The sequence below is a fragment of the Aeromonas sp. R7-5 genome (assembly GCF_040908015.1).
Taxonomy (GTDB): Bacteria; Pseudomonadota; Gammaproteobacteria; order Enterobacterales; family Aeromonadaceae; genus Aeromonas; species Aeromonas caviae.
The window spans coordinates 1-57,049 of record NZ_JBFOCZ010000004.1 but is presented as its reverse complement, the minus strand read 5'-3'; the positions used below and the strand labels follow the sequence as shown (position 1 = coordinate 57,049).

The following is a 57,049-nucleotide window of genomic DNA, read 5'->3' as shown; positions in this document are numbered from 1 at the left end:
TGCCGGTGCAATATGGCGAGTCCGTGGTGATGCGGCTGCTGGATCAATCCTCCGGCATCTTGTCGCTCGCCGAGACCGGGATGCCGCCCGCCATCCTGACCCGCTTTCGTCGTCAGCTCAAACGCCCTCACGGCATGATCCTGGTGACGGGCCCGACCGGCAGCGGCAAGACCACGACGCTCTACGGTGCCCTCTCCGAGCTCAACCAGGCCAGCCACAAGATCATCACGGTGGAAGACCCGGTGGAGTACCGCCTGCCCCGCATCAGCCAGGTGCAGGTCAATCCCAAGATAGGGCTCACGTTCTCCCAGGTGCTGCGCTCCACCCTGCGCCAGGATCCGGACATCCTGCTGGTGGGGGAGATGCGGGACAACGAGACGGTGGAGATCGGCCTGCGCGGCGCCATCACGGGTCACCTGGTGCTGACCACCTTGCACACCAACGACGCCGTGACCAGCGCCCTGCGTCTCATCGACATGGGGGCGCCCGGCTATCTGGTGGCGAGCGCCCTGCGGGCCGTGGTGGCCCAGCGCCTGGTGCGGCGGGTGTGTGAACACTGCGCCTGCGAGACGGCGCCGGACGAGGGGCAGGCCACCTGGCTCTCCGTGCTCTCCGGTGAAGCGCCGGGGCAGCATCGCTATCGCAAGGGGCGGGGTTGCCAGAGCTGCAACTTCACCGGCTATGCGGGCCGGATCGGGGTCTACGAGTTGCTGGAGCTGGATCAATCCATGATGGATGCCCTGCGCCGCAACGATGCCGAGGGGTTTGCCCGGGCGGCGCGGGCGCACGAGCACTACCGCCCCCTGGCCCTGACGGCGCTCGACTATGCCCGCGAGGGGATCACCTCGGTGGACGAGGTGCTCCGGCTGGCCGAGGACCTGGGGTAACGCATGAGGCATCTGGATCGTACTGAATCACTCTGCCGGGGTCGCCCATGAACCGTTTTGCCTACAAGGGGCGTGACAGCCAGGGCCAGGCCGTCAGCGGTGTGGTGGAAGCGGTGAGCGAACTGGCCGCCGCCGAGCAGCTGATGCGCCGCGGGGTGATGCCCACCGAGCTGAAGGCCGGCAAGGCCAGGTCTGCCAGCATCGACTGGTCGCTGCTGCTGGAAGGGAGCGTCAAGCTGGAGGAGCTGGTGGTCTTCAGCCGCCAGATGTATGCCCTGACCCGGGCAGGCATCCCTATCCTGCGCGCCATCGCGGGGCTGGAGGAGAGCGCCCACAGCAAGCCCCTCAAGCGGGCGCTTCACGCCCTTGGGGAGGATCTGGCCAACGGCCGGCCGCTGTCGAGCGCGATGCAGTCGCACCCGAAGGTGTTCAGCAGCCTCTTCGTGGCCATCATCCACGTGGGGGAGAACACGGGGCAGCTGGAGGAGGCCTTCCTGCAGCTCGCCAACTATTTCGATCTGGAGCTGGAGACCCGCAAGCGGATCAAGACCGCCATGCGCTACCCCACCTTCGTGCTGATTGCCATCGCCGTCGCCATGGTGATCCTCAACATCATGGTGATCCCCGTCTTTGCCGGGATGTTTGCCAAGTTCGGGGTGGAGCTGCCGCTGGCGACCCGGATCCTGCTGGCCACCTCCCACTTCTTCGTTCACTACTGGTGGCTGCTGCTCGCCATCCTGGTGGGCGCCGTCGTCGGCTGGCGACGCTGGGTCGCCACCACCAAAGGCAGGCTGACCTGGCACAGATGGCAGCTGCGGCTGCCCATCGTCGGCTCCATCATAGAGCGCTCCCTGCTTGCCCGTTTTGCCCGCAGCTTCTCCATGATGCTCAAGGCCGGCGTGCCGCTCAACACGGCGCTGACCCTGGTGGCCGATGCGGTGGACAACGCCTGGATGGCGGGGCAGATCCGTGACATGCGGGGCGGCATCGAGCGGGGGGAGAGCCTGCTGCGCACCGCCGGGGCCAGCGGCCTTTTCACCCCTCTGGTGATGCAGATGATCGCGGTGGGGGAGGAGACCGGCCAGGTGGACGAGCTGCTGCACGAAGCGGCCGAGTATTACGAGCGTGAGGTGGATTATGACCTCAAGAGCCTCACCGCCCGCATCGAACCCATCCTCATCGGCATAGTGGCTGTCATGGTGCTGGTGCTGGCGCTGGGTATCTTCACTCCCATGTGGGACATGATGAGAGCTGTTCGCGGTCAGTAGGCAGTATCTTCACGGTCATCCGGATGCCGCCCGTGCCGGGCACAGAGAACAGGGTATGAAAGAGCATGAGCAGAGAGTCCGAGCGGGATGAGCACTGGCTGGGGGGATATCGGCGGGTCGTCGTCTTTATCCTGCTGGCGGTCATCGTCACGACCCTGGTCATGAGCTATCGCAATCACAGGGAAGAGGCGCTGGCCATCAGCGCCAGCCTGCTCGGTGAGCAGTTCGCACAGCGGGCCCAGCGCCTGCACGGACGCTGGCTCGACGAGCGGCGTCCGTCGGTGCTCCATGCCGAGGGCACTGCCTGGCAGTTCGATGAGCGGGGCTGGCCTCTGGCGGTGTTGCCGCGCCAGTCGCCATCGGCCGATTGCCGTCAGCTCTGGCTCGCCCTGCTGGGGCACGATGAGGGGCTCTCATCCTGGCAAGCCCTTGCCAGCGAAGGGGGCGGCGGGTGTGAATTTGGCCAGGAAGGGCACTGGCTGCACTACAGCTTCACCGATGGCCGGGTGGTGGCCCGCCCCTGATTGGGTGCTTCAAGTGTTTCATTGACATGATTTTTTTCTATCCGCATGAAATAATGCGGACCATTACGGAGGCAGCATGGCAGCAAAGAGAGTGAGACCCGTTCGGGCGCTTGGCCGGATGGCCGGTTTTTCCCTGATTGAGCTGGTGATCGTCATCGTGATCCTGGGGATCCTGGCCGTCACCGCCTTGCCCCGTTTTCTCGATGTGACCGACGAGGCGAAGAAGGCGAGCGTGGAAGGGGTGTCCGGCGGTTTCGCCACCGGAGTGTCCCTGGTGCGTGCCCAGTGGGAGGCCGAAGGGCGTGCCAGGCAGGATGGGCTCAACACAGTGCTCTATGACGGCTCGCGTTTCTATCTGACCACGCCGACCGACAGCCAGGTCAGCAATGGCGAGCTCTCTCCCGGGTATCCCATGGACACGGCAGCAAGTGGCACGCCCGATGTGGATCCGGCCAGCCTGACGGCGGCCCGCTGCCTCAATATTTGGGAGGGGTTGTTGCAGAATCCTCCCAAGGCTACTGCCCGCTTTGACGAGGTGCGCGGTAGCGGCAATGACCTGAAGTTCTATGCCACGGTGAGCAACAATGGACTGGATTCGGTCTGCCGTTACTATCTGGTCAACAGCCTGAGCAAGGGAAGTGATGGACGTTATCAGGACCCGCAAGGGAGCACGGATGCGTTCATGAGTTTCAGTTATCGCCCGGCCTCCGGCCAGGTGACCACCCATATCAATTGATAAACCGAGGAAAGACGTAATGAAAAAGCAATCGGGCTTTACCCTGATCGAACTGGTCATCGTGATCATCATTCTGGGCATTCTGGCGGTCACCGCCGCACCCAAGTTCCTGAATCTACAGGATGATGCGCGTCTGGCTGCCGCCAATGGCGTGAAGGCCTCCCTGCAAAGCTCTTCACAGCTGGTCTACAGCAAGGCTGCTATTCAGGGTATTGAAAGCTCCTCAGGTGCTGTCTCTGTTGCGGGTACTACCGTGGATACCTCGTTTGGCTATCCGGTGAATGCTGATGCAGGCAAAACAGTGGCACTGGACGGTTGGAGTGGCGCCATGTCAGGCACCATTGCGACCTTCAAGCCAAGCAACGAACCCAATAGCAAATGTGCGGTTACTTACAACAACGCCATCACTGCGGCGGGTGGTGTTCCCTCCATCGCTGTCAGCACCGATTGCGGCAAGTAATTGTCAGACAAGGCGAGGCTTCGGCCTCGCTTTTTCGTTATTCCCGATGAGGGCATGAATGTCGACAGCCAAGGGTTTCACCCTGATTGAACTGGTGATCGTGATCCTGTTGCTCGGGATTCTGGCCGCCTTTGCCGTGCCTAAATGGCTGGGCAAAGGCGGCTTTGAAACCCATACCCTGCGCGATGAGCTGGTGGCCCGGCTGCGGCTGGTGCAGACCATGAACATGCAGGAAGGGGACGCGCGCTGCACCCAGCTGGTGCTGGAGGCGGGGCGTTTTGGCCATCTGACTGGGGCGAGCTGTGCGCCTGCCCCCATTTCGGGCTGGAGTGGGAATGAGCAGAGTCGCGGGCGCCTGGTGCAGGCGTCCGGCAACCTGCAATTCTCCCCCCAGGGGACATTCCATTTCGACAAGCGCAGCGGCAGGCCCCTGTGGCCTGGCTGCATCAACGGCTGCGAACTGGTGGTCAGCAGCGGCCAGGAGAGTGCCCGGCTGCGCATCGAGCCGGAAGGCTATATCCATGCGATCCCCTAAGGCGCGCCGCGGCTTCACCCTGGTCGAGTTCGTGGTCGGCATCGTGCTGCTGGCCGTCGCCCTGACCGGCATCCTGGGGCTGCTTGTCAATCAGGCTCCCCAGGCAGTGGACCCGGTGCAGCAGGTACGCGCCACCCAGCTCGCCCAGCGCATCCTCGGCGAGATGCTGGAGAAGTCTTTCGACGAGCATTCCGATCACAACGGCGGCCGTTTTCGCTGTGGCGAGACGGCCGGTGTGCCCGTATTCACCTATCCCCCCTGCACGGCGAGCGCCGACTATGGCCCCGATGGTGGCGAGACCCGCCCCTACACGTTCAACGACGTGGACGATTTCGACACGGCAGGCCGCTGGGTGGACGCCAGCTACTTTACCCAGGCCTCGGCCGCGAGCAGCGAAGAGGAGTATCGGCGCTACCAGGTGAAGATCGCGGTGGTGCCGGACACCCTCTTTGGCAGCGCGGGGGAGGGGGCCGAGTCCATCGGCAAGCGCATCACCCTGACCGTGCGCCTGCCGGACGGGAGTGAGATGGTCTTCGGCCTCTATCGGGGGAACTACTGATGGGCAAGCCACATTCCCGTGATGCCGCGTGGGAATATCCATGTGCCAGACTCGCCCGTGACCGCGCCCGACTCGGGCGTGAGGGGGGCTTCACCCTGGTAGAGCTGGTGATGGTGATCCTGCTGCTCGGGGTGATGGCGACCTTCTCCAGCCAGTTTATCGGCATCGGCACCCAGATTTACGGAGATGCCAGCCGCCGCGAGCAGCTGATGAGTGATGCCCGCTTCGCCCTGGAGCGGCTCAACCGCGAGGTGCGCGACGCGGTCCCCGGCTCGGTGCGGGTCGAGGACGAAGGGGGCGGCGCCCAGGAGCAGGGGGCTTGTCTGCGGTTCTGGCCCATCGCCACCGCCAGTCGCTATCTGGGCTCTGTGGTCAGCACCGGGCTCAGCATAGTCACGCCATCCGTGCTCCCCAAGAAAAATGAGGATCTTGCCATCGTGTATCCCCTCGCGAGCATGGGCCTCCTGAATCAGGGTTGCCTGCAGGGAAGCTGTACCGCCCGCGTCACCGATGTGGGCAGCGACGTATCGGGCGCACTGCCCTTGACTCTCAGTAACGGTTTCGTCAAGGACTCGCCGGGGCAGCGCATCTATTTTGCGAACCAGCAGGTGCTCTATTGCGTGAGAGGGGGCAGCCTCTGGCGCATGGCCAGGCCCCTGGACGACACCCTGAGCAGCAGCGAGACCACCCAGTTGATGGCGGAGCATATTCGTCCCGCCGCCTATTACTTCTATCGGGAACCCGCCGCCTTCAACCAGAGCGAGGTGGGGCTGCGGCTGGAGTTCGAGCAGCGCGACGAGCGCGTCGTCTTCCACCACAAGCTGGAGACCCTCAATGCGCCCTGACACTCCCTCCATGGTGAGGTCTCAGCGGGGCAGCGCCATCCTGATCGCCCTCTTCGTCATCGTCATCATGGCCCTGCTGGCGGCGGCCATGGGGCGTTTCCTGGTGGACAGCAGTGAGAAGCACACGGTGGAGGTGCGCGGTGTGCGTGCCCTGATGGCGGCCCAGAGCGGGCTGGAAATTGCCCTCTATCGACTCTATCCCAATGGCCAGTGGCAAGGGCAGCAATGCGCCGCCAGCACCAGTCTCAGTTTCACCGATGCGGGACTGACGGGCTGTCAGGCCATCGTCACCTGCAACAAGGTGTCGGTGAGTGCGGCCGGCGGGACCCAAACCGGATACCGATTCAGCAGTGAAGGGCGCTGTGGCCAACCCGATGCCGGCAGCGGCCCGAACCCCGATTTTGCCGTCAGCCGCACCCTGGTGGCGGAAGCTTTTGATGGAGTGACGCCATGAGCCCCCTGCCAAGGAGCCAGACCCCATGAAGTCCAGCCAGCCTCTTCGCGGCGCCCTGTTGTGGATCTTGCTGGGATCCACCTCGGTGCAGGCCGCCAGCCAGTGTACCGAAGCCTTCCTTTTCCCGGTGCAGAGCCACGCCTCCCCCGGCGTGCTGAGCATGAACAATGAAAGCAAGATCATCAGCACCACTGTGGGGGCCAGTTACCCCTTCCTGACCAAAAACATCCAGCCCAACGCCAACTGCAACAACGGTGGTTTCTGGAACAACGGCACCTGGGTCTCCAATTGCAACGTCAGCGGCGCCCTTGCCAGTGTGCTCAAGGATGTGACCTTCATCAGCGATCCCGACGCGTTTCCGGCCAACCCGGGGGGCTTCCCCTCCTACAGCGGGAAAAATGATCTCGCTTGCGACGGGGCCATCTCTCCTGCTGCCGGTGACTACAAGAACGCCTCGTGGGGGGGCAACAGCTGCGTGGCGACCCTGAAATCGGGCCAGACCTATCGCTTCGATACCTTGTCTATCAGCGAAGGGGCGATGCTCAACCTCAACGGTGCGACCGTCTATGCCCAGAAGATGACCATCAAGAATGGTTACAACAGTGGCGTCACCGGGTCGGGAGATCTTCATGTGAACGATCTGACGGTGACGGGTCAGGGCAAGCTCAATGACGCCAGGGTCACCGTCTACAGCACCCTTGAGGTCTCGGGCAATGGCAATACCGGGACTGCCGTCTTCCAGCCGCACTACCTGGACAAGGTCACCATGGAGGTCTCTGCCAGTGGCCAGAGCGTGCTCATGGGGGCAGGAGACTGGTTTATCAAAAGCCTGGGGATGAAGAGCAACAGTGCCATGACCTTCCAGGGGCAGAGCTCCCTCGCCGTCTATGGGCTCAAGATGGAAAACGAGAGCCGGATCTCCGCCGCAGGGAGTCGCAGCGATCTGACGCTTCTGCTTCACCAGACCCTGGAGGTGAGCGGCAACGGCACCCTCAACGGGTATCTGCAGGCCAGCTACCTCAAGACGTTCAAACACCAGAGCACCTCCAACATCAATTTCTACTTCCGTGGCGGCAATCACTGGATAGACAAGATGGAGCTCGGCCAGAACGACAGGCTGATCTTTGACAGCGGCAGTGCCGCGAGGTTGTACATCAAAAGCGATCTGGCCCTGAGCGACCAGATGGAGGTCAATGCGGGGGGCAAGGCCAACGACCTGATGATGTATCACTTCGGCAAGGTCACCATGAGCGGCAATACCAAACTCAACGCCATTCTCTATGTGAACGCCGGGGATCTGGCCATGAGTGGCCAGGCCGTGCTGACCGGTGCCGTGTCGGCGGTGAACGTCTCCATGACCAACAACAGCAAGGTGATCCACGAGCCCTTCAACGGCGACTGGCCGGGTATGTGTGAAGACCCACTGACCTGTTTCAGCGACGACTTCTCCGCCAGCACCCTTGGCAGCGACTGGGTGGTGGCTCAACGCAATGGCAGTACCTTGCCCTCTTTGCAAAACGGTCGCCTGCGGCTGACCCAGAATACGACCAACCAGGCCACCTCTGCGACCTTCCAGCGCCTCTTCCCAGGGGCCAGCAATCTGGTGACTATCGAGTTCGATCAGTATGCCTACAAGACCTCCGGCTCGAGCGGGGCGGACGGGATGGCGGTGGTGCTCTCCGATGCGACGATCACGCCCCAGCCCGGCGCCTTCGGTGGCCCGCTGGGTTATGGCTTCAAGACCGGGATCAGCGGTTTTGCCGGCGGCTGGATGGGGGTCGGTATCGACGAATACGGCAACTATGCCAACGAGGGGGGCTCCTATAATCCCGGGTCTCGTCCTCAGGCCGTTTCCATTCGTGGCTCCGGTGCCAGTTCGGGGACCTCGGGCTATCGGTATCTGGCGGGAACGGCGAGCAACCTGAGCCCGGCAGTGGACAGCGGAACCAATGGCAACCGCCCCCATCGTTACCGCATCACCATTGACTCGCGCACTGCCGGCAGTTCACTTGCGTCGGTTGAGCGGAACACGGGCTCGGGTTACACCATGCTGGTGGGGCCCATCAATATGGTGAACCAGACGGGGCAGGCGGCGGTGCCCGCCAACTTCCTGCTGTCGCTCACCGGCTCCACCGGTTCTGTGACGAACTACCATGAGCTCGACAACGTCCGGATCTGCGCCCTCAAATCCAATCCGGTGGGGACCCAGATCGATCACTTCGAGTTCGATCACTCCGGTCAGGCCCTGACCTGCAACCCCGAGACTCTGACCATTCGGGCCTGCGCCAACGCCAGTTGCAGCCAACTGTTCACGGACCCGGTGAGCGCCATCCTGACCCCCCTCAAGAATGGCAGCAACGGCTGGATAGCCGGCAGCCAGGTGAGCTACAACGGCAACACCGCTACCGTCAATTTCAGCAACGGCACCGCCAAATTGCAGCTGCGCAACAATCTGGCGACGGCCATCACAGTGGGAGTGAGCGGCTCGACGCCGTCCACCAAACCCCTGAGCACCACCCTGTGCCGCGCCGGCAGTGGTGCCCTGAGCGCCGCCGCCTGTACCTTGAGCTTTGCCGACAGCGGCTTCCTGTTCAATGTGCCGGATACCCTGGCCAACAGGCCCCAAGATGTAGTGATCAGTGCCGTCAAAAAGGACAATGCGACCCAGCAGTGTGTCCCCGGTTTTACCGGTGAGCGTTCGGTCGGCTTCTGGGGAACGTATGTCACCCCGAATGACAATTCTGCCGGGAGTCAGATGGCGATTGATGGCAAGACGATTTCGACTTATGCCGCCAATGTAGCCTCGCCAGCGGCGACAACCCTCAATTTGACCTTCGATGGTCAAGGCAAGGCGACGTTGAAGAGTGTTCGCTATCCGGATGCAGGCCAGATGCGGCTTAATGCCCGCCACGATGGCAGCGGTGATACCGCGGGACTGGTGATGACAGGGTCGGATCTCTTCGTCAGCCGCCCGGTCGGGCTCTGCATCACGCCAGCACAAGTGGCCTGCGCAGCAGGGGATGCCAACTGTCCGGTGTTCAAGAAGGCGGGAGAGACATTCCAGGTAGACATCAAGGCGATGGCCTGGGAATCTGCCAATGATGGGGATATTTGTACCGGAAATCTGGCCACCCCCAACTTCGCGCTGGCAAATATCGCACTCGACAGTATCCTTGTGGCGCCCAGCTTAGGCACCAATGCCACGCTTGGCACCACCCGCTATAACCATGGGGTCGCCGCCAACAGTCTCAACAGCATCAATCAGACGGTGAGCGAGGTGGGGGTGTTCCGGATGACGGCGACACCACCGGAGGCAAAGCAGCCAGAGGGGAGCACCGTATCGACGGGCTATTTCGGCTATACCATCCCCGCCACCAGCGTGCCGATGGGGCGTTTCGTGCCCTGGGACTTCTACTTGGTGAGCAGCACTGTCACCCCGGCCTGCGGTGGCTTTAGCTACATGAGTCAGCCGTTTTGGGTGCAGACGACGGTGCAGGCACGGAACAAACAGGGTGAGATCACCCAGAACTACCGGGATGCTTTTGCCAAGGGGGTGATCTCCCTGGTGGCAGCCAATAACCAGGACGGGGTCGACAGATCCAACCGGCTGGTGGATAGCTCCAACCGGCTGGTGGATCCACTGGTTGCCAGCTGGTCGGCTGGAGTGGTCAGGTTCAATGACCAAATCCGCTTTAAACGCCTGCAAGATCTGACTACTCCCGCGACCCTGACCACGCCGGAGGAGCCACTGCGGCTGCTGCGGCTGGGGCTTAAGGTGGGGGACGGCGAAACGCCGGAGACCACTTTCCTCGACGGTCGGAACATGAATCCGTCCGTCAGCGGCACTTGCCAGAGCGGGGTGAACTGCACCGCCAAACAGCTCTCCATTCCGAAGGGATCGGACGATACCATGATCGCCTACTACGGCCGGCTGCTCGCCAGCACCCGTCAGGGGGTCGATAGCGCCCCGCTGGCGCTGCCCCTGCAGGTGCAATATTTCGAAGGGGGCCTGTGGCGAGCCAATTCGCAAGATAGGCGAGCCAATTCGCAAGATATCTGTACCCAGATCTCCCTGGCGGGAGGTGGTATCGTCTTTACCGATGCGGAGCAACGCTATGACTCCGCGACGGGGGATCTGATCCTCAAAGACGGTACCCGCATTCGCCTTGGTCTCGGCAATGTGGCTCCGGGCGGTACTCAGGTCGGTTTCGACGCAGGCGAGACCCGGTTCCACTTCGCGCCGCCCAATCAGGCGGTGCGCATTCCCTACGAGATCCTGCTGGACAAACAGCCCCTCTCCCCCGTTTGGCTGGCGGATCCGGCCACGGCGGATCACCTGCTGGGAGAGGCAATTTTTGGCCGGGATCGGGGTAATGACAGAATTATTTATCGCCGCGAAGTGATGCCCTGACACCCGGGCTGACACGGGGAGATAGACGCATTGCTGTACAGTGGCGTCTTATCTCCTTGTTTCGTAGTGTTTGTCGGCCTGAGCGGGTGAGTGATGACTCGCATTTTTGTCGCGCCGGATTGATTGGCGACAGTTTGAGCGCTTGCCCATTGGGGTGGGCATTGGTAAAGTTAGCCGGTTTTCTGCACCTCCAAAATTCTTAGGATTTCCCGTAGCCATGTTCAAAAAGCTCAGAGGCGTCTTTTCCAACGATCTGTCGATCGACTTGGGAACTGCCAACACCCTGATCTATGTAAAAGATCAAGGGATCGTCCTTAACGAACCCTCAGTTGTCGCCATTCGCCAAGAGCGCGGGAACGCCAAATCGGTCGCTGCTGTCGGTCATGCCGCCAAGCAGATGCTGGGTCGTACCCCGGGTAACATCTCCGCCATTCGCCCGATGAAAGACGGCGTGATCGCCGATTTCTACGTGACCGAGAAGATGCTGCAGCACTTCATCAAACAGGTTCACGACAACAACTATTTCCGCCCCAGCCCGCGCGTGCTGGTATGCGTACCCTGCGGCTCCACCCAGGTGGAACGTCGCGCCATCAAGGAATCCGCTCTGGGCGCCGGCGCCCGCGAGGTTTACCTGATCGATGAACCCATGGCTGCCGCCATCGGTGCCGGCCTGCCGGTCTCCGAAGCGACCGGTTCCATGGTGGTGGACATCGGTGGCGGTACCACCGAAGTGGCCATCATCTCCCTGAACGGCGTGGTCTACTCCCAGTCCGTCCGTATCGGTGGCGACAAGTTCGACGAAGCCATCATCAGCTACGTCCGTCGCAACTACGGCAGCCTGATCGGGGAAGCCACCGCCGAGCGCATCAAGCACGAGATCGGCTCCGCCTATCCGGGCGAAGAGGTGCGCGAGATCGAAGTGCGCGGTCGAAACCTGGCCGAGGGTGTGCCCCGCAGCTTCACCCTGAACTCCAACGAGATCCTGGAAGCGCTGCAAGAGCCGCTCTCCGGCATCGTCTCCGCCGTCATGGTGGCCCTGGAGCAATCCCCGCCCGAGCTGGCGTCCGACATCTCCGAGCGCGGCATGGTGCTGACCGGTGGTGGTGCCCTGCTCAAAGACATCGACCGTCTGCTGATGGAAGAGACCGGCATCCCGGTCGTCGTGGCTGAAGATCCCCTCACCTGTGTCGCCCGTGGCGGTGGCAAGGCGCTGGAGCTGATCGATATGCACGGTGGCGATCTGTTCCACTACGAATAAGACCCAAAGCCGGCCGAGCGCCGGCTCTTTTTTGACGACTCATGAAACCCATCTTCGGTAGAGGCCCTTCGCTTCAGTTACGGTTGTTTCTCGCCGTCATCATCTCCGTCGCTGCCATCGTCGCGGATTCCCGCTTCGGTGTGTTCAGCCATGTCCGCGTTTATCTGAGCTCCCTGGTGAGCCCGCTGCAATACATCGCCAACGCCCCCGGCACCCTGCTCGACACCATGTCGACCCAAGTGCAGACCCGCGCCGATCTCATCGAGCAGACCAAGCAGCAGGAGCAGCAACTGTTCACCCTGCGCTCACGCCTGCTCAAGATGGATCAGCTGGAGCACGAGAACCAGCGTCTGCGCGAGCTGCTGGGGTCGCCGGTACACAAGGAGTCCCGCAAGATGGTGGCCGAGCTGCTGTCGGTGGATTCCGACCCCTTCAGCCATCAGGTGCTGATCAACAAGGGGGCGCTGGATGGCGTCTACAACGGCCAGCCGGTGATCAACGATCAGGGGGTGGTCGGTCAGGTGCTCCACGTGGGCTCCACCACCAGTCGCGTCCTGCTCATCACCGACTCCAGCCACGGCATCCCGGTGCGGGTGCTGCGCAACGACTTGCGCGCCATCGCCTCCGGCAGCGGCGAGCTGGACAAGCTGGAGCTGCGCAACCTGCCCCGCAACACCGACGTCCAGGTCGGCGATCTGCTGGTCACCTCGGGCCTGGGCGGCCGCTTCCCGGAAGGTTATCCGGTGGCGACCGTGACCCGCTCCGACTACGTGGAGGGCAAGCCCTTCGCCCAGATCGAGGCCAAGCCGCTGGTGGCGCTGGACCGTCTGCGCTACCTGCTGCTGCTGTGGACCGACAAGAAACCGGAAGTACACGACAAGGATGCCCTTGAGCCTGCGGCGAGCGCCTCGGCGGCCACGGCAACCTCGGCGGCGGGGGCGACGCGCTGATGCTGCAACCCGCCAGCGGCAGGATCTGGATCTGGTGTTCGATCCTGCTGGCCCTGTGCCTCTCCATCCTGCCGCTTCCCTTTCAATTCGAACCCTTCCGTCCGGACTGGCTCGCCATGGTGCTCATCTACTGGGCGCTGGCGCTGCCGCACCGGACCAACGTCGGCACCGCCTGGGTGGCGGGCCTGCTGCTGGACGTGCTGCTCGGCAGCACCCTCGGCGTGCGGGCCATGGCCATGGCCATCACCACCTACCTGGCGGCCTTCCAGTTCCAGAAGATCCGCAACTTCTCCCTCTGGCAGCAGGCGCTGATCATCGGTCTGCTCTCCCTGGTGGGGAAGATCACCGTGTTCTGGGCGGAGCATCTGTTCAGCCGGGCCAGCCTCAACTTCGCCTACTTTTGGTCGACGTTGACGACGATGTTAATATGGCCCTGGATTTTTATGGTCTTGCGCAAGGTGCGGCGTCGCTTCAATATCAAGTGAATGTGAATAAAAACAACGCATTGTAACTGCGCATCGTCTCATTGAGTGAAGTATGAACAAGCACAACGAACTGCAACTCTATCTCGCCTCGGGTTCCCCCCGCCGGCACGAGCTTCTGACCCGCCTGGGCTACCGTTTCGAGGTCCTCAAGCTGGATGTGCCGGAGCTGCGCAACGACGGTGAGAAGCCCCAGGATTACGTCTGCCGGCTGGCCCGCGACAAGGCGATGGCCGGTGTGGCCGCGGCGCCCACGGCGCTGCCTGTGCTGGGGGCCGACACCATAGTGGTGCTGGGGGAGCGGGTGCTGGAGAAACCCTCCGACCTGCTGGACGCCAAGGACATGCTGGAAGCTCTCTCCGGGCGGGTACACCAGGTGATGACGGCGGTGGCCCTGGCCACCCCGGAGCGGTGCGATGTGCGGCTGGTCACCACCAACGTGGCGTTTCGCAAGCTGGACGAGGCCGAGATCGAAGCCTACTGGCGCACCGGCGAGCCGTGCGACAAGGCGGGCGCTTATGCTATCCAGGGCATTGCCGGCAAATTCGTCAGTCGCCTCGAGGGGAGCTACAGTGCCGTGGTCGGCCTGCCCCTGCTGGAGACGGACCTGTTGATCAAGCAGCACCTCGAGCAGACCCGGTAATCCTCTCGTCAGCAGTGCGCTGCTGAGTTACCCGTTGTTCGTCGTGCCAGAATTCAAAACTAGAAAGGCAAGGTAACTTATGTCGGTAGAACTGCTGGTAAACGTCACCCCCTCCGAAACCCGGGTCGCCCTGGTCGAGAACGGTCTGCTGCAGGAAGTACATGTGGAGCGTCAGGCCAAGCGCGGCATCGTGGGCAACATCTACAAGGGCAAGATCAGCCGCGTGCTGCCCGGCATGCAGGCCGCCTTCGTCGACATCGGCATGGACAAGGCCGCCTTCCTGCACGCCTCCGACATCGTCCCCCATACCGAGTGCGTGGCGATCAAGGAGAAGGAGCAGTTCCAGGCCGGCAACATTGCCGAACTGGTGCGCCAGGGGCAGGACATCATGGTACAGGTGGTCAAAGACCCGCTCGGTACCAAGGGGGCCCGCCTCACCACCGACATCACCCTGCCATCCCGTTATCTGGTCTTCATGCCGGGCAGTGCCCACGTGGGGGTCTCCCAGCGCATCGAATCCGAGGCGGAGCGCGAGCGCCTCAAGCGCACCGTGGCCGGCTATGTGGACGAACTGGGCGGCTACATCATCCGCACCGCCGCCGAAGGGGTGGGGGAGCAGGAGCTGGAACAGGACGCCGCCTTCTTGAAGCGCCTGTGGCGCAAGATCCTCGAGCGCAAGCAGAAGTATCCCCCCTGCAAGATCCTCTATGAGGATCCCAGCCTGGCATTTAGGGTGGTGCGTGACTTCGTCGGTGCCGAGCTCGACAAGATCCGGGTCGACTCGCGCCAGAGCTTCGATCAGCTCAAGCGCTTCACCGAGGAGTACGTGCCCGAGCTTGCCAACAAGCTGGAGTACTACACCGGCGAGTCGCCGATCTTCGATCTCTACGACGTGGAGAACGAGATCCAGCGGGCCCTGGAGCGCAAGGTGGAGCTCAAATCCGGCGGCTACCTCATCATCGACCAGACCGAAGCCATGACCACGGTGGACATCAACACCGGGGCCTTCGTCGGCCATCGCAATCTGGAAGAGACCATCTTCAACACCAACGTCGAGGCCACTGCCGCCATCGCCCGTCACCTGCGCCTGCGCAACCTCGGCGGCATCATCATCATCGACTTCATCGACATGCAGTCCGAGGATCACCGTCGCCGGGTGCTGCACAGCCTGGAGCTGGCGCTGGCCAAAGACAGGGCCAAGACCAACGTCAATGGTTTCTCCCAGCTCGGGCTGGTGGAGATGACCCGCAAGCGCACCCGGGAGAGCCTGGAGCACGTGCTCTGCGCCGAGTGCCCCGAGTGCAAGGGGCGTGGCCGGGTCAAGACGGTGGAGTCGGTCTGCTTCGAGATCCTGCGGGAGATCATCCGGGTCAACCGCGCCTACGACGCGGATCAGTTCACCGTCTATGCGGCCCCCTCGGTGGCCGATTACCTGCGGGGGGAGGAGTCCCACAGTCTGGCGGAGCTGGAAGTCTTCATCGGCAAGCAGGTCAGGGTGGTCTCCGAGCCGCTCTGTGGGCAGGAACAGTTCGATGTGGTGATGATGTAATTGGTCTATCGCTGGCTGAGTCGGGGCTGGTTGGCCCTCGGAGTCTTCTTCGTGCTGCTGGCCGTTCTGGTCAGCGTGGTACGACTGGGCGGCCCTTTGCTCAACCAGCACCGGGCGGCCGTGATAGGGACCCTGCTCGGAGAGAGTCAGCTCGAGGTGAGCGTGGATCACGTCGGGCTGGAGTGGACTCCCCGCGGCCCGGCCATCGGGCTGGAAGGACTGGCCATCGCCCCCGATTCGGGGCGTTTCTCCCTGCGCCTTGGCAAGGTGTGGGCCCACCTCGACTTCTGGCGCTCCCTCAACGAACTCAGACCGGTGTTTGGCCAGCTGATCCTGAGCGACGGCAACATCGCGCTGGACATGACCCAGCCCGCTACCCCCGTCAGCGGGAAGAGCGCGAACCAGCAGGAGGCCCTGCTGCGCTTCCTGCTGACCCAGCTCTCCACCTTCGACATTCACGACACTCGCCTGAGCCTCACCACGGCACTGGGGGAGGTGCGCGCCCTCGACATCGCCCAGTTGCGCTGGCAGAACCGCGGCAAGCGGCATCAGGGGGTCGGCAAGGCCTATCTCATCAACGGGGTGGGGGAGAGCACCCTGGACCTCATCATCGATGTGGATGCCCCCGAGGTGCGGCTCGACCGCCTCAAGGGCCAGCTCTATCTGGGGGCCAGCGAGCTGGACATCAGCCCCATGCTGGCCAGGATCCACGCCGGCGCGCCGCCGGTGAGCGGCCAGCTCGACTTCCAGCTCTGGAGCGAGTTCGAGAAGGGCAGGCTCGGCAACTCCCTGCTGGCCTTTGGCAACAACCACCTGATCTGGAAAGACGAGATCAAGGGGGAGCCGCACCGCCTCGACCTGCAGGGGGGCAAGATCCAGCTGCGCCGGGACGGCGAGGCGTGGCAGCTCGCCAGCCACGACGTCATCTTCAAGCTCGATGGCGCCACCTGGCTGCACAGCCGCCTGCAGCTCGAGCGCATCGGCTCGCGCATCCAGGGCTATGTGCCCGCCATCGATCTCGACCAGATTGCCAACCTGAGCCAACTGGTCTCCGGCCTCTATCCCGAGCTGACCGAGACCCTCAAGCGCACCCGGCCAAGGGGCCAGTTGCAGGAGCTGGTCCTGCAGGCCGACGGGGACTGGCAGGGGCTCTCTCTGCAGGGGCAACTGCGCGGCTTCGGGACCCGGGCCTGGCACGATGTGCCCGGTCTGCAAAAGCTGGACGGCGACTTCTGGCTGACCCCGAACGGGGGGCGTGCCCGCCTGACCCTGGGCAAGGGCAAGGTGGATCCGGCCCGCCACTTCAAGGAACCCATCCCGGTGGACAGCCTGAGTGCGGCCCTCGACTGGTGGCGGGCGCCGCAAGGCTGGGTGCTCTATGGCCAGGACATTGCCCTGGACAACCCGGATCTGCGCCTCGCCAGCCGGTTTCGCCTCGAGCTGTTCGAGCACCCCTTCCTCGCCCTGACCGGGCGGATCGACGTCAAGAACGCGGCCCATGCGGATCGCTACTACCCCCTGGCGGTGATGGATGAGGGGCTGGTGAGCTACCTGAGCGGCGCCATCAAGGGGGGCAAGGCCAAGGGTGCAGACTTGCTCTGGTACGGTGAATTCCGTGACTTCCCCTACGACAACGGCAAGGGCGTCTTCCAGGTGGCGGTGCCGCTGCAACAGGCCACCTACGAGTTTTTCCCGGGCTGGCAGCCGCTGACCGACCTGCAGATCGATCTGCTGTTCCAGAACGCCAGCCTCGACATGAACAGCCGCGCCACCCAGCTCGGCAAGGCCAGCTCCGACTCGGTGCATGCCTGGATCCCGGACCTCTATCCGGGGGCTCACCTCTACGTGGATGCCAAGGTTGAGGGCGAGGGCAAGGCCATCAGCGACTATTTGCAGGACTCACCGCTGGGGGGATCCGTCGGTCAGGCGCTGCGGGAGGTGGAGATCCGCGGCCCCATGAAGGGCACGGTGAAGCTCGACATACCGCTGGATGGCGAGGGGGAGGTCAAGGCCAGCGGGGAAGCCAGCTTCAAGGACAACAAGGTGAGGATCGCCTCCCTGGATCTGCCCCTCGACGGGGTCGCAGGGACGCTCGAGTATGACAACGAGCAGACCCGCATTCACAACCTCAAGGCGAGCCTGTGGAACCAGCCGCTGACCCTGGATTATCAGGGGCGGCAACTGCCCCACGGCTACCAGGCCGACCTCAAGTTCCAGGGGCAGTGGGACAGCCGCCGCCAGCGCCGGGACATACCGGCCCTCGAGATGCTCCAGGGGCGCAGCAACTGGTCCGGTACTCTGGGGCTGACCCTGCCCGAGAACAAGGCGTTCAGCTTCCAGCTGGCGCTGGACTCCAATCTGCAGGGCATGGGGCTGGATCTGCCCGTGCCCCTGACCAAGGCGGCGGGTACCCGGCTGCCCCTCAAGGTGACGGCCCGTGGGCGGGATGGCAGCGCCGACATCCGTGCCGTGCTGGGGGCGGACATCGATATGCAGAGCCGCCTGGTGTACGGCGACGGTGTGCCCTACCTCAGCCGGGTGCGGGTCAACATCGGCCAGCCCGGGGCGCGGGTGATGCAGGACAAGCCCATGCTGCTCGCCATCAACCAGCAGCAGGCGGACGTGGCCGGCTGGCTGGCCCGTCTCAAGCAGTGGCTGCCGGCCAAGGCGCAGGCGACGCAGGGGAATGCGGTGGTGGGCCCCTCTTTCTTGCCCCAGGAGTGGTGGGTGGATGGCCAGCTGGCCCGTGCCGACATCGGCAGCGCCAGCCTCAAGGCGGTGCACTTCACCCTGGGGCCGGTGAACCAGGCCACCGAGGTGATGATCGACAGCCCCGACGTGATGGGGGTGGTGCGGGTGCCGGTGGCCGATGGGCGTCCCATCGATGCCAAGTTTGCCCGCATCTACTGGTCCGGCAAGGGGACCGATCTCAGCCCGGATCCCGATGAGCGCCAGGACAGGGCCATCATGAATGCCATTCCCTGGCTTACCTTCAGTTGCGTGGATTGCCGCTTCGGCGAGCTGCCCCTGGGTGAGGTGAAGGGGGAGCTGCTGCCCGGAGCCAACCGGCTGGATCTCAAGGGACTGGAGATGCGCCTGGCGGGCAGCACCCTGCGCGGCAGCGCCGAGTGGCTGGCCCGTGGCAGCCAGATGCAGACCCGTGCCAGGGTGAACCTCGAGACCCGCAACAGCGAGCTGCTGCTCAAGCGGCTCGGCTACACCTCGCCCATCGGGGATGCCCCGGGCAAGCTGGCGCTGGATCTGAACTGGCGTGACGTGCCCTACCGCCTGAGCCTGCCGACTCTGGCGGGCAGCGCCGACTACCAGCTGGAGGGAGGCACCCTGCGGGAGGTCAACGACAAGGGGGCCCGGCTGCTCTCCCTGCTGAGCCTCGACTCCCTGATGCGCAAGCTGCGCCTCGATTTTCGCGATGTGTTCGACAAGGGCTTCTATTTCGAGTCCATGTCCGCCTCCGCCAAGGTCAATCAGGGGGTGGTGGAGAACAACGACTTCTACATGAAGGGCGCCGCGGGCAACCTGCGGGGCAAGGGCATCGCGGATCTGGTGCGCTGGCGGCTCGACTTTGATCTGAGCTTCTCCCCCAACCTGGGCGGCACCCTGCCGGTGGTGGCGGCCTTCTCCCTGACCCCCATCACCGGGCTCTATGTGCTGGCCCTCTCCAAGCTGCTGGAGCCTGTGGTGGACGTGGTGACCCGCATCGATTTTCGGGTCTCCGGCCCGCTGGACGCCCCCAGGCTGGTGGAGGCGGGGCGGGATCGCGCCCGCATCAAGCTCAACCAGCACCAGAAGGATGCGGTGGATGCGGTGGCGCCCGGCCTGCCCGCCAAGGAGGTCACCCCCTTCCTGCTCGATCCCAAGCACCAGGGCTCGGGTCAGCGCTGAGGGCATGTACCGGGCAGGGGGACTTTCCCCCGGCCGCCAAACCCCTCATAGTGCGGATATTGCCCTGCGAGCCGAGAAGGCCTTGTGCCACCGGCTCGCCCAACAGAAGGAGCGCGTCATGTGGCTAGCCGCCATGCAGTTGATTTCGGGTCGTACCTGGCAGGATAACCGGGAGCGGATCGCCGCCGAGCTGGCGAGTCTGCCCGGGGAGCGCCCCTTGCTGGTGCTGCTGCCGGAAAACTTCGCCCTCTTTGGCGAGCGGCAGGGGTATCTGGACGGGGCAGAGCCGTTGGGAAATGGCCCAATCCAGCAGCAACTCTCTGATTGGGCCAAATCCCACGGCATCTGGCTGGTGGCCGGGGCCATGCCCACCGCCATCGCCGGTGCCGACCACATCCACACCAGCACCCTGGTGTTCAATCCCGACGGCGAGCTCAAGGGGCATTACCACAAGATCCACCTGTTCGACGTGGACGTGGCGGACAATCACGGCCGTTACCGGGAGTCGGAGACCTTCAGCCCGGGTGATCAGCCTGTGCTGGTGGACTCCCCCTTTGGTCCCCTCGGCCTTTCTATCTGTTATGATCTGCGCTTTCCCGAGCTGTACCGCCAGTTGGCCCGGGCCGGTGCCCGGGTGCTGCTGGTGCCTGCCGCCTTTACCGCCGTCACCGGCGAGGCGCACTGGGAGCCTCTGCTGCGGGCCCGTGCCATCGAGAACCAGTGCTACGTGGTGGCCGCCAACCAGGGAGGCACCCACGAGACGGGGCGCCAGACCTGGGGCCACAGCATGGTGATCGACCCCTGGGGCCGGGTGCTGGCCTGTCGGGCGTCGGGGCAGGGCACTGTGCTGGCGCCGCTGGATGGGGCCCTGGTCGATGAATTGAAACGCACCATGCCGGTGCTGCAACACGCCCGCCTGTTGTGAGCCCGCGGCCGTGGATTTAACCGTTACGACATCTCGCATGAGAGTGGAGAGAAAGATTTGAGTCTATTGAGCCAGGTTAGTGCCTCCCTGTTGGCCCCGAACGATCTCGACGAAGGGCGGCTGCAACAGCTGCTCGGCAGCCTGATGAGCCATCAGGTGGAGTTCGGCGACCTCTATTTCCAGCGCAGCTGGCACGAGTCCTGGATGCTGGAGGACGGCATCGTCAAGGATGGCAGCTACAACATCGATCAGGGGGTGGGGGTGCGCGCCGTCAGCGGCGAGAAGACCGGTTTCGCCTACTCGGACGAGCTGAGCCTGCTGGCGCTGCAACAGTCGGTGACTGCCGCTCGCGGCATCGCCGCCGCCGGTGCTCACGGCAAGGTAAAAGCATGGGCTCGCACCGAAGCAAACCTGCTCTACCCGGCGCTGGATCCCCTGCAGACCCTCGACAAGCAGCAGAAAATTGCCCTGCTGGAGCAGATGGACAAGTTCGCCAGAAGTCTGGATCCCGCCATCAATCAGGTGATGGCCTCCATCAGCGGGGTCTATGAAGAGATCCTGGTGGCCGCCACCGATGGCACCCTGGCCGCTGACGTGCGCCCCCTGGTGCGCCTCTCGGTGACCGTCATCGCCGAGAAGGGGGATCGCCGTGAGCGCGGCAGCGCGGGGGGCGGTGGCCGCTTCGGTTACGACCATTTCCTCGAGCTGGACGGGCTCGAGAGCCGTGCGTTTGGCTATGTGCGCGAAGCGGTGCGCCAGGCCCTGGTCAACCTGGAGGCCATCGACGCCCCGGCCGGCACCATGCCGGTGGTGCTCGGTGCCGGCTGGCCCGGTGTGCTGCTGCACGAGGCGGTGGGTCACGGTCTGGAAGGGGACTTCAACCGCAAGGGCTCCTCCGCCTTTGCCGGGCGCATCGGCGAGCAGGTGGCTTCCAAACACTGCACCATCGTCGATGACGGCACCCTGCCGGGTCGGCGCGGCTCCGTCTCCATCGACGACGAGGGGACACCGGGGGGCTACAACGTGCTGATCGAGAACGGCATTCTCAAGGGTTACCTGCAGGACAAGCAGAACGCCCGCCTGATGGGGGTGCCGCTCACCGGCAACGGCCGCCGCGAATCCTACGCCGCCCTGCCGATGCCGCGCATGACCAACACCTACATGCTGGCGGGTCAGTACGATCCGGCGGAGATCATCGCCTCGGTGAAGAAGGGCATTTACGCCCCCAACTTCGGTGGCGGTCAGGTGGACATCACCTCCGGCAAGTTCGTCTTCTCCGCCTCCGAGGCCTACCTCATCGAGGATGGCAAGATCACCGCACCCATCAAGGGGGCGACCCTGATCGGCAACGGCCCCGAGGCGATGAGCCAGGTTTCCATGGTGGGCAAGGATCTCGCGCTGGATCGCGGGGTCGGGGTCTGTGGCAAGGAGGGGCAGAGCGTGCCGGTCGGTGTCGGCCAGCCCACCCTCAAGCTGGATCAGCTCACCGTGGGCGGCACCCAGTAAGGGCGCCGCAGAACAAGCAGCAGAGAGAACCCATGCTTACCCTGTCGAAAATTTCCAATATCCGCAGTCAGCTCTCCCCCAGCGAGCTCAAGATCGCCGATTACATCCTGGCGTGCCCGGAGCAGGTGACCCATTTCTCCTCCCAGGAGTTGGCGCAGCAGGCTGACGTCAGCCAGTCGAGCATCGTGAAGTTCACCCAGAAGATCGGGTTCAAGGGCTTCACTGCCTTCAAGCTGGCGGTCAGCGAGGATCTGGGGCGCAAGCACGCCATCAAGACCGACAACGTGGGGGATCTCTACAACGGCATCGGCCGGGACGACGATCTGGAGACCATGGCCAAGAAGCTGGCCCAGGAGAAGATCAACTCCATCGTAGAGACCACCCAGGCCCTCGACAACGCCACTTTGGCGCGGGTGCTGGACGTCATCAACCAGGCTGGCCGGGTCCAGCTGGTGGGGATCGGCGGCTCGGCGCTGACCGCCAAGGATCTCTGGTACAAGCTGCTCAAGATCGGGGTCACCACCCTGTTCGCCCAGGACAGCCACGTACAGATCTCCATCGCCCAGACTCTGGGGCCGGGGGATGTCCAGCTGGTGGTCTCCTATTCCGGCGCCAGCCGGGATGTGCTGGCGGCTGCTGAGCTGGCCAAGCGCAACGGCGCCACCTTGATCGCGGTCACCTCGTTTCGCAACACCCCTCTGCGGCAGATGGCCGACATGGTCCTGGACACGGTGGCCGACGAGAACGAGCTGCGCATCTCCTCCATCTCGTCGCGTACCGCCCAGAACACCATCACCGACATCCTGTTCCTCGGTCTGGTGCAGCGCCGTGACGAGCAGGCCTGGGCCCTCATCGATGGCACGCGGGACGCCATCGACCGTCTCAACAAGGAGTGACGCGGGCCCGGCTGCAACAGACGCCGAGACCTGTCGAAAGAGAAAAACCACCCGCCTGCGGGTGGTTTTTTTATGGGCCAGTGCCGGCTCAGAGGGCGAGAGCCCAGCGCAGGAAGGCCTTGCGCTGGGCCTCGTCGGCGGCGAGGTAGCGCCGTTGCAGTTCGGGGTCGACGGGCACGGCGCCCGGGGTGGTTGCGGGCTGGGCGAGGGTGGCGGGCGGCGGAGTGATGGCCGCGCGAGCCGGTGCGTCGTAGCGGGCCAGCAGCGCCTGATAATCCGTCATCAGACTGTCCTGGCTGCGGGGGAGGGTGGTTGCCGACAGGGGGTGGCTACCCTCGGGGGTCTCAAGCCGCAGGTTGGGGTGGGTGGCAAAGTGGCGAATGGCCCGGGAGTCGGCCAGCGGCGGAGTGGTCAGTTTCAGGGTGCCGCTGGCCGGCAGGGTCAGGGTCAGCAGCAGCGGGGCTGAGCGGACGCGCCCCTGGCTCTCGTTGGTGGAGCCGGGGTCGAGGGGGCTGTCGAAACGTACCAGCAGTCGGGTGTCGCCAGCGGGCAGGGTGAGCGCTCGCTCGAAGGGGGAGACCTGGCCCCGGGATGAGGCCAGCAGGACGAGGGTGTCTGCCAGCTCCAGCCGGGCGGCCTGGACCGACAGGGTCATGGGCAGCAGCAGGATGAAGAGGAACAGGAGGCGGATCATGGGGTGCTCCAGCAGAAAGAAAATGCCGGCCAGAGGCCGGCAGGGGATCAGAACTCGTAGCGCAGGCCGAGGTGGTAGAAGCTCTCGCTGTTGCTGCTGCCGCCAAAGCTGGTGATGGTGTTGTCAGCCAGACCATCCTCGCCATCACGGAACACGTAGGCGCTGTAGAGGGAGGATCGCGGGGTGAGCTTGTACTGCAGCTCCAGGGTGGTATCCCGTAGACTCATGCCGTCTCCCCCGTCGTTGTCGAGGTGACGATAGCCTGCGCGGGCTGCCCACTTCTGGCTGATGTCGTAGACAGCGGTCAGTTCCCATACCTTGTCCTCACTTTCTGCCCGGCCGTTGCGATAGCTCACCTGATCCTTCGCGTAGAGGGCGCCCAGCATCAGCGAACCCAGGGTGTAGCGGGCGCCGATGCCGCTGAAGCGGTACTGGTCGGCGTCGGGATCCACCTTGCTGGCATCGGTCTGGGCCGCCTTGCTCTGCTGGTAGGCGATGACCGGTGCCAGCTTGCCCGCCGCGCCGAGGTCGAAGGTGTAACGCAGGGCGCCGTTGTAGCCGTAGTCGAGATCCGAGGTGCCGTTGCCGAGGATGTAGGCTAGCGATACATCCAGATTGCCGAGAGTGTTCTGGTATTGCAGGGTACCGTCCTGGCGGAACACCTGGACCGCAGTGGAGTCTACCTTGCTGGCCTGGCGCGCCATGGAGACATCGGAGGCGGCAAACACGTCGCCGATGTCGGTGAACATGATGAGGCCGGAAGAGACCCGGCCACCGGTCACCTTGCCCCACTCGCCGCCATCGATCCCGGCCCAGACGTAACGGGCGGTGAGGTCGCTGCTGTTCTTCTGCACGTTGTTGGCGTATTCGGCGGCATTGACCTGGTACTGGGCCATGCCGATCACGGCCACCTGGTCGTTGACGGTCTGGCGGGCGGTAAAGCCGATGCGACCGTCGAAATCCCCCTGGCTGTTGCCGTTCTTCTTGTCCGAGACGTTGAAGCCGAGGCGACCGTAGAGATCGACGTTGGAGCCGTCATCGGCCTGGTAGATGACGGCGGCCTGCGCCGCACCGACGGCAAACAGGGCAGGAATGGCCAGGGCAAGCATGGACTGTTTCATTGTTGTCTTTCCTGTGTGGGCTCTTGTGCCAGAGCCGGGGTGAGTGAAGCCGTGACCCCGATTGCTCGGGGCCAGATAGCCAGCTGGATAGAGGAGAGAGGGTTAGCTCAGATCGACGTTCTTGCAGCCGAAGAGCAGGGTGAAGAGGTAACCGCCGAAGTAGGCAACCGCCAGACCGAGGCCATAGACCATCATGCCGGGGAAGATCCCCTGGGCCGAGGTCATCAGCGGCAGCGCGACGATGCCGGAGGGGCCGAACACGGTGTTGAGACCGACCGGAAGGCCCATCCAGGAGATGAGACCGACCACGAACCCCCCCAGCGATCCGCCGCAGCAGGCGGTGATGAAGGGTTTGACCCGCGGCAAGGTGACGCCGTAGATGAGCGGCTCACCGACCCCGAGCAGGCCGGGGATGATGGTGCCCTTGACCTGGGTGCGCAGCAGGGAGTCCTTGGCTGCGCGACTGTAAAGCGCCAGGGCGGCGCCGACCTGGCCGGCCCCTGCCAGCGCGAGGATGGGGAAGAGGGAGTTGAAGCCCTGGGCATCCATCAGTGCGAAGTAAACGGGCACGAACCCCTGGTGAATGCCGAACATCACCGAGATGAGGAACAGACCGGCCAGGATGGCGGTACCGAACGGGTTGCCGTTGAGGTGGATGAAGAGCCAGGACATGCCGTTGTAGAGCTGCACCCCCAGGGGCATGATCAGGACGAAGGTGACGGCCCCCATGAGCAGCAGGGTGATGCAGGAGGTAAGAATCATGTCGAGGCTGTCCGGCATGAAGCGACGCACCTCGCGTTCCACCGAGGCGCCGATGATGCAGGCGATCAGCACCCCGATGATGTTGCCACGGGGATCAATGTGGTGGCCGAAGAAATCGGTGATGCCTGAGTAGATGCCGCTGGTGGCTTGGGGGTCATAGCCCATCACAAACAGGGAGGCCAGAATGGCACCGTTGACCCCGGAGCCGCCGAACGCTTTCTGGGCGTTGTAGCCGATGAGAATGCTGAGGAAGCTGAACAATCCCTTGCTGAACAGTTTCATGTAGCCGACCAGCTCCACCAGCATACCGCCGGTGGCTGCGCCGTCCTGCAGCAGGGTCTGTTCGATCAGGGTGGCAAAGCCGAGCAGCAGCCCCGCGGCGATAAAGCCGGGGATCAGTGGTGTAAAAATGGTGGCAAACTTGGCCAGGAAGCGGTGGGCCGCACTGCTCTGTTTCTGCTTGAGTGCCTGCTTGTTGGCCGAGGCGATGTCGCCAAGCTCGGTGGGGGCCGCAGCCGGAGCCTCCAGCGCCCCCAGTCCTGCGCTCAGCATGCCGTTCATCAGCTCGCAGGCGGTCTGGGCCTTGCCCGGCCCCAGCACGATCTGGAACTGGTTGTCGCTCTCAATCACCCCCATGACGCCGGCGATTCGCTTGATGGTATCGCGATCCGCATGCAGGCTGTCCGCCAGGCTCAGTCGCAATCGGGTCATGCAGTGGCCGCAGTGGGTGATGTTGTCCCGGCCGCCGATGGCCTGGATGATCTGGCCGATCATGGTGTCAGTTATTTTTGCCATAAAGAACCCAGTCAGTCTGTGGTGTCAGCAGGGTGCCTGGCACCCCGTTCTCGTTATGTGATGGCCATCCCTGGCCAATGTGCGGTTGGCCGATCAGTGGGTGCACTGGCTGATGAAGCCGTTGCTGCTTTGCAGGCGGTGGCGGGCCTCATCGGCCGTGAGTCCAGCCAGGATCATCACGATGGCGGTCTTGCAGTGGTTGTCCGCCTGCGCCAGCGCCCGCTCCGCCACGGCGCGCTCGCAGTCGGTGGCCTCCATCACGATGTGCTTTTGCCGCTCCACCAGCTTGGCGTTAGTGGCTTCCACGTCCACCATCAGGTTGCCGTAGACCTTGCCGGTGCGGATCATGGCGCCGGTGGAGAGCATGTTGAGGATGAGCTTCTGCGCCGTGCCCGCCTTCATGCGGGAGGAGCCGGTGACGATCTCGGGGCCGACCACCGCCACCATGCTGATGTCGGCGGCCCGGGCCAGCGGGCTGCCGGGGTTGCAACTGATGCTGCAGACCGTGGCACCCACCGCGCTGGCGTGGGCCATGGCGCCCAGTACGTAGGGGGTTCTGCCGCTGGCGGCTATGCCCACCAGCACATCGTTGGCGCAGAACTGGATGTTCTTCAGATCCCGGGCGCCGAGCTCTGCGTCATCCTCGGCGTTCTCGACCGCCTGCAAGATGGCCTTGTGGCCGCCAGCAATCAGGCCTATCACCTGCTCGGCAGAGACGCCATAGGTGGGCGGGCATTCGCTGGCATCCAGGATGCCGAGCCGGCCCGAGGTGCCGGCGCCGATATAGACCAGTCGCCCACCCTTGCCAAAGGCTGCCGCGATGGCATCGACCGCCCGGGCGATTTCGGGCAGCAGTTGGCCCACCGCCAGCGCCACCTGCTGATCCTCCTGATTGATGACGCGCAGCATCTCCAGGGTCGACAGCTGGTCGATTTCGACGCTGGCCGGGTTGCGGGTCTCGGTAATCATGCTTGATAGGTCAATGGTCATCGTTTCCTCTGCTTAAGGTCATCGCCACTCCCGGCGTAAAACATCCCTCTCGATGATGAACATGATCATCGATTTTTGATTTCGATGATGAGATCAATGTCGCATAATTAATTATTCCATTTATTTCTAATTATAAGTTCTGATAATTCCTGCACGGAGAGGGCTGGGTGGGATCGGGGTGATGCCGATGGCACTAGAGGGGGAAGAGGCTGAAGGAGAGCCAATAAAAAGCCCCGGCAGGCGCCGGGGCTGGGAAAGGGGTCAGGTCAGTTGACCGAAATGGCGCGGGCGTCGATGAAGAAGCGGGCGTGGCCGTGGTCATCCACCCTTATCTGGGCGAGCAGGCGATCCTTTCGCTTGAACTCCCATCCTGTCTTGATCCGGGTCAGCGCGGGGCTGGCGGCACCGACCACGTTCAGATACTCATGAAACAGGCTGTAGCTTCCAATCTCGGTCAGCATCTTTTCCATTTGCATATCTCCTCAAGTGATGGGGTCAGCACATGCCACGCTAGCGGCAACCTTCTGAACCTTTCCTGTACAAAAACCAGACTACCCCATCAAGATGAAGGCAATATGATCAGGCGCAAGATCAGGAGGGATTTGCACGAAAAATGACACCGTTTTCAATCAGGGCTGGCGCGGCACGGCGAGATGATCGAGGGCGGTAGATCCGGCATGGGACGGCAAGGCGGCAGCGGGTTGTTCCATCACCTGATCATGGAAGACGGGATCCTGCGCCACCTCCTTGACGCCGTTGATGCAGAACTGCATACCCATGCACACCAGCAGGAAACCCATGATGCGGGTCATGGCGTCGATGCCGGTGGCACCCAGGATCTTGCACACGGGATCTGCCAGCTTGAGCACACCCCAGCTGATCAGGCTCATCAGGGCGAAGGCGGTGACCATGGCGGCATAGATGACGACGCGATCGGCCTCGGCCGGCAGCTCGGCGATCTGGGCCGCGCCGCTGATCACCAGCGCCATGGTGCCGGGTCCGCACATGCTGGGCATGGCCAGGGGCACGAAGGCGATATTCTGGTTGGCCTCGACCCCGGCAGACTGGTTTGGCGAGGGGAACAGCATGCGAAAGCCGATGAAGGCGATAATGAGGCCACCGGCCAGGCGCAGGCCGGGAATGGAGATCCCGAACAGATCCAGGATGGAGGATCCGATGAAGAAGCTGACGCACAGGGTGGCGAACAGATAGAGGGCGGCCATGTTGATCTGGCGGCGGATATGCTCGCGGGACATGCCCTTGCTCAGTCCCAGCAGCAGGGTGGCCGTGGTGGGCGGGTTGACCATGGGCAGCAGGGCCAGCAAGGCGAGAAAGACGACCTGGAAGAACATAGTGGACCTCGGGCAGGTGGACGGATTGGGGATGAGCGGGCGGGTCGCCACCCGGTCGATGATATCCGCAAAGAACAAGCCCCGACAGTGCGGGGCTTGCTTGGGAAGGATCAGGCGGCCTGCGGGGTGGCCTGGCGTTGGCCGCGCTGGCGCAGCCAGAGCCAGATGCCGAGCACGAAACCGAGGGCGGCCAGGCTGACCACATAGTGGGAGGGGGCCAGCACGTCCTCCTTCATCCAGAGGGTGACCAGCATGGGGGTGAGGCCGCCGAAGATGGCGTAGGCCACGTTGTAGGAGAACGACAGCCCGGAGAAGCGCACCACCGGCGGGAAGGCATTGACCATGACGTAGGGCACGGCGCCGACGATCCCCACCGCAAAGCCCGCCAGCATGTAGAGGGGCACCAGCTGATCCGTGCCCGCCGCCAGGCTGTGGTAGAAGGTATAAGTGGCGCCGGCCAGCAGCAGGGAGCCCAGGATGAAGGTAGGGCCGCTGCCGATGGCATCGATCAGGCGACCATAGACGATGCAGCCCAGGGTGAGGGCGACGATGGCCAGGGAGTTGGCGGTCAGGGCATCGGCCGGGCTGATGCCGTGGACCTTCTGCAGATAGGTCGGGGTCATCAGGATCACCACCACGATGCCGGCGGAGAGCAGCCAGGTCAGCAGCATGGAGACGACGACGCTGCCCTTGTGTTCACGCAACACCGTCTTGAGGGGCAGCTCCTCGGCCAGGGACTTGTTGGCCTGCATCTCGGCGAAGACCGGAGTCTCGTGCAGCCAGCGGCGCAGGTACATGGCGACGATGCCGAACACGCCACCGAGCACGAAGGCCAGACGCCAGCCCCAGTCGCTCACATCGCCCGGGCTCATGCCACGGTTGATGGCGGTCGCCACCAGGGAGCCGAGCAGGATGCCGGCGGTCAGCCCCGCGGTGAGGGTGCCGCAGGCGACACCGACCCGGCGGGCGGGCACGTGTTCGGCCACGAAGACCCAGGCACCGGGGACTTCCCCGCCGATGGCGGCCCCTTGCAGGATCCGCAGCAGCAGCAACAGCAGGGGGGCGGCGATGCCGAGCACGGCGTAGGTGGGCAACAGGCCGATCAGCAGGGTCGGCAAGGCCATCAGGATGATGCTGAGGGTGAACATCCGCTTGCGGCCGATGAGATCGCCAAAGTGGGCCATGATGATGCCCCCCAGGGGACGGGCCAGATAGCCGGCGGCGAAGATGCCGAAGGTCTGGAACTGGCGCAGCCACTCGGGAATGTCGGCCGGGAAGAAGAGCTCGCCGATGACCACGGCGAAGAAGACGAAGATGATGAAGTCGTAGAATTCGAGGGCGCCGCCCAGCGCCGCCAGGCTCAGGGTCTTGTAATCCTGTCGATTGAGGGGGCGACCGTGGTCGTGCGATGTGCTGACTTTACTCATATCCTTATGTTTCCCATCGTTTTTTTAGTTATTCTCCCCGGTGTGCTGCGGGGATACGCTCACCCACGAGGGTATGCTTTTGTGTCCCGCAATGTAAATCGCACAATTCGCAACACTGTCTTGCAGCACGGTGCGGCAAGTAGCTGGAGAGATCATGACGAAGAAAAAGGTACTGCTCTCCTGGAGCAGCGGAAAAGACAGCGCCTGGGCCTTGCATCGCCTGCGCCAGGATCCGGCCATCGAGGTGGTGGGGCTGTTCACCACACTCAACCAGGCGTTCGAGCGGGTGGCCATGCACGGGGTGCGCAAGCAGTTGTTGTTGGCACAGGCTGAGTGCGTGGGCTTGCCGCTGACCACCATCGACCTGCCCTGGCCCTGCAGCAACGAGGAGTATGGGCGCATCATGACGGGCTTCATCGCCGATGTGCAGGCCAAGGACATTCACCACATGGCGTTCGGGGATCTCTTTCTTGAGGATGTGCGCGCCTATCGGGAGCGGCAACTGGCGGGGACCGGCATCACGCCGCTCTTCCCGCTCTGGGGCAGTGACACGACCGAGCTGGCGCAGGCGATGATCGACGCCGGGCTCAAGGCCAGGGTCTGTACCCTGGATCCGGGCAAGCTGGACGCCGGGTTAGGTGGTCATGAATTCGGCCCGGCCTTGCTGGCTGCCCTGCCCGCCGGGGTGGATCCCTGCGGCGAGAACGGGGAGTTCCACACCCTGGCCTGGGACGGCCCCATGTTCCTGCATCCCTTGCCCATCCGGGTGGGGGAGACGGTGCTGCGGGACGGCTTCGTCTTCACCGATCTGCTGCCCGCCACCGCCTAGTCGCGATGGGGCTCCCGCTCGCCCTTGTCGTCGTTGTAACGCAGGGCGATCTCGTGGAACTGCTGGTGGATGCGGGCAAAGGCGTCCGTGATGTCGGGGTCGAAGTGATTGCCTCGTCCCGCCAGTATGATTGGCACCACCTCTTGGTGGGACATGGCAGCCTTGTAGCAGCGCTTGCTGATGAGGGCGTCGTACACGTCGGCCAGCGCCATCAAGCGGGCCGAGAGCGGGATCTCGTCACCGTGCAGGCCATAGGGATAGCCGGTGCCGTCCCACTTCTCGTGGTGGTAGCAGGCGATCTCCTTGGCCAGTCGCAGAAATTCCACCTCTACCCCCAGCGCCTCCTCGGCATGGACGATGGCCTCCTTGCCGAGAATGGAGTGGTGCTTCATCTGGGCAAACTCGTCCGCATCCAGCTTGCCGGGTTTGAGCAGGATCCGGTCTGGCACACCGACCTTGCCGATGTCGTGCAGCGGGGCCGATTTGAACAGCAGATCGATGGTCTTGGGGGTCAGCTCGGTACGAAAGCGGGGATGCTCGCAGAGGGTCTCCGCCAGCAGCCGCACATAGTGCTGGGTGCGCAGGATATGGTTGCCGGTCTCGTTGTCGCGGGTTTCGGCAAGAGAGGCGAGGGAGTGGATGGTGATGTTCTGGATCAGTTCGTTCTCCCGGGTGCGCCGCTCCACCTCCTGCTCCAGAAAGGTGTTCTGGTCGTGCAGCAGATCCCGCGCCGCTTTCAGCTCCAGGTGGTTTCTGACCCGGGCCAGCACGATTGCGGGGGTGATCGGCTTGTGGATGTAGTCGACGGCTCCCAGCGCCAGGCCGTGCGCCTCCGCACTCTCCTCCACCTTGGCGGTCAGGAAGATCACCGGGATCTCCCGCACCTGCGGCATCTCCTGCAGCGCCTGCATTACCTGATAGCCGTCCATCTGGGGCATCACCACGTCGAGCAGGATCAGATCCACCCGGGTGCCGGCCGAGAGGATCTCCAGCGCCCGCTGGCCGCTGATGGCGACCTTGACCCGGTAATGGGGGCTGAGCAGGGCGCTGAGCAGGGAGAGGTTCTCCGGTGTGTCATCGACCACCAGCAGGGTAGGTTTGGTATCGGGATCCAGCAAGTTGAGCATGATGGCGCCTCAATCTTGGTTGAACAGATCGGGTCTGAGGGCCCGGACTTGTTGCAGATATGCCAGGGCATCGGCGAAGCGAAAACGGGTCATGGCATCGTGCATGGCCGGTGCTGCCTCGCCCAGCAGGGGGGCGAGCCTGGCCTGATTGCGCTGGAACAGGATGAAGGCTTCCGCATCGTCTTCCAGCAGCAGCCCGGTCAGTTGGTGCAGCAGGGGGGCCAGCTCGGCGGGGGTAGCCTCCGGCAACCCGGAGGTGGCAGGGGCCGGCAGCAGTGTCAGCAGGCTGGCGGCCAGTTGCTGCTGCTGTTGCAGCCCCAGCTCGGCCAGCGGCCGCAGGCTGGCGGCATCGTCTCCCCGGGCGAGGGCGCTCTCCAGCCGGGCCGAGACATCCTGCAGCGACCCGGCCCCCAGCGTTGCGGCTATGCCCTTGAGGGTATGGGCCTGTCGATGCGCTTCTTCCCGGTCATTCGCCTGCAGGGCGGCCAGCAGGGTTCCCATCGGCTGACTCCCCTGGCGGGCGAAACGTTGCAGCAGATCCCGATACCACTCCCAGTTGTGCATCAATCGTTGCAGGGCTGGCTCGGCGTTGAGCCCGATCGCCTGCAACTGTGGCAGCAAGGCGGTGGCGGGTGATGCGTGTGAGGCAGTGAGCGTGCTGTTGACCTCGCGGCTGAAGGAGGTTGTCCAGCGCTGCAGGGCCGCATACAGCCTGTCGGGATCGATGGGCTTGGCAATGTGATCGTCCATCCCGGCAGCGAGGCAGCGTTCGCGGTCACCGGCCATGACGTTGGCCGTCATCGCCAGGATCGGGGTGTGTTGCCCGATGCCTTCCCGCTCGCGCAACAGCCGGGTGGCGGCCAGGCCATCCATCACCGGCATCTGCATGTCCATCAGGATCAGGTCGTAGTGGGTCTGGGCCACCATCTCCAGCGCGATGGCACCATTGCCGGCGATGCTGACATCGGCACCGACCGCCCGCAGCAGCTCCAGCGCGACTTGCTGATTGAGCTCGTTGTCTTCCGCCAGCAGGATCCTGAGTCCGTCGAAGCGGTAGCGATGGGTCACCTGCGGTGGTTTGAAGGTGAGTGAACTGGTTTGCTGGCCAAACAGGCCGATGACGGTATCGAACAGCACGGAGGCGCATACGGGCTTGACCAGCACCCGATCAAAGCCGGCGGCATCGGCCTGGCGAAAGACCTCTTCCCGTCCGTAGCCGGTCACCATGACCCGATAGGGACGCGGGCCCATGCCGCGGGCGATGAGGCGGCGACCGGTCTCGATGCCATCCAGCCCCGGCATGTGCCAGTCCAGCAATACCACTTCGTAAGGCTGTCCCTCCTGCTCGGCGCCGGCGATCATCTGTAGTGCCTGCTGGCCCGACTCGGCGGTGTCCACCACAAAGCTCATGCTGCGCAGCAGGGCGGCCATGATGGTGCGGGCGCTGGCACTGTCGTCGGCCACCAGCATGCGGCGCCCGCGCAGATCCAGGCTCGGCAGATAGCGGGATCTGCGCCTGCCCCTACCGAGTCGGGCGGTAAACCAGAAGGTGCTGCCCTGGCCTGGTTCGCTCTGTACCCCCACCTCGCCGCCCATCAGCTCGGCCAGTTTGCGGGAGATGGCGAGGCCGAGGCCGGTGCCGCCGTACTTGCGGGTGGTGGAGCTGTCCGCCTGCTGGAATGACTGGAACAGCCGCTGCTGCTGCTCCTGGCTCATGCCGATCCCGGTGTCCTGTACCGAGCAGTGCAGCAACACCTCCTGGGGTTGTTTCTCCAGGCAGCTGACCTTGACCAGGATCTCCCCCTGCTCGGTGAACTTGACCGCGTTGTTGGCGTAGTTGATCAGGATCTGGCCGAGGCGAAGGGGATCGCCATAGAGCAGGGTGTCGAGCTGGTGGTCGACCTCGAACAGCAACTCTATGCCCTTGGCTTCCGCCTTTTCGCCCACCAGGGTGGTCAGATTCTCCAGCACATGGTCGAGATCGAATTCGATCCGCTCCAGATCCAGCTTGCCGGCCTCGATCTTGGAGAAGTCGAGGATGTCGTTGATGATGCCGAGCAGATGCTGGGCCGAACGCTGGATCTTGCTGACATAGTCGAACTGCTGCGGATCGAGCCGGGTCTGCAGGGCGAGATGGGACATGCCGAGGATGGCGTTCATGGGAGTACGGATCTCGTGGCTCATGTTGGCGAGAAAATCGCTCTTGGCCCGGGTTGCGCCCTCCGCCAGCTCATAGGCCACTTCCAGCTCTTGGTTCTTGGCCTGCATCACCGCAAACAGCTCGTCCCGGGTCGGTTCTGCGAACTGCTGCTGCATCTGTTGCAGCAGCAGTTCATCGGGCCCGCGGGGCAGGCGGTAGACCAGGGCGATGGCGTTGTCCGCGTGCGCGACCAATCGGATGCCACATGATTGGCGGCCGTCCGGCTCGGGGGGGATGGGGGCGTCAGCCGAGAGCGAGAGCCACAACTCCTGTGTGCTAGGCTCCAGCCACAACTGCAGTTGCAGCGGCTCCGTGTTCGCCACCAGCTGGCGTACCAGCTCGGAGGTGGCGCCCGCCAGCGGTGCCACGAAGGTGGGAGTTCCGTCGAGGCAGGTGAGTACCTGGATCACCTTGCGCCGGGCGGTGAGTGCCGCCGCCGGGCCTGACAGCAGGGTTTCCCCGATCAGTTGCCGCATCTAGTCCTCCTTTCCTGCCAGCACACGCAGCACGATGCAGCTGGCATCGTCGGTGCTGCGGCCACTGTGGGCGATCACCTGGCGTGCCAGCTGGGCGGGCTCGGCGGCCAGATCCAGCGCACCGTCGCGCAGGTTGAGGGATTCGCTGATACCGTCCGAATAGAGCATCACCACGTCCCCCGCGACGAGTGGCTGGCGCTGCAGCAAGGGGGTGGGGAAACGCTCTCCCAGTACCCCGTCGCGGGAGATGCCGCGCCAGGGTTCGTGGCCGCGCAGGCAGATGCGGGTATTGCCGATGCCGGCATAGCTCAGCTCACCCCGTTCGCCGTTGACCAGGGCCACGCCGGCGGCGGCGCCCCGGGTACCGATGCAGTGCTGGTGCAGCAGTTGCAACAGGCGGGCCGGTTCCTGCTCGTGGGTTTGCTGCAGCGCAGCCTCCAGCACCTGTACCAGCTTGTTGGCCGAGGCACCGTGGCCGCTCACGTCGATCAGGATCAGCGATACCCCCTCCGGCCCCGGTCGGATGAAGGCCAGATCACCGGAGACCCGTTCCGGATAGCAGGGGCGGTTCTCGCTGGCCCATGTCAGCTGCAGGCCGGCGTGCAGCTGGCCTGTGCAGGCGAGAGGAGGGATTGGTCTGGATACCAGGGGCGCCGCGCCCAGCCACTTGCGGGCCTGCACCAGAGTTCCCCCTTCCGGCGGGGTACTGATAGTGAGTTCAGACATCATGCGGCGCACGCCGGGCAGGCCTAGTCCCAGGGTGCCCGAGGTGCTGTAGTGATCCTGCATGGCCTGATGCACGTCCCCAATGCCGGGTCCCTGATCGCGGGCGACGATGTCGATGCAGGGACGCCCGCTGGGATGGTGGAGGGTGAGGGTGATCTCCCCCCGCTCGGCGTATTTCAGAATGTTGCTGCCAAGCTCGGAGACCACGGTGGAGAGCATGGCACGGTCCACCTCGGACAGGTTGGCGATGAAGGGGAGGCGGCGTACCGCCATCACCGTCAGGTGCAGGTCGATGTCGTGGCGCAGCGGGTAGCTGGCTTCTTGAAGGCTCTGTTCCAACTGCATGATGCGCTACTCCTCATCCTTGAGCGTCCTGCGAACATGGGCGAAGGCATCGTCCATGTCGAGAAAGCAGCGCAGCGGCCCGGGCTCGGCATCGGCTAGCGCCAGGAAGGCGGCGATCCCTGCATTGAGCCCAACCAGCAGACAGACGGCACCGAGCAGGCGGCACACCTCGGCCAGTTTGCGTACCTGCCTGAATTCGTGGTGATCGAGCAGCATGACCCCGGAGAAGTCGAGCAGAACCGCGTGCTGGCGGCCCAGCATCAGCCGCTGGGAGAGGGCCTGCATCAGTTGCTGCATGCCCTCGTCACCGAGGTCGGGGCGCATGCTGACCACGATGCAGTCGGCCACGTCGGCGATGCCCAGATCATTGTTGAGCAGCATGCATCTCTCCTAGAGGCCTAGAGGGTGGATCCGACCCGCTTGAGGGCTATCTCGAAGGCATCCCGCAGGGTCGCCGTGGTGCGGATGTCGCCGACAGAGACCCCCAGCTCCACCATGGTGCGGGCGATGGCCGGCGAGACGCCGGAGATGATGGCCTCGCACCCCATGAACTGGGTCGCCTTGGTGATCTTGATCAGCTGATTGGCGACGCCGGTATCCACGGTGGCGACCCCGGCGATGTCCAGTACGAAGACCCGGGCCCGGGTCTCGGCAATCTTGGTGAGCGATTTGTTCATCACGTCGGCGGTACGCATGGAATCGATGATCCCCACCAGCGGCAGCAGCAGGATCCCGTCCCAGATGGGGGTGACCGGGGTCGACATCTCCTGCAGCGACTTGTGCAGCTCCTCGCGCACCCTGGCGGCCTCTTCGGCTTCCTCCATGGCGCGCTTGAGCTGGCGATGCTGCGCCACCTGGGCTGTGATGTCGGTGGCAAACTTGACGATCTTGCTGGGCTTGCCGGTGAGATCCAGCACCGGGTTGTAGGAGCCCTGGATCCAGATCTCTTCACCCTGTTTGCCGATTCGGCAGAACTCTCCCGCCAGGAATTCACCGCGGCGCAGGGTTTCCCAGAAGGTGCGATAGTCGGCAGACTGGGCGTAGTCGGGATCGACCAGCAGCCTGTGGTGCTGGCCCTTCAGCTCTTCCAGCTGATAGCCCACAGTCTCCAGGAAGCGGGCATTGGCATCGAGGATGATGCCATCCAGTGAAAACTCCACCTTGCCCATGACCCGGCTCAGGGCGTTGAGCTGCCCCTCGAAGTTGGCGTTCAGCTGCTTCTGTTCGGTCAGGTCCATGGTGTATTCGATGACCTGAACCAGCGCGCCCTGTTCGTCCAGCAGGGGGCTGCAACTGCCTCGCAGCCATATGTCCCGTCCCTGCCGATCCCGGCGGCGAAACTCTCCCTCCTGCGCCTGCCCCGTCCGTAGCGCCTGCCATCGGGCGGCCTCGTCGGCGGATTCTTCTGCCTCCGCGGGGAGCAGCATGCTGTAGTGCTGACCTTTGAGCTCGGCCAGCTGGTATCCCATGATGGCGAGAAAGCGGGGGTTGGCATCCAGAATCAATCCGTCTGGCGCGATCTCGAGCCGGACCATCAGCTGGTCGACGGCCTCCAGTCTGGCCAGGGATGAAGCGGGAGTGACAGTATTCGAATGGGCAGCTGCGGTGTGCACGTCCATGGCATCTCCGGTAAATGGTGCAATTGATTTGAATGCCATTAGAAGGCGTACAGCAGTTATAGCCCACCGGGGCGAGAGCGGGGGACAAGAAGTGCCGAAAGAGCCTGCTGGCGGATGGGTCTTGGGCCTGGGGAGTTCGTCATGAACACCTTATATCGGGACTAATGTCCTTATCGCCCCGCTTTGCCCTGGTTGCCGCCAGCCTGACCCTGCCCGCCGTGGCAGTCGAAATCCCGACCAGCCCCGCCGGTGTCATTGCGGTGAGTCTGGCCCAGCAGGCCCCCCTTCACTGGGTGTCGGTGACGCAGATTGCCAGGAGCCTCGATGGGCTGCCGCCGATGGCGGTGGGTTTCGACATCGACGACACCCTGCTCTTCTCCAGCCCGGGGTGCTATCGCGGCAAGCAGGCGTTCTCCCCCAATGGTGAGAGCTGCCTGAAGAATCCGGCCTTCTGGGAGAAGATGAGCAACGGCTGGGACGCGTTCAGCGTGCCGAAAGAGGTGGGCAAGGCGCTCATCGCCATGTACTTCCCGCGCGGCGATCACATCTACTTCGTCACCGGCCGTTCGGCCAACTCCACCTACTTGCCGCTGCCGCTGGCTGGCGCATGAGAGGAGGAGGTGATCGTCAACTCCCTGTACTGAGGTTCCCATGAATGGAAAAAGGGCCGGATCCTGTAAGGACCCGGCCCTTCTTTTGGGCGTCTAGCGGGCGGCGAAGGTGTCGCAACTGGCGGGCTTGCCGCTGTCAAAACCGCGTTTGAACCAGGCGAGGCGCTGGGCCGAGGTGCCGTGGGTGAAGCTGTCGGGAACGACCCGGCCCTGACCTTGCTGCTGCAACCTGTCGTCGCCGATGGCCTGGGCGGCGTTGAGCGCCTCTTCCAGATCGCCGCGTTCCAGCACCTGCTCTTTTTCCATATAGTGGCCCCAGACCCCGGCGAAGCAGTCCGCCTGCAGTTCGAGCTTGACCGACAACCGGTTCTGGGCGACCTGGCTCAGCCCCTGTTGCTGCTGGCGCACCTTGGTGGAGATGCCGAGCAGGTTCTGCACGTGGTGGCCCACTTCGTGGGCGATCACATAGCCCTGGGCGAAGTCGCCGTCGGCCCCCAGCTTGTCGCGCATGTCCTGATAGAAGGAGAGATCGATGTAGACGGTGCTGTCGGCCGGACAGTAGAAGGGCCCCATCACCGACTGCCCCTGGCCGCAGCCGGTGCGGGTCGCACCGCGATAGAGCACCAGTCTGGGGGCCTGATAGTGGTTGCCACTTTGCTGGAACATCTCACCCCAGGCGTCCTCCGTGGAGGCGAGCATCACCGAGGTGAAGCGGGCGAGGGGATCGTTTGCAGCCTGGGACGAGTTCTGACGCTGGGGCTGGCTCTGCGGGGCCGGATCCTGCAGCAGGGGGCCGAGGTCCACGCCGTAGTACCCCGCCACCATGACCACCACCAGCAGGATAAGGCGCCCCTTGCCACCGATGGGCAGGCCGCCGCCCCCGTTGCCGCCTTGCTGGCGTCGGTCTTCCACATTGTTGCTCTCACGGCGATCTTGCCAGCGCATATCCCCATACTCCCGTCATTGGTGGTGGCGGTAATGATAATGGCTGGCGCCGGGGCTTGCCTAATCGGCCCGGGTCATTCGGCCCAGGGCATCTCGGGCAGGCTGTCGAGGAACTCGCCGTAACGGACGAGGTTGAAGGGGCCCTGTTCGGCTTCCATGGCCATGAGTTCGGCGCCCAGGGCGCAGGCGATGTATTGCAGCGCCTCTTCCCGCGGGGTGCCCTTCATCACCAGGCGCATCAGGGTGGCTTTCACCTGGAGGGGGTGGCCCTCGGCGAGCTGGTTCTCCACCATCTCCAGCAGTGTCTCTTCATCAAAAAATTCGGGGGTATCGGTCATGGCCGTTCTCCTGCCTGTTCCATGGGGTGGGCAGTATAGCGGGGACGCGGCTCCCGGGGGCGAAAATATCCTCCGGGTCTTGCCAAGGAAGCGGGGCGGGAGCAGTCTTGGACACTCTCTACTGCCGAACGAGCCCATGTCATGATCCTCTCCGAGCGCCTGGAACTGCGCAAACTGACCATTGTCGATGCCCCCTTCATTCTCGAACTGCTCAACGATGGTGATTTTCACCGCTACATCGGCGATCGCGGGGTGCGTACCCTGGCGGATGCCGAAAACTACATCCAGCAGGGGCCTGCGGTCAGTTATGCCCGCCACGGTCACGGACTCTATCTGGTGGTGCGGCGGGAAGACGGGGCCAGGCTCGGCATCTGCGGTCTGATCAAGCGCGATACCCTGCCCTGTGAAGACATCGGCTATGCCTTCCTGCCCGCCTGGCGCGGTCAGGGTTATGCCATCGAAGCCGCGCGGGCGGCCATGGCAGATGGCCGCGAACGGCTCGGCATCGAGCGGGTGGTCGCCATCGTCACTCCGGGCAATGAGCGTTCGGTCCGGCTACTCGCCAAGCTGGGGCTGAGTCAGGGCAAACGGGTCAGGCTGGGAGCCGGCGAGGAGGAGTGCCTGCTGCTGGAGGCGCCGGACAAGGAGACTTGCGGGGTCTAGTCATCGCTCGGGTGGTGGGGCCATGCAGACTATGACGTCAGGCAAGGAGGCCGCCGTGAGTTGCGGCCTGTCTGCATCGGGCGCTGCCTGGGCAGGCAGGATCAGTTGAGCTCTTCGATGGAGAACTCGCCGGCGATGCCATCACAGGAGATGGCGAAGCCACCGCTGAAGCGGGTGCTGAACTGGATCAGGAACGCATCGTCGTCGTGCTCTTGCACGGGCAGGTTGATGGGTTTGCTGCGACGCAGGGGTTTGCGGATCTGTACGTGTTTCATCATGGTATTTCTCTATATAAATTAAGTGTTTGCTCCTTGTATTGGCAAATGTCAGGTCAATGGGCGCGGTCAGCACGATGGCGGACGAGCGCGCAGGAATACCCAGCCCGGTTCAGGGGCGTCTGCACTTTCAAGGAAGGCGCCAAGGACCACGCGGATGCATGATGCTACTTGGGAGTGGGCAGATCGGGTCTGCACCGTGAGAGCCGGGCAACGCAGGCAGACAGCCTGAACGGTTCTCAAGGCGAGTAAATCAGAAGAAGGTTATGCGGGTACTGGCAGGATTCATCGTGAGGTGAAGCATTGCGAACATAATCAGGGCTGATTAACTAGCCGGCGCGCATTCTCTCCTCGAAATGTGTAAAAAGCAAACACTAATTGTGCGTTCACCCAATCATTCCCTGTTTTTCACTGCCACGGGGACGGCAAAAGGGCTCCCGAGGGAGCCCTTTTCATTGCCGGTCAGGGACGGGTTCAGGCGTTGCCACAGGCCTTCTTGGCGGCGGTGATCATGGGGGTAATGGTCATGCCCTGTACCACGATGGAGAACATCACCACCGAGTAGGTCATCACCAGGATCACCTGGCGCAGATCGACGTTGTGTTCCGGGATCATCATGACACCGGATGGCAGTGCCAGGGCCATGGCCATGGCCAGGCCGCCACGCAGGCCGCCCCAGGTGAGGATGCGCACCGAGAAGGTGTTGTAGCTGCGGAACTTGCGGAACGCCACATAGGGCAGGGAGACGCTGATGAAGCGGGCGGCCAGGCAGAGCGGCACCGCGATGACCAGCAGGATCCAGTCGCGCCAGGCCAGATCCAGCAGCACCAGTGCCAGACCGATCAGCAGGAACAGCAGGGCGTTGAGGAACTGATCCATCAACTCCCAGAAGTGATCCAGGTGGTGCTGGCTCTGCTCGGAGAAGCCGGAATGACGAGTCCAGTTGCCGATCATGATGCCGGTCACCACCATGGCCAGGGCGCCGGAGACGCCGATCATGTTGGCGAAGGCGAAGCCCGCGGTCGGGATGCAGAGGGTCAGCAGCAGCTCCAGGGAGCCGTCGTCGGTGGCGCTGATCATCACGTGGGCGATGAGACCCAGCACGGCCCCGAACAGGATGCCGCCGAGAGCCTCATGCAGGAACAGACCGGCCACGCTGCCGAAGGTGGGCTCCACGCCGCCAAAGGCCACGGCAAACACGGTGGCGAAGATGACGAGGCCAACACCGTCGTTGAACAGGGATTCCCCCTCGATCTGGATGGCGATCTGGGGTGGCGCCTTCATCTTCTTGACGATGGCCAGTACGGCGATGGGGTCGGTGGGGGAGATCAGGGCACCGAACAACATGCAGTAGACCAGCGGCACATCCCAGCCCAGCAGCTTGGCGATGAACCAGAAGCCGTAGCCGATGAGGAAGGTGGAGAGCAGGGTGGCGGCTATGGCCAGAATGGTGATTTCCCACTTCTGGCTACGCAACGCCTTGAGGTTGATGCCAAGGCCGCCGGCGAACAGCAGGAAGCCCAGGATCCCCTTCAACAGGAAGTTCTGGAAGTCGATGCTCTCCATGGTCTTGATGGCGAGAGGCTCCAGATTGAACCAACCCAGTTTGCCAAACAGCACCAGCAGCGCGGAGATCAGCATGGAGCCCGCAGTGATGGCGATGGTGGTCTGGATCTTCACAACATACTGGTTGGCAAAGGCGATGAAGATCGCCAACGCTGCCAGGAAGCAGAGTGTGTAGTAGACGCTCATAGTTATTTTTCTCTTTGGTAAACAGCAAGCACGTATCCCTCTTGAGGACGGGCATAGGGTACTCCCGGGTTAGATCATGCTCATTACCCATTTATGGTTATATTTAATCGTCATCACGGACAGATAGACGGCTAGATTTCCATTTAATTTGATTGCTGCTAGGATGGGCATCACGCAGTTGCATGGATGTAAGGGGTACGAGCGGTGTCGAGCAGAGAGTCGAACAAGAAAGCGGACGTCACAACCAGGCTGGAAGCCTGTCTCAAGGAGCGGATCCTGATCATCGACGGGGCCATGGGCACCATGATCCAGGGTTACAAACTCGGTGAGGCGGACTATCGGGGGGAGCGGTTTGCCGACTGGCATACCGACATCAAGGGCAACAACGACCTGCTGGTGTTGAGCCGTCCCGCCGTCATTCGCGAGATCCACGACCAGTATTGTGCCGCCGGGGCCGACATCCTCGAGACCAACACCTTCAACGCCACCCGCATCGCCATGGCGGACTACGAGATGGAAGCGCTCTCGGCCGAGATAAACCGGGAGGCGGCCCGCCTGGCCCGCGCCGTGGCGGACGAGTGGACGGCCAAGGACCCAGCCAAGCCGCGCTTTGTGGCAGGGGTTCTGGGTCCCACCAACCGTACCGCCTCCATCTCGCCGGACGTGAACGATCCGGGCAAGCGCAACGTCACCTATGACGAGCTGGTGGCCGCCTACACCGAATCGACCCACGCCCTCATTGAGGGCGGTGCCGACATCATCCTGATCGAGACCATCTTCGACACCCTCAACGCCAAGGCGGCCGCCTTCGCGGTGGACCTGGTGTTCGAGGAGCTGGGTTACAGCCTGCCGGTGATGATCTCCGGCACCATCACGGACGCCTCCGGTCGTACCCTCTCGGGCCAGACCACCGAGGCCTTCTACCACTCCCTTCGCCACGTCAAACCGGTCTCCTTCGGCCTCAACTGTGCGCTGGGGCCGGACGAGCTGCGCCAGTACGTGGAGGAGCTGTCCCGCATCAGCGAGACCTATGTCAGCGCCCACCCCAACGCCGGTTTGCCCAATGCGTTTGGCGAGTACGATCTGGACGCGGTCGAGATGGCGGAGCATATCCGCGAGTGGGCCCAAAGCGGCTTTCTCAACCTGGTGGGCGGCTGCTGCGGCACCACCCCGACCCACATCCGCGCCATGGCGGATGCCGTGGCGGGCATCAAGCCCCGCGCCCTGCCGGATCTGCCGGTGGCCTGCCGGTTGTCGGGCCTGGAGCCTCTCATCATCACGGCGGACTCCATGTTCGTGAACGTGGGGGAGCGGACCAACGTCACCGGCTCGGCCAAGTTCAAGCGCTTGATAAAAGAAGGGCTCTACGACGAGGCGCTGGACGTGGCCAAGCAGCAGGTGGAAAACGGCGCCCAGATCATCGACATCAACATGGACGAGGGGATGCTGGACGCCGAGGCGGCCATGGTGCGCTTCCTGAACCTCATCGCCGGGGAACCGGACATCGCCCGGGTGCCTGTGATGATCGACTCCTCCAAGTGGGAGGTGCTGGAGGCGGGCCTCAAGTGCGTGCAGGGCAAGCCGGTGGTCAACTCCATCTCCATGAAGGAGGGGGAGGACAAATTCATCGAGCAGGCGAAACTGCTGCGTCGCTACGGCGCCGCCGTCATCGTCATGGCGTTCGACGAGGTGGGCCAGGCCGATACCCGGGCCCGCAAGTTCGAGATCTGCCAGCGCGCCTACCGCATTCTGGTGGACCGCGTCGGCTTCCCGCCGGAAGACATCATCTTCGACCCCAACATCTTCGCGGTGGCGACCGGCATCGACGAGCACAACAACTACGCGGTGGACTTCATCGAGGCGGTGAAGGACATCAAGGAGCACCTGCCCCACGCCATGATCTCCGGCGGTGTCTCCAACGTCTCCTTCTCCTTCCGTGGCAACGAGCCGGTGCGCGAAGCCATCCACGCTGTCTTCCTTTACCATGCCATCAGGAACGGCATGGACATGGGGATCGTCAACGCGGGCCAGCTTGCCATCTACGAAGACATCCCGGCCGAGCTCAAAGAGAAGGTCGAGGCGGTGGTGCTGAACCTCAACGACAACGCCACCGAGGCGCTGCTGGCCATCGCCGAGAAGTATCGCGGCGCGGGTGCCCAGGCGGAGGATCCGCGGGATCAGGAGTGGCGCAGCTGGCCGGTGGGCAAGCGGCTCGAACACGCCCTGGTCAAGGGGATCACCGACTTTATCGAGGAGGACACCGAGGAGGCGCGCGCCCAGGCCGAGAAGCCGCTGCACGTCATCGAGGGGCCGCTGATGGACGGCATGAACGTGGTGGGCGATCTGTTCGGCGCCGGCAAGATGTTCCTGCCCCAGGTGGTGAAGTCGGCCCGGGTGATGAAGCGGGCGGTGGCCTACCTGCAACCCTACATCGAGGCGGAGAAGTCCGGCGGTTCCAGCAACGGCAAAATCGTGCTGGCCACCGTCAAGGGTGACGTGCACGACATCGGCAAGAACATCGTCGGGGTGGTGCTCCAGTGCAACAACTTCGAGATCGTGGATCTCGGGGTCATGGTCTCCTGCGAGACCATCCTCAAGACGGCCCGGGAAGTGAACGCCGACATCATCGGCCTGTCGGGCCTCATCACTCCGTCCCTGGACGAGATGGTGCACGTAGCAAAGGAGATGGAGCGTCAGGGGTTCAAGCTGCCGCTGCTCATCGGCGGTGCCACCACTTCCAAGGCCCACACCGCGGTGAAGATAGAGCAGAACTACTCCGAGCCCGTGGTCTATGTGTCGAACGCGTCGCGCGCCGTGGGGGTGGCCCAGAGCCTGCTGAGCCCGGAGCTCAAGCCCGCCTTCGTCGCCCGCATCGACAAGGAGTACGAGATTGCCCGGGATCAGCATGCCCGCAAGCAGCCGCGCTCCAAGCCGGTCAGCCTGGCCCATGCCCGGGCCAACCGCCATCAGCTGGACTGGGTGGGCTATGAGCCCCCGGCGCCCCGGGAGCCCGGCGTGCAGACCTTCGAAAACGTGCCCATCTCTGTGCTGCGCCCCTACATCGACTGGACGCCGTTCTTCCTTAGCTGGGAGCTGGCGGGCAAGTTCCCCCGCATTCTGGAGGATGAAGTCGTGGGGGAGGAGGCGACGCGCCTCTACGCCGACGCCAACGCCATGCTGGACCAGTTGGAGAAGGATCAGAGCGTGCGCTGCGCCGGCATCGTCGGCCTGTTCCCCGCCAACGCCGTGGGGGACAGCATCGAGGTTTACACCGACGAGTCCCGCACTGAAGTGAAAAAAGTGCTGCACCACCTGCGCCAGCAGAGCGAGAAGCAGGGCTTCCCCAACTACTGTCTGGCGGACTATGTGGCGCCGAAAGAGAGCGGCAAGCCCGACTGGATCGGCGCCTTCGCGGTGACCGGCGGCATCGGCGAGGAGGCCATCGCCAAGGCCTACAAGGCGGACCACGACGACTACAACGCCATTCTCATCCAGGCGGTGTGCGATCGCCTCGCCGAGGCCTTTGCCGAATACCTCCACGAGCAGGTGCGCAAAGTGCACTGGGGCTATGCCCCGGACGAGGCGCTCAGCAACGAAGAGCTTATCCGCGAAAATTACCAGGGGATACGTCCGGCGCCGGGCTACCCGGCCTGCCCGGAGCACACCGAGAAGGGGAGCATCTGGGAGTTGCTGGACGTGGAGCAGGCCATCGGCATGCAGCTCACCGAGTCCTACGCCATGTGGCCGGGGGCAGCGGTGTCGGGCTGGTACTTCTCTCATCCCGACAGCAAGTACTTCGCGGTGGCGCAGATCCAGCAGGATCAGGTGGAAGACTACGCCATGCGCAAGGGGATGACCCTGGCAGAGGCCGAACGCTGGCTGGGGCCCAACCTGCATTGATCCCCGTCTGCCCCGCCTCACGCGGTGCTGGGCAGGCGCCGGGTACGCACGCCATATCGAGGTTGCCATGAAGATTGGATTTGTCGGTCTGGGGGCCGTAGTGCAGACAGCCTATCTACCTGCACTCGCCGCACTGGCGGAAAATCCCGAGATATGGGGTTTTGATCCCGCCATCACCCTGCCCGGCGTCATGTCTGCCTCGACCCTGGAAGCCCTGCTGGCCGAACCCCTGGATCGGCTGGTGATCGCCACGCCTTCCCTGCTGCATCTGCCCGTGCTGGAACAGGCACTGGCCAGCGCCATTCCCCTCATCCTGGTGGAGAAACCCGTGGTGGCCACCCTGGCCCAGCACGATCGCCTGCACGCCCTGCTGGCGGACCCCGAGGTCGCGGCCAGGGTGCTGGCGCTGGATCACTGGATGGCCCGCAATGCCGTCCAGCAGTTGCTGCTGAGCGGCAAACTGGATGAAGGCTGGCAGCCTCGGGAACCAGGCTGCGCCGGGGTCGGGCTGGCCACCCTCGCCGATATCAGCGCGGTGGAGGGCTTTTTGCTGGAACCCTGCGGCCTGGACGAGGCGGGGCATCCCTATGCCCTCAACTTCGCCACCGGCGAGCCGGATCGGCGGCTGTTGCGCCACCCGGACGGTGTCATCCTCGACATCGGCACCCATCTGCTGGCGATGATCCGGGAACTGCTGGTGGCCCTGGGTGGGGACGACCGCCTGCACCTGATCGCGGAGGGCGTCTGCGACCGGCTGGGGCAGCCCATCCGGCGCGGGGATCTGGAGAGCGCCGAGGGGCGAGCCTGCCTGCGTGGCGAGGCGGCAGGGGTGCCCCTGACCCTCTGGCTCGACAAGTATGCCGGTCCCGGGGTGGAGAAGAAGGGGCTTTGCCTGCACCTCAAGGGCGGGCGGCGCATCGAACTGCTTCGCCGCGGCAACCTGGAGTGGCTGCACCATCACGACGTCGACGGGATGCGGGGCTGGCAACATGAGGGGCCCCTCTATCGCCACTGCATCGCCCAGACCCTGCTGGCCCCCTTGCCTGTCACGGGTTGGGCCGGAGTCACGGCGCGCCGTTTGCAGGAGGTCGCCCTGCTGCTTGAGTTGCAACAAGGGCTGCGCGGCCCCCATTGACGTCGTTGTGCGCCATCCGGCATGAGGGCTGGTGGCGGGCGCCGTCTTGCAGAACGGTCCGTTCTTGAGTGCGGCACTCTCGGTTTTTGCCTGTTCTTGCAGAACCGCGCATGGTGAGGGGAAAGGATTGGCGTTGCCAGTCGTTCATGGCACCTTATACTCTCCAGTCCGATTATCAGGTCTGCCATTTCCATGAATATTGCCATTTTATCCCGTGAGCCCAGCAACTACTCCACCCGCCGTCTGGTCGAGGTGGCCCGGGCCCGTGGGCACCAGGTCGAGGTGCTCGACACCCTGCGCTGCTACATGAACATCGCCTCCCACAGCCCCTCCATCCATTACGAAGGACGGGAGCTGGAGAGCTATGACGCCGTGATCCCGCGCATCGGTGCCAGCATCACCTTCTATGGCACCGCCGTGCTGCGCCAGTTCGAGATGATGAGCACCATGGCCCTCAACAGCTCGGTGGCCATCTCCCGCTCCCGGGATAAGCTGCGCGCCATGCAGCTGCTCTCCCGTCACGGCATCGGCCTGCCGGTGACCGGCTATGCCCACAGCACCCACGACGTACCGGATCTCATCACCATGGTGGGGGGCGCCCCCCTGGTGGTGAAGCTGCTGGAGGGCACCCAGGGGATTGGCGTGGTGCTGTGCGAGACCCAGAAGGCCGCCGAGAGCGTCATCGAGGCCTTTATCCAGACCAACAACAACATCCTGGTGCAGGAGTACATCCGCGAGGCCAACGGCGCCGATATCCGCTGCCTGGTGGTCAACGGCAAGGTGGTGGCCGCCATGCGCCGCCAGGCCCAGCCGGGGGAGTTTCGCTCCAACCTGCACCGGGGCGGCACCGCCGAAGCCATCAAGATCACGCCGGAAGAGCGTGCCACCGCCGTGCAGGCCGCCAAGATCATGGGGCTGGACGTGGCCGGGGTGGATATTCTGCGTAGCGCCCGCGGCCCGCTGGTGCTGGAGGTGAACTCCTCCCCCGGTCTGCAGGGGGTGGAAGCCGCCTCCGGCAAGGACGTGGCGGGCAAGATCATCGAGTTCCTCGAGCTCAAGGCGAGCCGCAAGCACAAGCCGGCGGAATGAGTCCCAAACGAGTGTCAGACAGGTAAACACAGGGCGCCCTCGGGCGCCTTGTTGCTATCTGGGGGGGCTGGAAGGCAGCGGGCTTGCCGGGAAGTGTCTCCCTTCTCCCACTGTGTTGAACAGCCGGGAAGAAGGGCCGGGAATGAGGGGGTTATGCCGCCCCGGGGGCGCCGGGGATCATCACCAGCCGGGCGCTGAAGACCCCCTCCACCAGGTGGGTCTCAATCTGCCAGCCCAGCTTCTCGCAGATGCGCTGGATGATGGTGAGGCCGCAGCCGTAGCCGAGGATCTGATCCGGCGCGGCGGCGGTGGGGTTGCTGATGGTGAGCTCCTGCTCATGCAGGGTGATCTCGATGTGCCCCTCGGCGTAGCTCAGGGCGTTTTTCAAGAGGTTGCCGAGGGCGATGGCGAGCAGGGAGAGGGGGGCCTGCACCTCGCTCTCCTCGTCCAGTTGCAGGCGAATGTCCAGCGTCTCCCGTTGCAGCAGGGGGGCGAGGCGGGTCAACTCCCGGCGAATGAGCGGCGCCACCTGCTGGGGCGGGCGCTCCACGGCCTCCTTGCGTCCCAGCAGCAGGAAGGTCTCGGTGAGCAGGGCCATCTCGTCGGCGGCGGCGCGGATGCGGCTGACGGCGCGGGCTGCCGGGGCGGGCAGGTCATTCACCTTGCCGAGCAGGGCCGCGGATCCCTGGATCACCATGTTGGGGGTGCGCAGCTCGTGGCTGGCAAAGCGGCTGAACTCCTGTTCACGGGCAAACACGGCGGCTACCTCGTGCTTGCCCGCCAGCAGCGCCTGCTCTATCTCTCGCAGCTCCTGCCAGGGGGCATCGGGCACGAAGTCCCCCTGATCCGGGGTCAGGTGGGCGACCCGCTGGCGCAGCCGCTCCAGCGGCCTGGTGATGTGACGCACCAGCCAGATGCCGAATGCGAGGCTCCCCAGCAGCAGGGCCAGGCCGATGAGGCGGGTCACCAGATGCAGCTTGGCTTCGTAAGGGTCCAGGTAGTCGTCCGCATCGTCGTTGAACACCAGATAGAGCAGCCCCTGACCCGAGGGGTGGGCGCGTACCAGGAAGTGCTTGTCCTCCCGGCCCAGCTGATGCTCGAAGAAGCCGGGGCTCTGGTAGGCCTTGAGCCAGGCGGGCAGGCGGCCCGCCTCTGTCCAGTAGCTGGAGAACTGGCGCGGGCTGGGGGCGGGGGCCGCCATTCCGAGGCGCAACCAGTCGTCGTCATAGCGGGTTGCCTCCGCCTCCAGCCAGTGGCGCAGGCTCAGCTCCTCCATCTTGTTCTCGGCCACCACCATCAGCAGGCTCAGGATCACCAGCAGCAGCAGACCGGCCCCTCCCAGCGCCAGCACCAGGCGCCGGCGCAGGCTCGGCAGGCCGGAGGCAAGGGGCGGCGTCGGGTTCGTCATGGGGTCACCAGCCGGTAGCCCTGGCCGTGCAGGGTCTCCAGCATGGGGGTGGGGAAGGGCTTGTCGAGGACATTGCGCAGGGCATAGATGTGGCTGCGCAGGGCGTCGGAGTCGGGCTCCTCGTCGCCCCAGACGGTGTCGAGCACCTCCTGGCGCGTCACCAGCTGGGGCGCGCGCTTCACCAGCAGGGTGAGGATCTGGAACGGGATCTTGCCGAGTTTGAGCTCGACGCCGGCGCGGGTGGCGCGGCCGCTGGCGGGATCCACCGTCAGATCGCCAAAGCAGAGCACGCCCATGTCCCCTCTGGGGCCACGCAGGCTGAGGGCCTCCAGGCGCACCTCCAGCTCCTCCATGGCGAACGGCTTGACCAGATAGTCGTCGCCCCCCGCCCGAAAGCCTGCCAGCTTGTCCTCCAGGCTGTCACGGGCGGTGAGAAAGAGCACCGGGGTCGCGATGCCGTCCGCACGCAGCCGCTCCACGGTACGCAGGCCGTCGAGGCGCGGCATCATGACGTCCATGATGATGACGTCGAAGCGCTCTTGGGCCAGCAGTTGCAGCGCGGCCTGGCCATGATAGGCGCAATCCACCCTGTGCCCGGCCAGCGCCAGATAGTCCATGATGGTCTCCGCCACCTGGGGACTGTCTTCCACCACCAGTATTTTCATGCTCTGATCTCCTGGTCTGTGCCGCTATTTCACGGCCATTTCACACCGGATGGGTCATCCTGTGTGCCAGTGTAACCCCGAGGATCCCCGATGAAGAAGTCTCTCTGCGCCTTCTGGTTATTGATTCTATTGCCTTTTGGTCTGGTGCAGGCGGCCGAGTTCAAGCTCACGGGCCGCACCACCTGGCAGCTTGGCCAGTTGATGGTCAACGGCATTCCCTTCGTGATCGATGAGCACACCCGCTTCAAGGATGGCCTGGATGAGGACGATCTCGGCGGGACCTGGGTCGATCTGGAAGGGGTCGTGCAGGAGACAGCGGCAGGGGCGCGGCGGCTCGTTCGCGAGGTGGAGGCGCTGGAAGAGGAGGACGAGATGGAACTGGAAGGGCCGGTGGAAGGGGGGCGGATCTGGGGTTATGTCACCTCGGATGGGAGCCTCTCCCCGTTCGAGGGACGCTGGCTGGAGCTGGAGTGCAAGTTTGACGGCATGCGCCTGAGCCAGTGCCGGGAGGATGACTGACCGGTCAGGGCGGACCGGGAAAAATTGCCCGTCCGGGGCCATAGTTAAACCTCACCCCGTGACCCCGGACCGCCTGCCATGACCCGAACCGCACTCTGCCTGCTGCTGTTGCCCTTCTGCACCCTTGCCGACGACGCCGAGCTTTGGCTGGTGGAGCTGGAGTACAACGACGGGGTGCGCTTGCAATTCCAGGGGGCTGAGCTGGAGCTCGGCAGTGCCGAACTGCACGGCGTGGCGCAGCCGGACGGGCTCGTGCCCGGCATGCACCTCGCGATCCAGAGCCGCTACGGCGTCGCCGAGACGATCCGGGTGCTCGACGGGGCGCCGGATCCGGCGCTCGGGGCCAGCTGGCGGCGGGCGGAGGATCGACTGCTCACCCATAATCAGCAGGCATTGCTGCTACAGGATCTCGGCGTGCTGGTGTTTGATGCTGACACTCGCTGGATCAACGGCAGCGCCGCCGATCTGCAACCGGGTCGCCGCCTGGTGCTGAGCCGGGATGAAGAGGGCCGCCTCACCGATATCCTCATTCCCGACCCCGAGGATCCCCTCGACGCCGAAGAGTGAGACCTCTCTCCCTTTCCCCTTGTTAATGGCTTGTACTTTAAATTTCCCCACTTATACTGGCGCACATCTTGTCGGAGTGCTGACCGTCGAACGACGCTAAGCTGAGACCGTTAATTCGGGATCCGTGGAACCTGATCAGGTTAAGACCTGCGAAGGGAAACAAGGGTAACTTGCGGGTTACCGCGCCGGGGAAGGCACACCTTCCCGCCAGCTGGAGGCAGACCGCCTCTGGCTGCCACAGGCGCACAGGGGGAGGTTGTCCCGTCCGGTTGTCCTTAGGGCGCCGGGTTTCCAGACTAGGGAAACACCGGGACGGCAGAGCAGGGAAGATCCATGCCCGGCTCACTCCCCCGAGCACACCCCGCCGCAAGTTCATCTTCTCCTCGAACTCCAGACAAGCAAACACCCATAACTTCAACCAGTTAATGTGAGTTTTGCTATGTCTACCAATGTTTCTGATACCACCAAATCCAGCCGCCGCGAGCAGCGCTCCAGCGCTCAGGCCTTTATCGACAGCCTCAAGGGTATGGCTCACCCCAACTCCCGCCGCATCTTTATCCAGGGTTCTCGCCCTGACATCCGGGTGCCTTTGCGGGAAATCCAGCTGGCCGACACCTTCGTCGGCGGCACCAAGGACGCTCCCCAGTTCGAGCCCAACGAGCCGGTGCCGGTTTACGATACCTCGGGCCCCTATGGGGAAGAGGCCGCCCCCATCGACGTGCGCCGTGGTCTGCCGCGCCTGCGCGAAGCCTGGGTGCTGGAGCGTGCTGACACCGACGCGCTGGACGGGCTGAGCTCCACTTTCACTCAGGAGCGGCTGGCGGACGAGGGGCTGGATCACCTGCGTTTCGAACATTTGCCGAGCGCCCGCCGCGCCAAGCCGGGCCGCCGGGTCACCCAGCTGCACTATGCCCGCCAAGGCATCGTCACCCCCGAGATGGAATTTATCGCCATCCGCGAGAACATGGGCCGCGAGCGAGTGCGCTCCGAGCTCCTGCGCACCCAGCATCCGGGTCAGGGCTTTGGCGCCAGACTGCCCCAGAACATCACCCCCGAGTTCGTGCGCGATGAGGTGGCCGCCGGTCGCGCCATCATCCCCAGCAACATCAACCACCCGGAAGCGGAGCCCATGATCATCGGCCGCAACTTCCTGGTGAAGATCAACGCCAACATCGGCAACTCGGCGGTCACTTCCAGCATCGAAGAGGAAGTGGAGAAGCTGGTGTGGTCCACCCGCTGGGGCGCCGACACCGTGATGGATCTCTCCACCGGCCGCTACATCCACGAGACCCGCGAGTGGATCCTGCGCAACAGCCCGGTGCCCATCGGTACCGTACCCATCTACCAGGCGCTGGAGAAGACCAACGGCATCGCCGAAGACCTCACCTGGGAGCTGTTCCGCGACACCCTGCTGGAACAGGCCGAGCAGGGGGTGGACTACTTCACCATCCACGCCGGCGTCTTGCTGCGCTTCGTGCCGATGACCGCCAAGCGCCTCACCGGCATCGTTTCGCGCGGTGGCAGCATCATGGCCAAGTGGTGCCTGTCGCACCACAAGGAGAACTTCCTCTACGAGCACTTCCGCGAGATCTGCGAGATCTGCGCCGCCTACGACGTGAGCTTGTCGCTGGGTGACGGTCTGCGTCCGGGCTCCGTCTACGACGCCAACGACGAGGCCCAGTTCGCCGAGCTGCGCACCCTGGGCGAGCTCACCAAGATTGCGTGGGAGTACGACGTGCAGGTGATGATCGAGGGGCCTGGTCACGTGCCCATGCACATGATCGAGCGCAACATGACCGAGCAGCTCGAGCACTGCCACGAGGCGCCCTTCTATACCCTGGGCCCGCTCACCACCGACATTGCCCCGGGGTACGATCACTTCACCTCCGGCATCGGCGCCGCGCTCATCGGCTGGTACGGCTGCGCCATGCTCTGCTACGTGACTCCCAAGGAACACCTGGGCCTGCCTAACAAGGAGGACGTGAAGCAGGGGCTCATTACCTACAAGATCGCCGCCCACGCGGCTGACCTTGCCAAGGGCCACCCGGGCGCCCAGATCCGCGACAACGCCATGTCCAAGGCGCGCTTCGAGTTCCGTTGGGAGGATCAGTTCAACCTGGCCCTGGATCCCGACACCGCCCGCGCCTACCACGACGAGACCCTGCCTCAGGAGTCCGGCAAGGTGGCCCACTTCTGCTCCATGTGCGGGCCCAAGTTCTGCTCCATGAAGATCACCCAGGACGTGCGCGACTATGCCGCCAAGCTGGAAGCCGTAGAGATCAAGCTGGTCGGCATGGATGGCCAGCAGGAGCGGGTGGTGGCCGAGGTGGAGAGCGGCATGGCCCGCATGGCGGAAACCTTCAAGGAGACCGGCGGCGAGATCTACCATCAGGCGGCGACCCTGAAGCAGGCCGCAGGGGAGGAGGCGTGAGCAGCGAGCGCGGGGCTGTCAGCCCCGCCGACCTGTCCGCCGTGACGCAGGCCCGCCCCGTGGTCTGGACCATCGCCGGGTCCGACTCCGGCGGCGGGGCCGGCATTCAGGCCGACTTGCACACGATGCATGACCTCGGCGTGCACGGCTGCTCCGTCATCTCCGCCATCACGGCCCAGAACTCGGTGGCGGTGAAGATGGTCGACCCCGTGCTGATGCAGACCTTCGCCGCCCAGATCGATGCCCTGGGGCTGGATCTGCCACCCGCCGCCATCAAGATCGGCCTGCTGCCGACCCGGCTGCACGTGGAGGTGCTGGCACGCAGGTTGTCGACCGTCGAGGCTCCCTTCGTGGTCTACGACCCGGTGGCCATCGCCAGCACCGGCACCCCCATGGCGGAGCCCGGCATGCTGGTGGCGGTGCGCGAGCACCTGCTGCCGCGCCTCTCCTTGATCACCCCCAATGGTCCCGAGCTGGAAGCCCTGACCGGCCTGCCCGCCACCAGTCCCGAGCTGGTGCGCCTCGCCGCCCGGCGGCTGCGCGAACTCGGCGCTCGCGCCGTGCTGGTCAAGGGGGGCCACCTTGAATGGGGCGGGGATCTCTGCCTCGACTACTACCAGGATGAGACCCGCGAATTCTGGCTCGCCGCGCCGCGCCTCGATACCCGCCACGGCCACGGCACCGGCTGCGCTTACGCCAGCGCCATCGCCGCCGTGGTGGCGCAGGACTATCCGGTGGAGGACGCCATCACCCTGGCGCGTGCCTACCTGCAACAGGGGCTGGCGGCGGCGCAGGGGGTGGGGGCAGGCCCGGGGCCCATCGCCCATCTCGGCTGGCCCGCCGACCTTGCCCACTTCCCCCGTGCCGTGCTGGCGGGATCACCGCTCGATCGCCGCTTTGGATTGTATGAAGCGAGCAGCGCCCGTCTGCCGCAGGGCCCCTTCGCGCCGACCGAACACCACCTTGGCCTCTATCCGGTGGTGGACTCGGTCAAGTGGCTCAAACGTCTGCTGGGGGCCGGGGTCAAGACGATCCAGCTGCGGATCAAGAATCTGCCCGCCACAGAGGTGGTGCCGGCCATTCGTGATGCGGTAGAGCTCGGTCGCCGCCATGGGGCGCGGCTCTTTATCAACGACTACTGGCAGCAGGCCATCGAGGCGGGGGCCTGGGGCGTGCATCTGGGGCAGGAGGATATGGAGACCGCCGATCTCGCCGCCATTCAGGCGGCGGGGCTGCGCCTTGGCATCTCCACCCACGGTTACTTCGAGCTGATGCGGGCCCGCGAGCTTGCCCCCTCCTATATCGCGCTGGGCCATATCTTCCCGACCAACACCAAGGCGATGCCTTCGCGCCCCCAGGGGCTGGCGCGGCTGCACCACTACCGCGCCCTGATGGCGCAGTGGCCCACGGTGGCCATCGGTGGCATCAGCGAGGAGCGGGTGGCGGCGGTCAAGGCAAGCGGGGTCGGCAGCATCGCGCTGGTCTCGGCCATCACGGCGAGCGATGACTGGCAGGGCGCGACCGAGCGGCTGCTCGCTGCCGTGGGGGCGGGGGATGAACCGCGCTCGGCCTGCGTGATACGGGAGGCTGAACATGCGCTCTGATGCCGCTTCTCTTAGTGACAAAGAGTACCTGCGATACGGCCGCCAGCTGATGCTGGCGGAAGTGGGGGAAGCCGGTCAGGCGCGGCTCAAGGATAAGTCCGTGCTGATCGTGGGCCTCGGCGGGCTCGGCTCGCCGCTCGCCCTCTATCTGGCTGGCGCCGGGGTGGGCACCTTGTGGCTGGCCGATGGCGACACGGTGGATTCCAGCAACCTGCCGCGCCAGATCCTGTTCGATAGCGAGGCGGTCAACCACTCCAAGGCGGAGCTGGCCCGCGAGCGCTTGTCCGCCCACAACCCGCTGGTGGAGCTGATTGCCATCAATCAGCGACTCGATGCCGCCAGCCTGCCGGAGTTTGTGACCGAGGTGGATCTGGTGATCGACTGCTGCGACAACCTCGCCACCCGCCAGGCCATCAACGCCGCCTGCGTGGCCCAGGGCAAGCCCTGGGTCTGTGCCGCCGCAGTGGGCTGGCAGGGGCAGCTGATGGTGCGCACCAGCAGCGATCACGCCTGCTACGCCTGCCTCTATCCGCTGGATACCAAGGTGAGTCAGAGCTGCGAGACCAGCGGTGTCACCGGCCCGCTGGTGGGGGTGATGGGCTCTTTGCAGGCGCTGGAGGCACTGAAACTGCTGCTCGGGATGCCGAGCCCGGTGGCGGGCACATTGCGCCGGTTTGATGCCCTGACCCATCAGTGGCAGACCCTCACGCTGGCTCCCGACCCCGATTGCCCGGTTTGCGGCAGCACCCACCCGGCTCAGGAGAATTAACCATGAAGATCCGATTGAACGATATCGAGCTGACGCTGCCCACCGGCCAGCGCCTGACTGAGCTGCTGGCGGTACAGGAGATTCCCCCTCAGGGGGTAGCGGTGGCCCTCAATGGCGCCGTGCTGCCCCGTGGCCGCTGGGCCGAGACCCGTCTCAATGACGGGGACGAACTTCACCTCTTCACCGCCATTGCGGGAGGCTGACCCATGATGCTCGCAGTCCCATCTTCGAGCGCCCTGCCTTGCGGCGGGGCCTCATCTCTTCTTATCGCAGTGGCCGGAGGCTGACATGCTCAAGATTGCCGATCACACCTTCTCTTCGCGCCTCTTCACCGGCACCGGCAAGTTTGCCCGCCCGGATCTGATGGCCGCCGCCATCGAGGCAAGCGGCTCCCAACTGGTCACCATGGCCATCAAGCGGCTCGAACCGGGCAAGGCCCACGACGATATCCTCACGCCCCTTCGGCAACTCGGTGTCAAGCTGCTGCCCAACACCTCGGGGGCCAAGACCGCCGCCGAGGCGGTATTTGCCGCCCACCTCGCCCGCGAGGCGCTGGGGACGAACTGGCTCAAGCTCGAGATCCACCCCGATCCCCGCTACCTGCTGCCAGACCCCATCGAGACGCTCAAAGCCGCCGAGCAGCTGGTGAAAGAGGGCTTTGTGGTGCTGCCCTACTGCGGTGCCGACCCCGTGCTGTGCAAGCGGCTCGAAGAGGTGGGTTGCGCCGCCGTGATGCCGCTGGGCGCCCCCATCGGTTCCAATCAGGGGCTGGTGACCCGGGAGTTTCTCTCCATCATCGTCGAGCAGGCCAATGTGCCCGTGGTGGTGGATGCGGGGATCGGTGCGCCGAGCCATGCGGCCGCCGCCTTTGAGCTGGGGGCCGATGCCGTGCTGGTCAACACCGCCATTGCGGTGAGCGGCGACCCGGTCGCCATGGGCCGCGCCTTTGCGCTGGCCTGCACCGCCGGTCGCAGCGCCTATGAGGCCGGTCTCGGCGCGCGCGCCCTGCAGGCCCAGGCCTCCAGCCCGCTCACCGATTTTCTGGGGGCGTTATGAGTCAGCATGCCAATGACCCCACCCCGACCCTCCCCTTGCCAGGGGAGGGAGTGTCGACTTCACCCTCT

50 protein-coding genes and 1 riboswitch (1 of these 51 cut by a window edge) are annotated in these 57,049 nt (G+C 64.3%); of the genes, 32 read left to right on the top strand and 18 right to left on the bottom strand.

Annotated elements, in window-relative coordinates:
* The 19 genes from mshE to AB5Y53_RS00305 all read left to right on the top strand — a co-directional run.
* Positions 1 to 887, top strand: the 3' portion of a protein-coding gene (gene mshE / locus AB5Y53_RS00395) for an MSHA fimbrial ATPase MshE (protein WP_043154387.1). The gene continues 826 nt to the left of window position 1, outside the view; 887 of the gene's 1,713 nt are visible here — the last part of the coding sequence; its start codon lies off the left edge, out of view; it ends in the stop codon at positions 885 to 887.
* 47 nt (positions 888 to 934) lie between these two features.
* A complete protein-coding gene (locus AB5Y53_RS00390; RefSeq protein WP_043154386.1) occupies positions 935 to 2,155 on the top strand; it encodes a type II secretion system F family protein in 1,221 nt (406 codons plus the stop codon).
* A gap of 65 nt (positions 2,156 to 2,220) precedes the next feature.
* Complete coding sequence (locus AB5Y53_RS00385; RefSeq protein ID WP_323951995.1) at positions 2,221 to 2,679, top strand: hypothetical protein; 459 nt, start codon at positions 2,221 to 2,223, stop codon at positions 2,677 to 2,679.
* Positions 2,680 to 2,755: 76 nt separating this feature from the next.
* Complete coding sequence (locus AB5Y53_RS00380; RefSeq protein WP_041212210.1) at positions 2,756 to 3,415, top strand: type II secretion system protein; 660 nt, start codon at positions 2,756 to 2,758, stop codon at positions 3,413 to 3,415.
* A gap of 19 nt (positions 3,416 to 3,434) precedes the next feature.
* Positions 3,435 to 3,875: a prepilin-type N-terminal cleavage/methylation domain-containing protein gene (locus AB5Y53_RS00375; RefSeq protein WP_049637306.1), complete on the top strand. Its 441-nt coding sequence runs from the start codon at positions 3,435 to 3,437 to the stop codon at positions 3,873 to 3,875.
* Between the two features lie 58 nt (positions 3,876 to 3,933).
* Entirely contained in the window at positions 3,934 to 4,410 is a 477-nt protein-coding gene (locus AB5Y53_RS00370) for a Tfp pilus assembly protein FimT/FimU (RefSeq protein ID WP_368180938.1), read from the top strand.
* Entirely contained in the window at positions 4,397 to 4,969 is a 573-nt protein-coding gene (locus AB5Y53_RS00365; protein ID WP_368180937.1) for a prepilin-type N-terminal cleavage/methylation domain-containing protein, read from the top strand. The genes AB5Y53_RS00370 and AB5Y53_RS00365 overlap by 14 nt, the downstream gene beginning before the upstream one ends.
* Entirely contained in the window at positions 4,969 to 5,814 is an 846-nt protein-coding gene (locus AB5Y53_RS00360) for a PilW family protein (RefSeq protein ID WP_368180936.1), read from the top strand. Before AB5Y53_RS00365 ends, AB5Y53_RS00360 begins: the two co-directional genes overlap by 1 nt.
* A complete protein-coding gene (locus AB5Y53_RS00355) occupies positions 5,804 to 6,268 on the top strand; it encodes an MSHA biogenesis protein MshP (protein ID WP_368180935.1) in 465 nt (154 codons plus the stop codon). The genes AB5Y53_RS00360 and AB5Y53_RS00355 overlap by 11 nt, the downstream gene beginning before the upstream one ends.
* Before the next feature lie 25 nt (positions 6,269 to 6,293).
* On the top strand, positions 6,294 to 10,679 hold the full coding sequence (locus AB5Y53_RS00350; RefSeq protein ID WP_368180934.1) for a DUF6701 domain-containing protein: 4,386 nt from the start codon (positions 6,294 to 6,296) through the stop codon (positions 10,677 to 10,679).
* Positions 10,680 to 10,896: 217 nt separating this feature from the next.
* A complete protein-coding gene (locus AB5Y53_RS00345) occupies positions 10,897 to 11,937 on the top strand; it encodes a rod shape-determining protein (RefSeq protein ID WP_005308111.1) in 1,041 nt (346 codons plus the stop codon).
* A 41-nt stretch (positions 11,938 to 11,978) separates the two neighbouring features.
* Entirely contained in the window at positions 11,979 to 12,887 is a 909-nt protein-coding gene (gene mreC / locus AB5Y53_RS00340) for a rod shape-determining protein MreC (RefSeq protein WP_029313545.1), read from the top strand.
* A complete protein-coding gene (gene mreD, locus AB5Y53_RS00335) occupies positions 12,887 to 13,372 on the top strand; it encodes a rod shape-determining protein MreD (RefSeq protein WP_010672635.1) in 486 nt (161 codons plus the stop codon). The genes mreC and mreD overlap by 1 nt, the downstream gene beginning before the upstream one ends.
* Positions 13,373 to 13,424: 52 nt before the next feature.
* Positions 13,425 to 14,012 (top strand): nucleoside triphosphate pyrophosphatase, encoded by a 588-nt coding sequence (locus AB5Y53_RS00330; RefSeq protein ID WP_010672636.1) that lies wholly within the window; start codon positions 13,425 to 13,427, stop codon positions 14,010 to 14,012.
* 79 nt (positions 14,013 to 14,091) lie between these two features.
* Positions 14,092 to 15,561, top strand: coding sequence for a ribonuclease G (gene rng / locus AB5Y53_RS00325; RefSeq protein WP_010672637.1), 1,470 nt, complete (start codon positions 14,092 to 14,094; stop codon positions 15,559 to 15,561).
* Entirely contained in the window at positions 15,562 to 19,464 is a 3,903-nt protein-coding gene (locus AB5Y53_RS00320; protein ID WP_368180933.1) for a YhdP family protein, read from the top strand.
* A 118-nt stretch (positions 19,465 to 19,582) separates the two neighbouring features.
* A complete protein-coding gene (locus AB5Y53_RS00315; protein ID WP_052815368.1) occupies positions 19,583 to 20,389 on the top strand; it encodes a carbon-nitrogen hydrolase family protein in 807 nt (268 codons plus the stop codon).
* Positions 20,390 to 20,446: 57 nt separating this feature from the next.
* Positions 20,447 to 21,895 (top strand): metalloprotease TldD, encoded by a 1,449-nt coding sequence (gene tldD, locus AB5Y53_RS00310; RefSeq protein ID WP_323955387.1) that lies wholly within the window; start codon positions 20,447 to 20,449, stop codon positions 21,893 to 21,895.
* Between the two features lie 32 nt (positions 21,896 to 21,927).
* The gene (locus AB5Y53_RS00305) at positions 21,928 to 22,791 is read left to right on the top strand and encodes an SIS domain-containing protein (protein ID WP_010672641.1); all 864 of its coding nucleotides are present in this window, start codon (positions 21,928 to 21,930) and stop codon (positions 22,789 to 22,791) included.
* A gap of 88 nt (positions 22,792 to 22,879) precedes the next feature.
* Here AB5Y53_RS00305 and AB5Y53_RS00300 read toward each other — a convergent pair whose 3' ends face one another.
* The 7 genes from AB5Y53_RS00300 to AB5Y53_RS00270 all read right to left on the bottom strand — a co-directional run bounded on the left by AB5Y53_RS00300 (position 22,880) and on the right by AB5Y53_RS00270 (position 29,932).
* Entirely contained in the window at positions 22,880 to 23,485 is a 606-nt protein-coding gene (locus tag AB5Y53_RS00300) for a DUF2057 family protein (protein ID WP_151027565.1), read from the bottom strand.
* 47 nt (positions 23,486 to 23,532) lie between these two features.
* Positions 23,533 to 24,606, bottom strand: a complete 1,074-nt coding sequence (locus AB5Y53_RS00295) for a porin (RefSeq protein WP_010672643.1) — start codon at positions 24,604 to 24,606, stop codon at positions 23,533 to 23,535.
* Between the two features lie 102 nt (positions 24,607 to 24,708).
* Positions 24,709 to 26,163, bottom strand: coding sequence for a PTS N-acetylmuramic acid transporter subunit IIBC (gene murP, locus AB5Y53_RS00290; RefSeq protein WP_368180932.1), 1,455 nt, complete (start codon positions 26,161 to 26,163; stop codon positions 24,709 to 24,711).
* A 93-nt stretch (positions 26,164 to 26,256) separates the two neighbouring features.
* Positions 26,257 to 27,153, bottom strand: coding sequence for an N-acetylmuramic acid 6-phosphate etherase (gene murQ, locus AB5Y53_RS00285; RefSeq protein WP_368180931.1), 897 nt, complete (start codon positions 27,151 to 27,153; stop codon positions 26,257 to 26,259).
* Positions 27,154 to 27,419: 266 nt separating this feature from the next.
* The gene (locus tag AB5Y53_RS00280; protein ID WP_041212219.1) at positions 27,420 to 27,623 is read right to left on the bottom strand and encodes a hypothetical protein; all 204 of its coding nucleotides are present in this window, start codon (positions 27,621 to 27,623) and stop codon (positions 27,420 to 27,422) included.
* A gap of 159 nt (positions 27,624 to 27,782) precedes the next feature.
* Positions 27,783 to 28,505 (bottom strand): MarC family NAAT transporter, encoded by a 723-nt coding sequence (locus AB5Y53_RS00275; RefSeq protein ID WP_368180930.1) that lies wholly within the window; start codon positions 28,503 to 28,505, stop codon positions 27,783 to 27,785.
* 110 nt (positions 28,506 to 28,615) lie between these two features.
* Positions 28,616 to 29,932: an MFS transporter gene (locus tag AB5Y53_RS00270; RefSeq protein WP_039040437.1), complete on the bottom strand. Its 1,317-nt coding sequence runs from the start codon at positions 29,930 to 29,932 to the stop codon at positions 28,616 to 28,618.
* Positions 29,933 to 30,086: 154 nt separating this feature from the next.
* On the opposite strand from AB5Y53_RS00270, the gene AB5Y53_RS00265 reads away from it, so the two are divergent.
* Positions 30,087 to 30,761: an adenine nucleotide alpha hydrolase gene (locus tag AB5Y53_RS00265; RefSeq protein ID WP_226043656.1), complete on the top strand. Its 675-nt coding sequence runs from the start codon at positions 30,087 to 30,089 to the stop codon at positions 30,759 to 30,761.
* Here the strand turns inward: AB5Y53_RS00265 and AB5Y53_RS00260 are convergent.
* The 5 genes from AB5Y53_RS00260 to AB5Y53_RS00240 are packed head-to-tail and all read right to left on the bottom strand — an operon-like array spanning position 30,758 to position 37,254.
* Positions 30,758 to 31,888, bottom strand: a complete 1,131-nt coding sequence (locus AB5Y53_RS00260; RefSeq protein ID WP_368180929.1) for an HD-GYP domain-containing protein — start codon at positions 31,886 to 31,888, stop codon at positions 30,758 to 30,760. The genes AB5Y53_RS00265 and AB5Y53_RS00260 overlap by 4 nt on opposite strands.
* Before the next feature lie 9 nt (positions 31,889 to 31,897).
* Positions 31,898 to 34,564 carry a response regulator gene (locus AB5Y53_RS00255; RefSeq protein ID WP_368180928.1) on the bottom strand — a complete coding sequence of 889 codons (2,667 nt, stop codon included), beginning with the start codon at positions 34,562 to 34,564 and terminating at the stop codon, positions 31,898 to 31,900.
* Positions 34,565 to 35,635, bottom strand: coding sequence for a SpoIIE family protein phosphatase (locus tag AB5Y53_RS00250; RefSeq protein ID WP_368180927.1), 1,071 nt, complete (start codon positions 35,633 to 35,635; stop codon positions 34,565 to 34,567). It lies immediately after the preceding gene.
* A 6-nt stretch (positions 35,636 to 35,641) separates the two neighbouring features.
* Entirely contained in the window at positions 35,642 to 36,016 is a 375-nt protein-coding gene (locus AB5Y53_RS00245; RefSeq protein ID WP_043154645.1) for an anti-anti-sigma regulatory factor, read from the bottom strand.
* A 17-nt stretch (positions 36,017 to 36,033) separates the two neighbouring features.
* Positions 36,034 to 37,254: a PAS domain-containing protein gene (locus AB5Y53_RS00240; RefSeq protein ID WP_368180926.1), complete on the bottom strand. Its 1,221-nt coding sequence runs from the start codon at positions 37,252 to 37,254 to the stop codon at positions 36,034 to 36,036.
* A 164-nt stretch (positions 37,255 to 37,418) separates the two neighbouring features.
* Here AB5Y53_RS00240 and AB5Y53_RS00235 point away from each other — a divergent pair, with 164 nt between their 5' ends.
* The gene (locus AB5Y53_RS00235; protein WP_368180925.1) at positions 37,419 to 37,865 is read left to right on the top strand and encodes an HAD family acid phosphatase; all 447 of its coding nucleotides are present in this window, start codon (positions 37,419 to 37,421) and stop codon (positions 37,863 to 37,865) included.
* Between the two features lie 93 nt (positions 37,866 to 37,958).
* On the opposite strand, the gene AB5Y53_RS00230 is transcribed toward AB5Y53_RS00235, so the two are convergent.
* Both AB5Y53_RS00230 and AB5Y53_RS00225 read right to left on the bottom strand, forming a co-directional pair.
* On the bottom strand, positions 37,959 to 38,810 hold the full coding sequence (locus tag AB5Y53_RS00230; RefSeq protein ID WP_261999905.1) for a neutral zinc metallopeptidase: 852 nt from the start codon (positions 38,808 to 38,810) through the stop codon (positions 37,959 to 37,961).
* A gap of 74 nt (positions 38,811 to 38,884) precedes the next feature.
* A complete protein-coding gene (locus tag AB5Y53_RS00225) occupies positions 38,885 to 39,148 on the bottom strand; it encodes a hypothetical protein (protein WP_104455135.1) in 264 nt (87 codons plus the stop codon).
* A gap of 141 nt (positions 39,149 to 39,289) precedes the next feature.
* On the opposite strand from AB5Y53_RS00225, the gene AB5Y53_RS00220 reads away from it, so the two are divergent.
* Complete coding sequence (locus tag AB5Y53_RS00220) at positions 39,290 to 39,811, top strand: GNAT family N-acetyltransferase (RefSeq protein WP_042015334.1); 522 nt, start codon at positions 39,290 to 39,292, stop codon at positions 39,809 to 39,811.
* Between the two features lie 101 nt (positions 39,812 to 39,912).
* Here AB5Y53_RS00220 and AB5Y53_RS00215 read toward each other — a convergent pair whose 3' ends face one another.
* Together AB5Y53_RS00215 and AB5Y53_RS00210 are read right to left on the bottom strand one after the other, a co-directional pair.
* Positions 39,913 to 40,089 (bottom strand): hypothetical protein, encoded by a 177-nt coding sequence (locus AB5Y53_RS00215; protein ID WP_010672653.1) that lies wholly within the window; start codon positions 40,087 to 40,089, stop codon positions 39,913 to 39,915.
* A gap of 471 nt (positions 40,090 to 40,560) precedes the next feature.
* The gene (locus AB5Y53_RS00210) at positions 40,561 to 41,838 is read right to left on the bottom strand and encodes a cation:proton antiporter (RefSeq protein WP_368180924.1); all 1,278 of its coding nucleotides are present in this window, start codon (positions 41,836 to 41,838) and stop codon (positions 40,561 to 40,563) included.
* A gap of 204 nt (positions 41,839 to 42,042) precedes the next feature.
* Between AB5Y53_RS00210 and metH the strand changes: the two genes are divergently transcribed.
* The 3 genes from metH to rimK all read left to right on the top strand — a co-directional run bounded on the left by metH (position 42,043) and on the right by rimK (position 47,962).
* Complete coding sequence (gene metH / locus AB5Y53_RS00205; RefSeq protein WP_368180923.1) at positions 42,043 to 45,738, top strand: methionine synthase; 3,696 nt, start codon at positions 42,043 to 42,045, stop codon at positions 45,736 to 45,738.
* A gap of 67 nt (positions 45,739 to 45,805) precedes the next feature.
* Positions 45,806 to 46,873, top strand: a complete 1,068-nt coding sequence (locus AB5Y53_RS00200; protein WP_368180922.1) for a Gfo/Idh/MocA family oxidoreductase — start codon at positions 45,806 to 45,808, stop codon at positions 46,871 to 46,873.
* Between the two features lie 192 nt (positions 46,874 to 47,065).
* Positions 47,066 to 47,962 carry a 30S ribosomal protein S6--L-glutamate ligase gene (rimK, locus tag AB5Y53_RS00195; RefSeq protein ID WP_339581463.1) on the top strand — a complete coding sequence of 299 codons (897 nt, stop codon included), beginning with the start codon at positions 47,066 to 47,068 and terminating at the stop codon, positions 47,960 to 47,962.
* A gap of 151 nt (positions 47,963 to 48,113) precedes the next feature.
* On the opposite strand, the gene AB5Y53_RS00190 is transcribed toward rimK, so the two are convergent.
* Positions 48,114 to 49,370, bottom strand: coding sequence for a HAMP domain-containing sensor histidine kinase (locus tag AB5Y53_RS00190; RefSeq protein ID WP_339331836.1), 1,257 nt, complete (start codon positions 49,368 to 49,370; stop codon positions 48,114 to 48,116).
* A complete protein-coding gene (locus tag AB5Y53_RS00185; protein WP_039040446.1) occupies positions 49,367 to 50,035 on the bottom strand; it encodes a response regulator transcription factor in 669 nt (222 codons plus the stop codon). Before AB5Y53_RS00185 ends, AB5Y53_RS00190 begins: the two co-directional genes overlap by 4 nt.
* A 90-nt stretch (positions 50,036 to 50,125) precedes the next feature.
* Here AB5Y53_RS00185 and AB5Y53_RS00180 point away from each other — a divergent pair, with 90 nt between their 5' ends.
* The 7 genes from AB5Y53_RS00180 (at position 50,126) to AB5Y53_RS00150 (ending at position 56,981) form a co-directional block, all read left to right on the top strand.
* The gene (locus tag AB5Y53_RS00180; RefSeq protein ID WP_368180921.1) at positions 50,126 to 50,554 is read left to right on the top strand and encodes a hypothetical protein; all 429 of its coding nucleotides are present in this window, start codon (positions 50,126 to 50,128) and stop codon (positions 50,552 to 50,554) included.
* Positions 50,555 to 50,632: 78 nt separating this feature from the next.
* Entirely contained in the window at positions 50,633 to 51,121 is a 489-nt protein-coding gene (locus AB5Y53_RS00175; RefSeq protein WP_368180920.1) for a hypothetical protein, read from the top strand.
* Positions 51,122 to 51,183: 62 nt separating this feature from the next.
* Positions 51,184 to 51,297, top strand: a riboswitch (TPP riboswitch).
* Between the two features lie 263 nt (positions 51,298 to 51,560).
* Positions 51,561 to 53,552: a phosphomethylpyrimidine synthase ThiC gene (gene thiC / locus AB5Y53_RS00170; protein WP_368180919.1), complete on the top strand. Its 1,992-nt coding sequence runs from the start codon at positions 51,561 to 51,563 to the stop codon at positions 53,550 to 53,552.
* A complete protein-coding gene (thiE, locus tag AB5Y53_RS00165; RefSeq protein ID WP_368180918.1) occupies positions 53,549 to 55,156 on the top strand; it encodes a thiamine phosphate synthase in 1,608 nt (535 codons plus the stop codon). Before thiC ends, thiE begins: the two co-directional genes overlap by 4 nt.
* Positions 55,146 to 55,925, top strand: coding sequence for a HesA/MoeB/ThiF family protein (locus AB5Y53_RS00160; protein ID WP_041212232.1), 780 nt, complete (start codon positions 55,146 to 55,148; stop codon positions 55,923 to 55,925). The genes thiE and AB5Y53_RS00160 overlap by 11 nt, the downstream gene beginning before the upstream one ends.
* Before the next feature lie 2 nt (positions 55,926 to 55,927).
* Positions 55,928 to 56,128 (top strand): sulfur carrier protein ThiS, encoded by a 201-nt coding sequence (thiS, locus tag AB5Y53_RS00155; RefSeq protein WP_039040452.1) that lies wholly within the window; start codon positions 55,928 to 55,930, stop codon positions 56,126 to 56,128.
* Positions 56,129 to 56,213: 85 nt separating this feature from the next.
* Entirely contained in the window at positions 56,214 to 56,981 is a 768-nt protein-coding gene (locus AB5Y53_RS00150; protein ID WP_368180917.1) for a thiazole synthase, read from the top strand.
* Positions 56,982 to 57,049: the final 68 nt, after the last annotated feature.

Bases quoted from the DNA above. Each gene is read 5' to 3' on its own strand.
- AB5Y53_RS00315 (WP_052815368.1), top strand. From the start codon at position 19,583: ATGTGGCTAGCCGCCATGCAGTTGATTTCGGGTCGTACCTGGCAGGAT.
- AB5Y53_RS00365 (WP_368180937.1), top strand. From the start codon at position 4,397: ATGCGATCCCCTAAGGCGCGCCGCGGCTTCACCCTGGTCGAGTTCGTG.
- AB5Y53_RS00150 (WP_368180917.1), top strand. From the start codon at position 56,214: ATGCTCAAGATTGCCGATCACACCTTCTCTTCGCGCCTCTTCACCGGC.
- AB5Y53_RS00210 (WP_368180924.1), bottom strand. From the start codon at position 41,838: ATGAGCGTCTACTACACACTCTGCTTCCTGGCAGCGTTGGCGATCTTC.
- AB5Y53_RS00235 (WP_368180925.1), top strand. From the start codon at position 37,419: ATGTCCTTATCGCCCCGCTTTGCCCTGGTTGCCGCCAGCCTGACCCTG.
- AB5Y53_RS00160 (WP_041212232.1), top strand. From the start codon at position 55,146: ATGCGCTCTGATGCCGCTTCTCTTAGTGACAAAGAGTACCTGCGATAC.
- AB5Y53_RS00345 (WP_005308111.1), top strand. From the start codon at position 10,897: ATGTTCAAAAAGCTCAGAGGCGTCTTTTCCAACGATCTGTCGATCGAC.
- AB5Y53_RS00250 (WP_368180927.1), bottom strand. From the start codon at position 35,635: ATGCAGTTGGAACAGAGCCTTCAAGAAGCCAGCTACCCGCTGCGCCAC.
- AB5Y53_RS00305 (WP_010672641.1), top strand. From the start codon at position 21,928: ATGCTTACCCTGTCGAAAATTTCCAATATCCGCAGTCAGCTCTCCCCC.
- AB5Y53_RS00185 (WP_039040446.1), bottom strand. From the start codon at position 50,035: ATGAAAATACTGGTGGTGGAAGACAGTCCCCAGGTGGCGGAGACCATC.
- rimK (WP_339581463.1), top strand. From the start codon at position 47,066: ATGAATATTGCCATTTTATCCCGTGAGCCCAGCAACTACTCCACCCGC.
- AB5Y53_RS00355 (WP_368180935.1), top strand. From the start codon at position 5,804: ATGCGCCCTGACACTCCCTCCATGGTGAGGTCTCAGCGGGGCAGCGCC.
- murQ (WP_368180931.1), bottom strand. From the start codon at position 27,153: ATGACCATTGACCTATCAAGCATGATTACCGAGACCCGCAACCCGGCC.
- AB5Y53_RS00215 (WP_010672653.1), bottom strand. From the start codon at position 40,089: ATGATGAAACACGTACAGATCCGCAAACCCCTGCGTCGCAGCAAACCC.
- thiS (WP_039040452.1), top strand. From the start codon at position 55,928: ATGAAGATCCGATTGAACGATATCGAGCTGACGCTGCCCACCGGCCAG.
- AB5Y53_RS00330 (WP_010672636.1), top strand. From the start codon at position 13,425: ATGAACAAGCACAACGAACTGCAACTCTATCTCGCCTCGGGTTCCCCC.
- murP (WP_368180932.1), bottom strand. From the start codon at position 26,163: ATGGCAAAAATAACTGACACCATGATCGGCCAGATCATCCAGGCCATC.
- AB5Y53_RS00175 (WP_368180920.1), top strand. From the start codon at position 50,633: ATGACCCGAACCGCACTCTGCCTGCTGCTGTTGCCCTTCTGCACCCTT.
- AB5Y53_RS00385 (WP_323951995.1), top strand. From the start codon at position 2,221: ATGAGCAGAGAGTCCGAGCGGGATGAGCACTGGCTGGGGGGATATCGG.
- AB5Y53_RS00255 (WP_368180928.1), bottom strand. From the start codon at position 34,564: ATGCGGCAACTGATCGGGGAAACCCTGCTGTCAGGCCCGGCGGCGGCA.
- mreD (WP_010672635.1), top strand. From the start codon at position 12,887: ATGCTGCAACCCGCCAGCGGCAGGATCTGGATCTGGTGTTCGATCCTG.
- AB5Y53_RS00220 (WP_042015334.1), top strand. From the start codon at position 39,290: ATGATCCTCTCCGAGCGCCTGGAACTGCGCAAACTGACCATTGTCGAT.
- AB5Y53_RS00225 (WP_104455135.1), bottom strand. From the start codon at position 39,148: ATGACCGATACCCCCGAATTTTTTGATGAAGAGACACTGCTGGAGATG.
- AB5Y53_RS00300 (WP_151027565.1), bottom strand. From the start codon at position 23,485: ATGATCCGCCTCCTGTTCCTCTTCATCCTGCTGCTGCCCATGACCCTG.
- AB5Y53_RS00230 (WP_261999905.1), bottom strand. From the start codon at position 38,810: ATGCGCTGGCAAGATCGCCGTGAGAGCAACAATGTGGAAGACCGACGC.
- AB5Y53_RS00245 (WP_043154645.1), bottom strand. From the start codon at position 36,016: ATGCTGCTCAACAATGATCTGGGCATCGCCGACGTGGCCGACTGCATC.
- AB5Y53_RS00370 (WP_368180938.1), top strand. From the start codon at position 3,934: ATGTCGACAGCCAAGGGTTTCACCCTGATTGAACTGGTGATCGTGATC.
- AB5Y53_RS00280 (WP_041212219.1), bottom strand. From the start codon at position 27,623: ATGGAAAAGATGCTGACCGAGATTGGAAGCTACAGCCTGTTTCATGAG.
- AB5Y53_RS00275 (WP_368180930.1), bottom strand. From the start codon at position 28,505: ATGTTCTTCCAGGTCGTCTTTCTCGCCTTGCTGGCCCTGCTGCCCATG.
- AB5Y53_RS00260 (WP_368180929.1), bottom strand. From the start codon at position 31,888: ATGCTCAACTTGCTGGATCCCGATACCAAACCTACCCTGCTGGTGGTC.
- AB5Y53_RS00180 (WP_368180921.1), top strand. From the start codon at position 50,126: ATGAAGAAGTCTCTCTGCGCCTTCTGGTTATTGATTCTATTGCCTTTT.
- AB5Y53_RS00295 (WP_010672643.1), bottom strand. From the start codon at position 24,606: ATGAAACAGTCCATGCTTGCCCTGGCCATTCCTGCCCTGTTTGCCGTC.
- AB5Y53_RS00390 (WP_043154386.1), top strand. From the start codon at position 935: ATGAACCGTTTTGCCTACAAGGGGCGTGACAGCCAGGGCCAGGCCGTC.
- AB5Y53_RS00360 (WP_368180936.1), top strand. From the start codon at position 4,969: ATGGGCAAGCCACATTCCCGTGATGCCGCGTGGGAATATCCATGTGCC.
- AB5Y53_RS00270 (WP_039040437.1), bottom strand. From the start codon at position 29,932: ATGAGTAAAGTCAGCACATCGCACGACCACGGTCGCCCCCTCAATCGA.
- AB5Y53_RS00200 (WP_368180922.1), top strand. From the start codon at position 45,806: ATGAAGATTGGATTTGTCGGTCTGGGGGCCGTAGTGCAGACAGCCTAT.
- AB5Y53_RS00190 (WP_339331836.1), bottom strand. From the start codon at position 49,370: ATGACGAACCCGACGCCGCCCCTTGCCTCCGGCCTGCCGAGCCTGCGC.
- AB5Y53_RS00380 (WP_041212210.1), top strand. From the start codon at position 2,756: ATGGCAGCAAAGAGAGTGAGACCCGTTCGGGCGCTTGGCCGGATGGCC.
- AB5Y53_RS00375 (WP_049637306.1), top strand. From the start codon at position 3,435: ATGAAAAAGCAATCGGGCTTTACCCTGATCGAACTGGTCATCGTGATC.
- AB5Y53_RS00350 (WP_368180934.1), top strand. From the start codon at position 6,294: ATGAAGTCCAGCCAGCCTCTTCGCGGCGCCCTGTTGTGGATCTTGCTG.
- mreC (WP_029313545.1), top strand. From the start codon at position 11,979: ATGAAACCCATCTTCGGTAGAGGCCCTTCGCTTCAGTTACGGTTGTTT.
- thiC (WP_368180919.1), top strand. From the start codon at position 51,561: ATGTCTACCAATGTTTCTGATACCACCAAATCCAGCCGCCGCGAGCAG.
- rng (WP_010672637.1), top strand. From the start codon at position 14,092: ATGTCGGTAGAACTGCTGGTAAACGTCACCCCCTCCGAAACCCGGGTC.
- AB5Y53_RS00240 (WP_368180926.1), bottom strand. From the start codon at position 37,254: ATGGACGTGCACACCGCAGCTGCCCATTCGAATACTGTCACTCCCGCT.
- AB5Y53_RS00265 (WP_226043656.1), top strand. From the start codon at position 30,087: ATGACGAAGAAAAAGGTACTGCTCTCCTGGAGCAGCGGAAAAGACAGC.